The organism is Jiangella rhizosphaerae, assembly GCF_003579925.1.
Taxonomy (GTDB): Bacteria; Actinomycetota; Actinomycetes; order Jiangellales; family Jiangellaceae; genus Jiangella; species Jiangella rhizosphaerae.
This window is the reverse complement of sequence record NZ_QUAL01000054.1, coordinates 1-56572: the sequence shown is the minus strand read 5'-3', so window position 1 is coordinate 56572 and position 56572 is coordinate 1. Positions and strand designations below refer to the sequence as shown.

General features: G+C 72.3%; 51 protein-coding genes (1 of these 51 cut by a window edge). 16 read left to right on the top strand and 35 right to left on the bottom strand.

The genetic code is table 11. The features are described 5' to 3' along the window. Together DY240_RS06920 and DY240_RS06915 are read left to right on the top strand one after the other, a co-directional pair. Positions 1–1062: the 3' portion of a Gfo/Idh/MocA family protein gene (locus DY240_RS06920; RefSeq protein WP_199700980.1), read on the top strand. The gene continues 96 nt to the left of window position 1, outside the view; only the last 1062 of its 1158 coding nucleotides appear in the window; the start codon falls outside the window, past its left edge; the stop codon is at positions 1060–1062. 74 nt (positions 1063–1136) lie between these two features. Then, positions 1137–2162 (top strand): LacI family DNA-binding transcriptional regulator, encoded by a 1026-nt coding sequence (locus DY240_RS06915; RefSeq protein ID WP_119659216.1) that lies wholly within the window; start codon positions 1137–1139, stop codon positions 2160–2162. Positions 2163–2183: 21 nt separating this feature from the next. Here DY240_RS06915 and DY240_RS06910 read toward each other — a convergent pair whose 3' ends face one another. Beyond that, the gene (locus tag DY240_RS06910; RefSeq protein ID WP_119659215.1) at positions 2184–3500 is read right to left on the bottom strand and encodes an ABC transporter substrate-binding protein; all 1317 of its coding nucleotides are present in this window, start codon (positions 3498–3500) and stop codon (positions 2184–2186) included. 165 nt (positions 3501–3665) lie between these two features. Between DY240_RS06910 and DY240_RS06905 the strand changes: the two genes are divergently transcribed. After that, on the top strand, positions 3666–5048 hold the full coding sequence (locus tag DY240_RS06905) for a glycoside hydrolase family 5 protein (RefSeq protein WP_119659214.1): 1383 nt from the start codon (positions 3666–3668) through the stop codon (positions 5046–5048). A 309-nt stretch (positions 5049–5357) separates the two neighbouring features. Here the strand turns inward: DY240_RS06905 and DY240_RS06900 are convergent, their stop codons facing one another. Both DY240_RS06900 and DY240_RS06895 read right to left on the bottom strand, forming a co-directional pair. Then, positions 5358–6038 (bottom strand): response regulator transcription factor, encoded by a 681-nt coding sequence (locus tag DY240_RS06900; protein ID WP_119659213.1) that lies wholly within the window; start codon positions 6036–6038, stop codon positions 5358–5360. Continuing rightward, a complete protein-coding gene (locus DY240_RS06895; RefSeq protein WP_119659212.1) occupies positions 6035–7216 on the bottom strand; it encodes a sensor histidine kinase in 1182 nt (393 codons plus the stop codon). The genes DY240_RS06900 and DY240_RS06895 overlap by 4 nt, the downstream gene beginning before the upstream one ends. A gap of 173 nt (positions 7217–7389) precedes the next feature. Here DY240_RS06895 and phoU point away from each other — a divergent pair, with 173 nt between their 5' ends. Further along, the gene (phoU, locus tag DY240_RS06890) at positions 7390–8067 is read left to right on the top strand and encodes a phosphate signaling complex protein PhoU (RefSeq protein WP_233552632.1); all 678 of its coding nucleotides are present in this window, start codon (positions 7390–7392) and stop codon (positions 8065–8067) included. Positions 8068–8074: 7 nt separating this feature from the next. On the opposite strand, the gene DY240_RS06885 is transcribed toward phoU, so the two are convergent. The 5 genes from DY240_RS06885 to mshA all read right to left on the bottom strand — a co-directional run bounded on the left by DY240_RS06885 (position 8075) and on the right by mshA (position 12100). Next, positions 8075–8653, bottom strand: coding sequence for a sugar O-acetyltransferase (locus DY240_RS06885; RefSeq protein ID WP_119659210.1), 579 nt, complete (start codon positions 8651–8653; stop codon positions 8075–8077). Positions 8654–8676: 23 nt separating this feature from the next. Further along, positions 8677–9378: a FadR/GntR family transcriptional regulator gene (locus DY240_RS06880; protein WP_119659209.1), complete on the bottom strand. Its 702-nt coding sequence runs from the start codon at positions 9376–9378 to the stop codon at positions 8677–8679. Between the two features lie 104 nt (positions 9379–9482). Further along, complete coding sequence (locus DY240_RS06875; RefSeq protein ID WP_119659208.1) at positions 9483–10229, bottom strand: phosphoglyceromutase; 747 nt, start codon at positions 10227–10229, stop codon at positions 9483–9485. A gap of 10 nt (positions 10230–10239) precedes the next feature. After that, complete coding sequence (locus DY240_RS06870; protein ID WP_119659207.1) at positions 10240–10734, bottom strand: type III secretion system chaperone family protein; 495 nt, start codon at positions 10732–10734, stop codon at positions 10240–10242. A gap of 88 nt (positions 10735–10822) precedes the next feature. Then, on the bottom strand, positions 10823–12100 hold the full coding sequence (gene mshA / locus DY240_RS06865) for a D-inositol-3-phosphate glycosyltransferase (protein WP_233552638.1): 1278 nt from the start codon (positions 12098–12100) through the stop codon (positions 10823–10825). A gap of 264 nt (positions 12101–12364) precedes the next feature. On the opposite strand from mshA, the gene DY240_RS06860 reads away from it, so the two are divergent. Continuing rightward, positions 12365–13513 (top strand): L,D-transpeptidase family protein, encoded by a 1149-nt coding sequence (locus DY240_RS06860; RefSeq protein ID WP_199700975.1) that lies wholly within the window; start codon positions 12365–12367, stop codon positions 13511–13513. Positions 13514–13661: 148 nt separating this feature from the next. Here DY240_RS06860 and DY240_RS06855 read toward each other — a convergent pair whose 3' ends face one another. The 9 genes from DY240_RS06855 to DY240_RS06815 form a co-directional block, all read right to left on the bottom strand. Then, positions 13662–14300 carry a class F sortase gene (locus DY240_RS06855; RefSeq protein ID WP_119659205.1) on the bottom strand — a complete coding sequence of 213 codons (639 nt, stop codon included), beginning with the start codon at positions 14298–14300 and terminating at the stop codon, positions 13662–13664. After that, entirely contained in the window at positions 14297–15136 is an 840-nt protein-coding gene (locus tag DY240_RS06850; RefSeq protein WP_119659204.1) for a DUF4397 domain-containing protein, read from the bottom strand. The genes DY240_RS06855 and DY240_RS06850 overlap by 4 nt, the downstream gene beginning before the upstream one ends. A 22-nt stretch (positions 15137–15158) precedes the next feature. Then, positions 15159–16979 (bottom strand): hypothetical protein, encoded by a 1821-nt coding sequence (locus tag DY240_RS06845; RefSeq protein WP_147375217.1) that lies wholly within the window; start codon positions 16977–16979, stop codon positions 15159–15161. Between the two features lie 306 nt (positions 16980–17285). Next, positions 17286–18026 carry an anti-sigma factor gene (locus tag DY240_RS06840; RefSeq protein WP_119659202.1) on the bottom strand — a complete coding sequence of 247 codons (741 nt, stop codon included), beginning with the start codon at positions 18024–18026 and terminating at the stop codon, positions 17286–17288. Further along, complete coding sequence (gene sigK, locus DY240_RS06835) at positions 18023–18616, bottom strand: ECF RNA polymerase sigma factor SigK (RefSeq protein ID WP_119659201.1); 594 nt, start codon at positions 18614–18616, stop codon at positions 18023–18025. The genes DY240_RS06840 and sigK overlap by 4 nt, the downstream gene beginning before the upstream one ends. 16 nt (positions 18617–18632) lie before the next feature. After that, positions 18633–20762, bottom strand: a complete 2130-nt coding sequence (locus DY240_RS06830) for an MMPL family transporter (protein WP_119659200.1) — start codon at positions 20760–20762, stop codon at positions 18633–18635. Between the two features lie 45 nt (positions 20763–20807). After that, the gene (locus DY240_RS06825; RefSeq protein WP_199700973.1) at positions 20808–21308 is read right to left on the bottom strand and encodes a MarR family winged helix-turn-helix transcriptional regulator; all 501 of its coding nucleotides are present in this window, start codon (positions 21306–21308) and stop codon (positions 20808–20810) included. Between the two features lie 70 nt (positions 21309–21378). After that, entirely contained in the window at positions 21379–22062 is a 684-nt protein-coding gene (locus DY240_RS06820) for a fasciclin domain-containing protein (protein ID WP_119659255.1), read from the bottom strand. Between the two features lie 52 nt (positions 22063–22114). Next, complete coding sequence (locus DY240_RS06815) at positions 22115–23686, bottom strand: molybdopterin-dependent oxidoreductase (protein ID WP_119659199.1); 1572 nt, start codon at positions 23684–23686, stop codon at positions 22115–22117. Between the two features lie 200 nt (positions 23687–23886). Here DY240_RS06815 and DY240_RS06810 point away from each other — a divergent pair, with 200 nt between their 5' ends. Continuing rightward, positions 23887–24468 carry a Uma2 family endonuclease gene (locus DY240_RS06810; protein WP_119659198.1) on the top strand — a complete coding sequence of 194 codons (582 nt, stop codon included), beginning with the start codon at positions 23887–23889 and terminating at the stop codon, positions 24466–24468. Positions 24469–24553: 85 nt separating this feature from the next. Next, the gene (locus tag DY240_RS06805) at positions 24554–28288 is read left to right on the top strand and encodes an ABC transporter ATP-binding protein (RefSeq protein ID WP_119659197.1); all 3735 of its coding nucleotides are present in this window, start codon (positions 24554–24556) and stop codon (positions 28286–28288) included. A gap of 52 nt (positions 28289–28340) precedes the next feature. Here the strand turns inward: DY240_RS06805 and DY240_RS06800 are convergent, their stop codons facing one another. From DY240_RS06800 to DY240_RS06775, 6 genes are all read right to left on the bottom strand, one after another. Next, entirely contained in the window at positions 28341–29627 is a 1287-nt protein-coding gene (locus DY240_RS06800; RefSeq protein ID WP_158602766.1) for a sugar phosphate isomerase/epimerase family protein, read from the bottom strand. A gap of 174 nt (positions 29628–29801) precedes the next feature. Then, complete coding sequence (locus tag DY240_RS06795) at positions 29802–30554, bottom strand: SDR family NAD(P)-dependent oxidoreductase (protein WP_119659254.1); 753 nt, start codon at positions 30552–30554, stop codon at positions 29802–29804. Between the two features lie 23 nt (positions 30555–30577). Next, a complete protein-coding gene (locus DY240_RS06790; protein WP_119659195.1) occupies positions 30578–31636 on the bottom strand; it encodes a DUF5722 domain-containing protein in 1059 nt (352 codons plus the stop codon). Positions 31637–31756: 120 nt separating this feature from the next. Then, positions 31757–33208, bottom strand: coding sequence for an ABC transporter substrate-binding protein (locus DY240_RS06785; RefSeq protein WP_119659194.1), 1452 nt, complete (start codon positions 33206–33208; stop codon positions 31757–31759). Between the two features lie 114 nt (positions 33209–33322). Then, a complete protein-coding gene (locus tag DY240_RS06780) occupies positions 33323–34135 on the bottom strand; it encodes a carbohydrate ABC transporter permease (RefSeq protein ID WP_119659193.1) in 813 nt (270 codons plus the stop codon). Beyond that, the gene (locus tag DY240_RS06775; RefSeq protein ID WP_119659192.1) at positions 34132–35094 is read right to left on the bottom strand and encodes a carbohydrate ABC transporter permease; all 963 of its coding nucleotides are present in this window, start codon (positions 35092–35094) and stop codon (positions 34132–34134) included. The genes DY240_RS06780 and DY240_RS06775 overlap by 4 nt, the downstream gene beginning before the upstream one ends. Positions 35095–35285: 191 nt before the next feature. On the opposite strand from DY240_RS06775, the gene DY240_RS06770 reads away from it, so the two are divergent. From DY240_RS06770 to DY240_RS06755, 4 genes are all read left to right on the top strand, one after another. Beyond that, the gene (locus DY240_RS06770) at positions 35286–38285 is read left to right on the top strand and encodes a DUF5722 domain-containing protein (protein ID WP_119659191.1); all 3000 of its coding nucleotides are present in this window, start codon (positions 35286–35288) and stop codon (positions 38283–38285) included. Between the two features lie 85 nt (positions 38286–38370). Continuing rightward, entirely contained in the window at positions 38371–38604 is a 234-nt protein-coding gene (locus tag DY240_RS06765; protein ID WP_199700961.1) for a LuxR C-terminal-related transcriptional regulator, read from the top strand. A gap of 16 nt (positions 38605–38620) precedes the next feature. Then, positions 38621–39490: an amidohydrolase family protein gene (locus DY240_RS06760; protein WP_119659190.1), complete on the top strand. Its 870-nt coding sequence runs from the start codon at positions 38621–38623 to the stop codon at positions 39488–39490. Next, positions 39487–41505: a hypothetical protein gene (locus DY240_RS06755; protein WP_119659189.1), complete on the top strand. Its 2019-nt coding sequence runs from the start codon at positions 39487–39489 to the stop codon at positions 41503–41505. The genes DY240_RS06760 and DY240_RS06755 overlap by 4 nt, the downstream gene beginning before the upstream one ends. Here DY240_RS06755 and DY240_RS06750 read toward each other — a convergent pair whose 3' ends face one another. The 3 genes from DY240_RS06750 to rhmD are packed head-to-tail and all read right to left on the bottom strand — an operon-like array spanning position 41506 to position 44597. Then, positions 41506–42270: an IclR family transcriptional regulator gene (locus tag DY240_RS06750; RefSeq protein WP_119659188.1), complete on the bottom strand. Its 765-nt coding sequence runs from the start codon at positions 42268–42270 to the stop codon at positions 41506–41508. Positions 42271–42321: 51 nt separating this feature from the next. Continuing rightward, positions 42322–43380 (bottom strand): Gfo/Idh/MocA family protein, encoded by a 1059-nt coding sequence (locus DY240_RS06745; protein ID WP_119659187.1) that lies wholly within the window; start codon positions 43378–43380, stop codon positions 42322–42324. Next, on the bottom strand, positions 43380–44597 hold the full coding sequence (gene rhmD / locus DY240_RS06740; protein ID WP_158602765.1) for an L-rhamnonate dehydratase: 1218 nt from the start codon (positions 44595–44597) through the stop codon (positions 43380–43382). Before rhmD ends, DY240_RS06745 begins: the two co-directional genes overlap by 1 nt. 106 nt (positions 44598–44703) lie before the next feature. Between rhmD and DY240_RS06735 the strand changes: the two genes are divergently transcribed. Further along, on the top strand, positions 44704–45075 hold the full coding sequence (locus tag DY240_RS06735; protein WP_147375215.1) for a hypothetical protein: 372 nt from the start codon (positions 44704–44706) through the stop codon (positions 45073–45075). A 6-nt stretch (positions 45076–45081) separates the two neighbouring features. Here DY240_RS06735 and DY240_RS06730 read toward each other — a convergent pair whose 3' ends face one another. Further along, positions 45082–45771 carry a FadR/GntR family transcriptional regulator gene (locus tag DY240_RS06730; RefSeq protein WP_233552631.1) on the bottom strand — a complete coding sequence of 230 codons (690 nt, stop codon included), beginning with the start codon at positions 45769–45771 and terminating at the stop codon, positions 45082–45084. A 64-nt stretch (positions 45772–45835) separates the two neighbouring features. On the opposite strand from DY240_RS06730, the gene DY240_RS06725 reads away from it, so the two are divergent. Both DY240_RS06725 and DY240_RS06720 read left to right on the top strand, forming a co-directional pair. After that, positions 45836–47047, top strand: coding sequence for an alpha-hydroxy acid oxidase (locus DY240_RS06725; protein WP_119659184.1), 1212 nt, complete (start codon positions 45836–45838; stop codon positions 47045–47047). Between the two features lie 36 nt (positions 47048–47083). Further along, positions 47084–47932 (top strand): fumarylacetoacetate hydrolase family protein, encoded by an 849-nt coding sequence (locus DY240_RS06720; RefSeq protein WP_119659183.1) that lies wholly within the window; start codon positions 47084–47086, stop codon positions 47930–47932. A gap of 112 nt (positions 47933–48044) precedes the next feature. On the opposite strand, the gene DY240_RS06715 is transcribed toward DY240_RS06720, so the two are convergent. The 3 genes from DY240_RS06715 to lysS form a co-directional block, all read right to left on the bottom strand. Then, a complete protein-coding gene (locus tag DY240_RS06715) occupies positions 48045–48380 on the bottom strand; it encodes a histone-like nucleoid-structuring protein Lsr2 (RefSeq protein WP_119659182.1) in 336 nt (111 codons plus the stop codon). 77 nt (positions 48381–48457) lie between these two features. Continuing rightward, complete coding sequence (locus DY240_RS06710) at positions 48458–49045, bottom strand: amino-acid N-acetyltransferase (protein ID WP_119659181.1); 588 nt, start codon at positions 49043–49045, stop codon at positions 48458–48460. After that, positions 49042–50547, bottom strand: a complete 1506-nt coding sequence (lysS, locus tag DY240_RS06705) for a lysine--tRNA ligase (protein ID WP_407659284.1) — start codon at positions 50545–50547, stop codon at positions 49042–49044. Before lysS ends, DY240_RS06710 begins: the two co-directional genes overlap by 4 nt. Before the next feature lie 95 nt (positions 50548–50642). Between lysS and DY240_RS06700 the strand changes: the two genes are divergently transcribed. Beyond that, the gene (locus DY240_RS06700) at positions 50643–50975 is read left to right on the top strand and encodes an STAS domain-containing protein (protein WP_147375214.1); all 333 of its coding nucleotides are present in this window, start codon (positions 50643–50645) and stop codon (positions 50973–50975) included. Between the two features lie 7 nt (positions 50976–50982). Here DY240_RS06700 and DY240_RS06695 read toward each other — a convergent pair whose 3' ends face one another. Then, positions 50983–51918 (bottom strand): NAD-dependent epimerase/dehydratase family protein, encoded by a 936-nt coding sequence (locus tag DY240_RS06695; RefSeq protein WP_119659178.1) that lies wholly within the window; start codon positions 51916–51918, stop codon positions 50983–50985. A gap of 71 nt (positions 51919–51989) precedes the next feature. Between DY240_RS06695 and DY240_RS06690 the strand changes: the two genes are divergently transcribed. Continuing rightward, complete coding sequence (locus DY240_RS06690) at positions 51990–52907, top strand: RNA polymerase sigma-70 factor (protein WP_199700957.1); 918 nt, start codon at positions 51990–51992, stop codon at positions 52905–52907. On the opposite strand, the gene DY240_RS06685 is transcribed toward DY240_RS06690, so the two are convergent. From DY240_RS06685 to DY240_RS06670, 4 genes are all read right to left on the bottom strand, one after another. After that, complete coding sequence (locus DY240_RS06685) at positions 52904–53683, bottom strand: type III pantothenate kinase (RefSeq protein WP_119659177.1); 780 nt, start codon at positions 53681–53683, stop codon at positions 52904–52906. The genes DY240_RS06690 and DY240_RS06685 overlap by 4 nt on opposite strands. Positions 53684–53690: 7 nt before the next feature. Continuing rightward, the gene (gene nadC, locus DY240_RS06680; protein WP_119659176.1) at positions 53691–54581 is read right to left on the bottom strand and encodes a carboxylating nicotinate-nucleotide diphosphorylase; all 891 of its coding nucleotides are present in this window, start codon (positions 54579–54581) and stop codon (positions 53691–53693) included. 80 nt (positions 54582–54661) lie between these two features. Then, positions 54662–56356, bottom strand: coding sequence for an L-aspartate oxidase (locus DY240_RS06675; protein WP_119659175.1), 1695 nt, complete (start codon positions 56354–56356; stop codon positions 54662–54664). A gap of 27 nt (positions 56357–56383) precedes the next feature. Beyond that, the coding region (locus DY240_RS06670; protein WP_199700952.1) for a pantoate--beta-alanine ligase at positions 56384–56572 on the bottom strand (189 nt) is incomplete at its 5' end.

Genomic DNA, 56572 nt, shown 5'->3' with positions numbered 1-56572 from the left:
GGCGCCGCCGAACTGGCCGGCGTCTGCGACCCGCGGCCGCCGTCGCCCGACCTCGACGGCGTGCCGGCCGGGACGCCGTGGACCGACGGCCTGCCCGAGCTGCTCGACAAGGTGCGCCCCGACGTCGTCGTCGTGGCCGCCCCCATCCACCGGCACGTCGACCTCACCGAGGCCGCGCTCGAGGCCGGCGCCGACGTGCTGCTGGAGAAGCCGCCCGCGCCGACGCTCGCCGGCTTCGACGCGCTGGCCGAACGGCTGGCCCGCACCGGCCGGCGCGTCCAGGTCGGGTTCCAGAGCTTCGGCACCGAGGCGGTCGAGCACGTCCGGCGGCTGGTCGCCGACGGCGTCCTCGGCGAGGTCCGCGGGGTGGGCGCGGCCGGCGCCTGGGTCCGCACGCGGGCGTACTGGCAGCGGTCGGCCTGGGCCGGCCGGCGCGTGCTCGACGGCCGCCCGGTGGTCGACGGCGTGGTCACCAACCCGCTCGCCCACGCACTGGCGACGGCGCTGCGCGTCGACGGCGGCGACCGCCGCGGCGACCTCGCCGGCGTGCACACCGAGCTGTTCCGGGCCAACGACATCGAGGCCGACGACACCTCGTGCGTGCGCGTCACGACGCGGCGCGGCGGCACCGTCGTCGCGGCCCTGACGCTGTGCGCGAGCCAGTCGCGCGAGCCGTACGTCGTCGTCGTGGGCAGCCGGGGCCGTGCGGTGCTCTGGTACAAGACCGGCCGGGTCGACGTCACGACCGCAGGCGGCACCACCACACGGGAGTTCCCGTTCACCGACCTGCTCGAGAACCTGCTGGCGCACCGGCGCGACCCGTCGGTGCCGCTGATCTCCCCGCTGGAGCGGTCCGGCGCGTTCACCGAGGTGCTCGAGGCTGTCCGCACGTCGCCGCCGCCGGTGCGCATCGCCGAACCGCACCGCGTCCTCGTCGGCGACGGCCCCGGCGCGCACGCCGTGGTGAGCGGCGTCGACGACGCCGTCGACCACGCCGCCACGACGCTGCGCACCTTTCGGGAGCAGGGTCTGCCATGGGCCGGAACGGTGGGGTCCCAGTGAGCCGACCGACCAATGTCGTGAGCGATACGATCAGTGCCTCGTCCGTGTCGACGGGCACGCCGGGGAGGGGGACCATGACGGCGGAGACCGACGACGACACCCGGCCGGCCACCATCAGCCGGGTGGCCGAGCTGGCCGGGGTGTCCCGGGCGACGGTGTCGCGCGTCATGAACGGCAGCTCCACGGTGGCGCCCCATCTGGCCGAGCGGGTCAGGCGGGCCGCCGCCGCGCTCAACTACCAGCCGAGCGTGCTCGCCCGCAGCCTCGCGGTCGGCCGCACCACCACCATCGCGCTGGTCGTGCCCGACCTCGCCAACCCGATGTTCCAGGACGTCCTGCGCAGCCTCAGCCACGCCGCCGCCACCCAGGGGCATCGGCTGCTGGTCGCCGACTCCGAGGAGAACGTCGCCGAGGAGGGGCTGATCGCCCTCGAGGCGCGCCGGCGCTGCGACGGTCTGGTGCTGTGCGCACCGCGCATGCCCGACGACGAGCTGGCCGCGCTCGCGCCCAAGCTGGCACCGTTCGTCCTGGTCAACCGCGACGCCGTGGGCCTGTCGGTCCCGTCGGTCACCGTCGACTACGCGGCCGGCATCCGCGATCTCGTCTCCCACCTGCAGGGGCTGGGCCACCGCCGGCTGGCCTATCTGGCCGGCCCGCCCACCAGCGCCTCCAACCTGCAGCGGCTCAGTACGCTGCGCGGGTTCGCCGCGGCCGGACGCGTCGAGCTGGTCGAGCACGAGTGCGGCGCGACGTTCAGCGACGGCCACGCGGTCGCCGGCCGGCTGCTCGACGACGGCTGCACGGCCGTCATCGCCTACAACGACCTCGTGGCGTTCGGCGCGCTGTCGGGCCTGCACGAGCTGGGCGTCTCGGTGCCGGGCCAGATCTCGGTGGCCGGGTTCGACGACATCCCGTTCGCGCAGTACACGACGCCGCCGCTCACCACCGCCGCCGTCCCGCCCACCGAGCTCGGCGAGCGGGCCTGGCAGCGGCTGTGGGCGCTGCTGAACGGCGAGCCGCCGCCCGCCGACGCCCGGTTCCGGCCCCGCCTGGTCGTGCGCGGAAGCACCGGCCCGGCGGCGTCGGCGAACGGGGCCTAGGTCGCGCGCACCCGCGCCGCGTCACTGCGCGATGGCGGCGCTCACCTCGTCGACGAGCGAGGTCGCGGCCTCGTCGACCGACATCCGGTCGAAGAGCACCTCGTCGTTGAGCCGGACGACGATGTTGCGGGTCTCGGTCGAACCGGCCGGGCCGATGACGAGGTCGGGGTTGACGTCCTCGCTGATCTCGGCGATGAACTCCGCCTGGGCGGTCGTGTGCTCGTCCAGCTGCGGCGTGATGGCCTCCAAGACCTCGGCGTTCGCCGGCAGCCCGCGGTCGGCGAGGATGAACGACGCCGCCTCCTCGCTGTTGACGAGGAAGTCGATGAGCATCGCCGCCTCCTCGGGGTGCTCGCTGGTCGAGGAGATGGCGTACGACTGCGACGCCTGCAGCCACATGCCGGGCGCGACGCCGTCGGACTCCCCGGGCGCCCGCAACAGCTCCAGCGGCGCGCCCGACGCCGTGCGCAGTGCGGTCAGCTGGTTGCTCCAGTCCAGCTGCATGCCGGCCAGGCCGCGGCCCATCAGCGTCTGCTCGGGCGAGGGCTGGCCGCCCAGCTCGGCCGTGAGCGTGGCCGGCGGCGTGGCGCCGGACTCGCTCATCGCCTTCGTCATCGTCCACCACTCCGCGGCGGTGGCCGGCTCGATGGCGACGCCGCCGTCCTCGGTGTACAGGCCGTCGCCGGTGCGCTGGCGCGCGTAGAGGTCGAGGGTGTCCGCGCTGGTCGGGTCGGCCGCGCCGTACGTGCCCTCCGGCGAGGCGTCGGAGATCTGCTGGGCGATGGCGACGAAGTCGTCCCACGTCCAGGTGGTGTCGTCGGGCAGCGGGACGCCGGCAGCCGCGAAGACCTCCGGGTTGACGACGACGCAATAGGTGTTGACGCCGGTGGGGATGCTGTACTGCACGCCGCTGAAGAACCCGTTGCTCAGCGCCGCCTCGTCGATGTCGTCCGTGGGCAGCTGGTCGGCCACGGTCGACAGATCCAGCAGCGCGCCGCGGTCGCCGTACTCGCGCGGGTAGGCGCCGCCGAGGGTGATGACGTCCGGGGCGTCGCGCGCGGCGACGCTGGTGGCGAGGCGGTCGAAGTAGCCCTCGAAGTCCAGCGGCTCACCCTCGACGGTGATGTCCGGGTGCTCCTCCTCGAACGCGTCGATGGCCTGCTGGGTGATCCGCGCCCGCTCGTCGTTGCCCCACCAGGCGAAGCGCAGCGTCACCTCGCCGGAGTCGCCGGACTCCGTGCTGCCTCCGCCACATGCCGAGACGGCCAGCAAAGCGGCCGCCGTGACCCCGATCGCCGCGCGGCGCCGCATCGCGCCGCGTCCCATCAGGTGCCCCATCGTGCTCGTCCTCTCTCCGAAGCGCGCTGGTGAGTTACCGGTTTCCCAGCGGAAGTACCGAATTGAATCGGTTCTACTTGCGTGGTTCGCCATGGTTGCACGGCGTCGTACCGTCTGGCTAGCCTTCGCAGGAACCGGTTTCTAGATTGTTCCCGAGGGGGCCACATGTCTCTGCCGTGGATCCGGGTCGAGGGCGCCCGGCTCACCGACGACCAGGGGCGGCCGGTCCGGCTGCGCGGCGTCGGCCTGGGCGGCTGGATGAACATGGAGAACTTCATCACCGGGTACGCGGGGACGGAGTCACAGCACCGCGCCGCGCTGCGGGCGGCGTTGGGCCCGGAGGGCTACGAGCGGTTCTTCGACCGGTTCCTCGACGACTTCTTCGCCGACGCCGACGCCGCGTTCCTCGCCGGGCTGGGCGTCAACGCCGTCCGCGTGCCGTTCGGCTACCGGCACTTCGAGGACGACGACCGCCCGTTCGAGCTGAAGGAGTCGGGCTTCCGCCGCCTGGACCGGGCGGTGCGGGCCTGCGCGCGGCACGGCATCCACACGATCCTCGACCTGCACGCCGCGCCCGGCCACCAGAACCAGAACTGGCACAGCGACAACCCCACCCACCAGGCATTCTTCTGGCAGCACCGGCATTTCCAGGACCGCGTCGTGCACCTGTGGGAGGCGCTGGCCGACCGCTACCGCGACGAACCCGCCGTCGCCGGCTACAACCCGCTCAACGAACCGGCCGATCCCAGCGGGGAGGCCATCGGACCCTTCTACGAGCGGCTGTCGGCGGCCATCCGCGCCGTCGACCCGCGGCACGTGCTGTTCCTCGACGGCAACCGCTACTCCACCGACTTTTCGATGTTCGCCGAGCCGTTCCCGGACACCGTCTACACCGCGCACGACTACGCGCTGCCCGGCATCGCCCGCGACGGCACCTACCCGGGCATCACCCGCGGCGAATGGTTCGACCGCGAGGAGCTGGAGCGGACCTTCCTGCGCCGGACGGAGTTCATGCGGCGCACCGGCACCCCGATCTGGATCGGCGAGTTCGGCCCCATCTACACCGGGGACCGGTCGCGGGACGAGGCGTGCCTACGGCTGCTCGCGGACCAGCTGGCGATCTACGACGAGCACGGCGCCAGCTGGTCGCTGTGGACGTACAAGGACGTCGGACTGCAGGGGCTGGTGCACGCCCGCGCCGACTCGCCGTACCTGCGGCGCATCGCACCTGAGCTGGAGCGGAAGAACCGTCTCGGCACCGACTCGTGGGGTGGCACCGACCGCGACGTCCGCGCCGTCATGCGGCCGATCGAAGAGCTGTTCGACCAGGAGTTCCCCGACTTCGCGCCGTACCCGTGGGGCCGGCGCGCCTGGCTCGGCCTGCTGGTGCGCAACATCCTGCTGGCCGAGCCGATGGCCGAGCGCTTCGGCGCCTGCTTCGAGGGCGTCACCCCCGCCGAGGCGGCCGAGCTGGCCGCGTCGTTCGCCTTCGACGCCTGCGTCGTCCGTGACGAGCTGGCGAGCGTGCTGCGGGCGAACCTCACATGAGCGTGCCCGTTTCGCACCGTTTGTCGGGCTGTGGACAGCGATGATCATCGGCGATCGCCTACATCACGAGGATTACGTGAGCTTCACCATGGCTGTAGGGGTGTTGACGCTGGGGCAATCCTCGTGATGGCCCCAGAATCACGGTGAAATCTCACCATGTGGACAACTCACGACACCAACGCCACACCGTAACGGGGCAACGGCCCGGAAGCCGTCGCCAGACTCCCCCCGTCCCCCTGGTAGCTGCCCGTTCTGAGCCGCGGGCAGCAGGGGGACGACCAACGCGGCACAAGCCGGCGAACCCCCGGCTCAGGCCTCCAGCTTGTAGCCGAGGCCGCGGACGGTCAGCAGGTAGGTCGGCGCGGCGGGGTCGGGCTCGATCTTCGCCCGCAGCCGCTTCACGTGCACGTCCAGCGTCTTGGTGTCGCCCACGTAGTCGGCGCCCCAGATGCGGTCGATCAGCTGGGCGCGGGTGAGGACCCGGCCGGCGTTGCGCAGCAGCAGCTCGAGCAGCTCGAACTCCTTCAGCGGCAGGCGGACGGTCTCGCCGTTGACGGTGACGACGTGGCGGTCGACGTCCATGCGGACCGGGCCGGCGCCCAGCACGGCCTGGCTCGTCTCGGTGGGCTCGGTGCCGCGGCGCAGCACCGCGCGGATGCGGGCGACCAGCTCGCGCGAGGAGAACGGCTTGGTGACGTAGTCGTCGGCGCCCAGTTCGAGGCCCACGACCTTGTCGACCTCGGAGTCCTTGGCGGTCAGCATGATGACCGGGACGTTGGAGCGCTGCCGCAGCTGGCGGCAGACCTCGGTCCCGGACAGGCCCGGCAGCATGAGGTCGAGCAGTACGAGGTCCGCTCCGCCCCGGTCGAACTCGTCGAGGGCGTCGTCGCCGGTCACGGAGACGGCGACCTCGAAGCCCTCCTTCCGGAGCATGTACGACAGGGCGTCGCTGAACGAATCCTCATCCTCGACGACGAGCACGCGGGTCACGGCGTCTCCTTACCAACTGGCGTATCGAACGCGGACGGTTGCCCGGTTCGGTGCGGGTGCAGCGGCAGCCGCAGGGTGAAGGTGGACCCTGCTCCCTGCACGCTCCACACGCCTACTTCGCCGCCGTGGCTGGCGGCGATGTGCTTGACGATGGACAGTCCCAGGCCGGTGCCTCCGGTGGCCCGGGACCGGGCCGGGTCGACCCGGTAGAACCGCTCGAAGATGCGGTCCAGCTCGCTCTCGGCGATGCCGAAGCCCTGGTCGGTGACGCTGATCTCGACGAGGTCGTCGCGTCGGCGTACGCCGACGGCGACGCGGGTATTGGGAGGGCTGTAGTTCACCGCGTTCTCGACGAGGTTGCCCAGCGCGATGACCAGCTGCTCGACGTTGCCCAGCACCTGCAGCCCCGGCGTGCCGCCGGAGGTGAGCCGGATCTTGTGCTTCTCCGCCTCCACCCGGCTGCGGTCGAGGGCGGCCTCGACCACGCTGTCGACGTCGACGGACTCGGGCGAGGCGACGGGGTCGTCGTACTGCAGCCGGGACAGGTCGATGATCTCCTGGACCAGCCGCGTGAGCCGGGCGCCCTCGCGCTGCATGCGCTCGGCGAAGCGCTGCACCGCCTCGGGGTCGTCCTTGGCGTCCTCGACCGCCTCGGCGAGCAGCAGCAGCGCGCCCACCGGCGTCTTCAGCTCGTGCGACACGTTGGCGACGAAGTCGCGCCTGACCTCGTCGACACGGATCTCGTGGGTGCGGTCCTCGACCAGCGCCAGCAGCAGCTTGCTGTTGAGCGGGGCGACCCGGGCCGACACGTACAGCGTCTGCGTGGTGTCGCGCGAGCGCGGGATCTCGAGCTGGACCTCGCGGATCTGGCCGTCGCGGCGCACCCGCTCGGTCAGCTCGACCAGCTCGGGCACCGCCACGCGGTCGTGCCGGACCAAGCCGAACGCGTATGCCGACGGGCTGGCCTTGACGACGTCGAGGGCGCTGTCGAGCACGATGGCGCTGGAGCGCAGCACGGAGAGGACCTCGTCGACCCCCTCGGGGACGCGCGACGCCCGTGGCGGCTCGGGCGGGTGCTGGGCGCGCTCGCTGGCCTTGAACGCCAGGCCCGCCGCGAGGCCGACCGCTGCGCCGACACACGCGGCCAGCGCTCCGGCTGTCACGGCATCCACATCCACCGATGGTATGTGCCACAGCGGAGTTCATCTCCACTTCAAGACACTTCACGGCGGGATTTCGGCCGCATGTTCACCGAGACTTCGCGGCCCATTCACCTTGCGGCGCAGCCCGTCCATCAATTGCACCTACGCTGATCAGACGGGAGCACCCTGCCCACCCCGAGGACGACAGGATGACGAAGCCAATGCGTGAGGCGTACCACGAGCAGCTCGACGAGGTCAACGGCCGCCTGATCGGGATGATCCGCAAGACCGGCGAGCTGATGGCCCTGGCCACCAAGGCTCTGCTCGAGGCCGACCTCGACGCTGCCGAGCAGGCCATGGCGTCCGACTCCAGCATCAACCGCGACCAGCTCGAGATCGACGAGCAGGTGCTCGAGCTCATGGCCACCCAGGGCCCGGTCGCCTCGGAGCTGCGCACCGTCACGTCCGCCCTGCGCACGACGTCCGACGCCGAGCGCATGGGCGACCTCGCCGTCCACGTCGCCAAGGTCGCGCGGATGCGCTACCCCGACCACGCCGTCCCCGATGAGCTGCGCCAGACCTTCGCCGCCATGGGCCGCGCCGCCTGCGACATGTCGAGCAAGGCCGTCGAGGTGCTGCGCACCCGCGACCTCGACGCCGCCGCGGCGCTGGCGCGCGACGACAACGAGATGGACCGCCTGCACCGGTCGCTGTTCGCCGTGCTGCTCGACGACGAGTGGGACCGCGGCGTCGAGGTGGCCGTCGACATCGCGCTGCTGGGCCGCTACTACGAGCGGTTCGCCGACCACGCGGTCCACATCGCCATCAACGTGCGCTACCTGGTGACCGGCGAGATCGAGTGGGCCGACAGCACGGCCGGCCACTGAAACCGCGCTACCACCGACGGCGCACGGTCCCCTTGGGCCCGGCGACCAGGCTCGCCGCCGGCACGTCGTCGGCGACGATCGCTCCGGCCGCGACCACCGAGTCGCGGCCGATGCTGACGCCGGGCAGGATCGTCGCGCCGGCGCCGATCCACACGTTCTCCGCCACCTCGATCGGCGCTCCGTCGAGGTACTGACGCCGCTCGCCGGGATCCACCGGGTGGCTCATCGTGATGAACGTGGCCTTCGGGCCGACCATGACGCCCGCGCCCAGCCTGATGCCGGCGTAGTCCAGGAACGTGCAGTTCTGGTTGATGAAGACCCGCTCCGCCAGGTCGAGGCGCAGCCCGTGGTCGGTGTAGAAGGGCGGGTAGATCGTGACCCGCTCCGGGAGCGGCCGGCCCAGGATCTGCTCGAACAGCGCCGCCTTGCCCGCCTCGTCGTCGAACGGGAGGACGTTGAGCCGGGAGGTCAGTTCCGTGACCCGCACCACCCGCTCGCTCATCGCTCTGAACTCGGGACCCAGAACACGCTCGCCCCTGGTCAGAAGCTCCGGGTCATGGATCGGCATGATGCGGTCCTTGGGCATTCGACGATTGTCGCGCACCGCCGCTAGTGGTCGGCGGCGCCGTCCCGGGCCGGGGTGAGCGCGTCGCGCAGCCACTGCTCGACGCCCGCCACGTGCACCGTCGCCCACGAGCGGGCGACCTCGGGCTGCCGCGCCCGGATCGCGTCGACGATCGACCGGTGCTCGGCCAGCGTCCGGGCCGTCGCCGCCTCCTGCGTCATGCCCCGCCAGACCCGGGCCCGGTGCGTCGGCCCGGACAGGCTCTCGACCAGCGAGCAGAGGACCGGGTTGCCGGAGCCCTCGGCGATCAGCCGGTGGAACTCCAGGTCGCTGGCGACCAGCTCCTCGACGCCGGTGTCGGGGCCCAGCGGCGCCAGGATCTCATCGAGCTTCGCGATGTCGTCGTCGCTCATCCGGACCGCCGCCATGGCCGCGGCGGCCGGCTCGATGACGCGGCGCACCTCGAGGAAGTGCAGGACGGTGTCGTCGCGGTGGAAGTCGACGACGAACGCCATCGCGTCCAGCAGCAGGTGGGGCGACAGGCTGGTGACGTAGGTACCGTCGCCCTGCCGCACGTCGAGGACGTGGATCAGCGACAGCGCGCGGACCGCCTCACGCAGAGAGCTGCGCGACAGCCCCAGCCGCTCGGCGAGGTCGGCCTCACGCGGCAGCCGGTCGCCAGGGCCCAGCTCGCCACTGACGATCATCTGCTTGATCTTCTCGATGGCGACGTCGGTCACTGCCATGCGTTCGTTCCCCCTCGCTGCGCTGTTCGGACTATACGTCCGACGATGAAGGGCGCCACCAGGTCGAGCCTGGTGACGCCCTTGACGACATGGGGACGCGGGCCTCAGCGGCCCTGGTTCTTGACCGCCTCGATGGCCGCCGCGGCGGCGTCCGGGTCGAGGTACTCGCCGCCCGCGGTGACCGGCCGCATCGACTCGTCCAGCTCGTAGAGCAGCGGCACGCCGGTGGGGATGTTCAGCCCGGCGATGGCGTCGTCGGAGATGTCGTCGAGGTGTTTGACCAGCGCCCGCAGCGAGTTGCCGTGCGCGACGACGGCGACCGTCTGGCCGCGGCGAAGGTCGGGCACGATGGCGTCGTACCAGTACGGCAGGAACCGGCCGAGCACGTCCTCGAGGCACTCGGTGGCGGGCAGCAGCTCGGGCGGCAGGTCGGCGTAGCGGGGGTCGCCGGTCTGCGCGTACTCGTCGCCGGGGTCGATGGGCGGCGGCGGGGTGTCGTACGAGCGGCGCCAGAGCATGAACTGCTCTTCGCCGAACTCGGCCAGCGTCTGCTTCTTGTCCTTGCCCTGCAGAGCGCCGTAGTGGCGCTCGTTGAGCCGCCAGGACCGGCGCACCGGGATCCAGTGCCGGTCGGCGACGTCGAGGGTGATGGTGGCGGTGCGGATGGCCCTGCGCAGCACGCTGGTGTGCAGCACGTCGGGCAGCACACCGCGCGCCTTCAGCAGCTCGCCGCCGCGCCGGGCCTCGGCCTCGCCGGCCGCGGTGAGGTCGACGTCGACCCACCCGGTGAAGAGGTTCTTCGCGTTCCACTCGCTCTCGCCGTGACGGAGCAGCACCAGGCGATAGGTCATGACGGTCAGCTTACGGTGCCGGTTTCAGGTGCTCGAAGGCGGCCAGGTTGCGGGTGGACTCGCCGCGGGACAGCCGCCATTCCCATTCGCGCCGGATGGACGAGGCGAACCCGAGCTCGAGGATGGTGTTGAACGAGGAGTCGGCGGTGTCGAGCACGACACCGAGCAGGCGGTCGACCTCGTCGGGCGTGACGGCGTGCAGCGGGAGCCGTCCGACCAGATAGATGTCGCCGGCGGGGTCGACGGCGAACGCGATGCCGGACAGCCGGGCGTTGCGCTCGAGCAGCCAGCGGAAGACGGCCTCGTGGTTCTCGTCGGGCCGGCGGGCGACGAACGCGTTGACCACCAGGCTGTGGTCGCGGACGGCCAGGCCGCACGACGTCTTCAGCTTGCGGTCGCCGGGCAGCTCGACGGCGAATTCGCCGGGCGCGGGCTCGTCCCACGGCTGCCCGGAGTCGCGCAGATAGGCGCGGACGACCGCGGCGGGACCGTCGTCGGTCGTCATGCCGTCATCACCTCGAGCCCTAGTCAGAAGTCGGGTTATGCAATGAGCACGATCGCTCCCCAGTCGGCTTACGCCCTGGACCGAAGGACTAAGCGTTCAATGACCTTCGGTCACCTAGAGTCCTCGGTATTGCATACCCCTCCGGCCGGTGCCGCAACGCCGTCGTGTAGACGTCGAGCATACGGGCCGCGGTGGCGTCCCAGCCGAACTCGGCCGCGTGCGCCACGGCGCCGGTGGCGAGGCGGCGCAGCCGGTCGCGGTCGCCGATCAGCCCCGCGACGGCGTCGGCCCAGACGGCGGGGTCGTGGCTGTCGACCAGCAGGCCGGAGACGTCGTGGGCGACGGCGGTGCGCAGCCCGCCCACCGCGGCGGCGACGACCGGCGTGCCGCAGGCCTGCGACTCCAGCGCCACCAGTCCGAACGACTCGCTGTAGGACGGGACGGCGGTGAGGTCGGCGGCGCGGTACCAGTCGGCCAGCTCCCGCTGGTCCACCGGCGGCTCGAACCGGACGACGTCGGCGATGTCGAGCCGGTCCGCCAGCCGCGTCAACGCGTGCGGCTCAGCCATGCCCGACCCCGATGGTCCGCCGACGACGGCGACGACCAGCCGCTCGCGCAGCCCCGGGTCGCGCGCGACGAGCAGCGACGCGGCCCGCACCAGCACGTCCGGCGCCTTGAGCGGCTGGATGCGCCCCGCGAACAACAGGACGACGGCGTCGGCCGGCAGCCCCAGCCGGGAGCGGGCGGCGGCCGCCGGGCCGGGCGCGAAGACGTCGAGGTCGACGCCCGGCGGGACGGTCGCGACCCGGGCGGGGTCGGCGCCGTACAGCTCGACCAGCTGGGCGGCCTCGTCGTCGGTGCTGGCCACCAGCATGTCGGCGGCCGCGACGACCTGCTCCTCGCCGAGCTCCCGCTCGCGCGGCTCGGGCTGTTCGCCGTCGGCCAGTGACAGGTTCTTCACCTTGGACATGGTGTGCATGGAGTGCACGAGCGGGACGCCCCAGCGGCTGGTCGCCAGCCAGCCGACGTGGCCGGAGAGCCAATAGTGCGAGTGGACGAGGTCGTACGAGCCGGGCGGGCGCTTCGCCTCGGCGCGCAGCACACCGGACGTGAACGCGCACAGCTGCGCCGGCACCTCGGCGACCGGGAGCAGCTCGTACGGTCCGGCGGCGACGTGCCGGACCAGGACACCCGGCGCCGTCTCGACCACCGGCGGCTGCTCGGCCGCCGTCGCCCGGGTGAACACCTCGACCTGGACGCCCAGACCGGCCAGCCGGCGGGCCAGCTCGACGACGTAGACGTTCATGCCGCCGGCGTTGCCGCCACCGGGCTGGTCGAGCGGTGAGGTGTGGACGCTGAGCATCATCACCCGGCGTGGTGTGCGCGTGCCCGACATCACAGTTCGCACAACCGGCTGCGGCGACCGCCGATTCCCTGGCACAGTGAGCGCCCTCGCTCGATAACTCCCGATTCAGCTCGATAAACGCGAAAAGCCCGAGACATCTGTGCCACCGATACCGAGTCGTGATGGAGATTGCCGCCTCATTACGGCAACCTGGTCCCGGCTTGGTGAGTCTTCAAGGGTGGGAGCGGCGTCGAGGGGACGTCGTCAGGAGGGGAAGGAACCATCGTGACGCGTGGCAGGAAGGCCGGCGTGGGTGCGCTCATCGCCGTGCTCGCCGTCGCTGTGGTGTCGGCCGTGCTCATCGGCCTGAACCAGTTCGGCCGCGACGAGCCGGCGTCGGCCAGCCCACAGGACTCCGGCCGCTCCGCGACGCTGCCGTCCGAGCAGCCGCCATCGGACACCCCGACCCCGACGGCGACACCCACCCCCACACCGACGGCCACCCCGACGCCGACTCCCACCACGACACCCACGCCCGAGGCTCTGATGGCCGCCGGCGCCAGCGGCGACCAGGTCCGCGAGCTGCAGGCCCGGCTCAAGCAGCTGGCGTGGTACGCGCCCGACATCACCGGCGAGTTCGACGACGTCACCGTCACCGCCGTCTCCGGGTTCCAGGAGAAGCGCGAGCTGCCGGCCACCGGCGCCGTCGACCAGGTCACCTGGGACACCCTCGTCGGCATGACCCGCGAGCCCACCGACGACGAGCTGCACAACCGCCTGACCCCGGGCCCGACGATCCTCGGCCCCGGCGACACCGGCGACCAGGTCCGCGAGCTGCAGGCCAGGCTCAAGCAGATCGACTGGTTCAGCGGCGATGTCACCGACACGTACGGCGACACCACCACCGAGTCGGTCAAGGGCTTCCAGGACAAGCGTGGCTTCCCCGTCACCGGCGAGGTCGACCAGCGCACCTGGGACAAGCTGGTCGAGATGACCCGCACCCCCACCGACGACGAACTGCACAACCGCGAGCCCGAGAACAACGGCGGCAACACCGACGGCCTCGACCCGCGCTGCCTCACCGGCCGGGTGCTGTGCATCGACAAGTCGACGAACTCCCTGCGCTGGGTCATCGACGGCGAGGTCCGCATGACGTTGGACGTCCGCTTCGGCACCGAGCTGACGCCGACCCGCGAGGGCGAGTTCGAGGTGTACTGGAAGTCGCGCGACCACGTGTCGTCGCTCTACGACACCCCGATGCCGTTCGCGATGTTCTTCAGCCGCGGCCAGGCCGTGCACTACTCGCCCGACTTCGCCGCCAACGGCTACAACGGCGGCTCGCACGGCTGCGTCAACGTCCGCGACCGCGATGCTATCGAGTCCCTGTTCGACCAGGTCAACGTCGGCGACGACGTCATCGTCTACTGGTCCTGACGCGCGGGTGCGACGGCGGCCGGGCCCAGCCGGTCGCCGGAACCCCGCCGGCCGTTCGCGCCGCTGGAGCTCTGCCGTCTGAACGGACAGCAGAGCTCCAGCAAGACGATGCATCCCCGAGCAACGGCTTCGCGGGTCCGGGCCGCGCTCAGCCCGTCACCGTCGCGAAGACCACGAGGTTGTCGACGTAGTGGCCGGCCGCCTCGTCGAAGGTGTGGCAGGTGATCAGCCGGAGCTGCCGGTCGGGCACCGGGCCGTAGATCTCGTCGGTGGGGAAGTCCGCCTGGGGCACCCTGCGGCTGCCGTCGACCTCGAACGCCGCGACGGCACCGTCGCTGAGCTCGACCTCCACCCGGTCGCCGGGGCGGAGCCGGGCGAGGCCGGCGAAGACCGCGGGGCCGTCCGGCGAGTCGACGTGACCGGCGATCACGGCGGGGCCGGGCGCGCCGGGGATCGGACCGCCGGCGAACCAGCCGGCCGTCTGCCAGTCTTCCGGAGCGGCCAGCCGGCCGTCGTCGGCGCGGTGCAGCGTCTCCAGCGCGCTGTCGACCCCGATCGCCGGGATCCGCACCCGCACCGGCACGGTGTCGTCGACGGGGATCGGCCGCGGCCCGGTCGCCGGCTCTGACGGCGTGGACACCGTGACCGCACCGGACGGGACGGGCGCAGCCGATCCGCCGCCGGCCGCCCCACCGGCGGCCGGGACCGCGCCGTCATCGGAACCGCAGGCGCCGGCGGCCGCCACCAGCAGGGCAGCGACCACCAGCGCCGTCGCGGTCCGTCTCATGCCGCCCGGCGCACCCAGGCACCGGCCCCGGCGCCGGCACCGGCCAGCAGGAGCACCGCCAGCCCGAGCGTGGCCGCCGGAACCGCGGCGGACCGCTCGGCGTCGAGCCCGCGACCGCCGGTCCGCATCCCACCGGCCGGGGATTCCGGCGTGCCGGTGCTGTCGACGACGCCGATGACGTTCAGCTCGCCGTCGACGTCGAGGACGACGAGGGTGTTGACGCTGCCGGCGGCGAGGTCGACGTCGGTGCTGCCGGTGCCGGCGTCGCTGCTGATCGCCAGGGTCCAGCGGCCGCCGGGCACCTCGGTGTAGTCCGTCGCCGTCCCGAACGTGGTGTCGTCGGCCAGAACCGTCCCGGTGTCGGTCGTGACGGTCACCGACGGGGAGGAGACGGCGGCCGAGATCAGCCGGACCCTGGCCTGACCGGCCGCGGGCGCCGTCAGGTCGTCGACGAGGATCCGGCCGGAGAGGTCGGCGTTCATGCCGACCGCGGCCACGGTGATCGCGACGCCGTCCTGGATCTCGACCGCGGCGGTGATCACCGGCTCGGAGTCGGCCGGCGCGCCGGCCGGGCGCATCGCGGCGGTGTACGTCCCGGCGGGCAGCCGCGCGTAGTTGGACACATCGCCGTAGCCGACGTCCTGCAGCTCCAGCACGGACTCGCCGTCGAGGCCGGTCAGGCTGACGTCGACCTCCGGGGTGTCCGGCGACAGGTGCGCCAGCCGGGCCCAGCCCGCGGCCGCCGGCTCCTCGGTGCCCTGGGCGCCGGTGGCGGTGCCGGCGGCCAGGGCGACCACTCCCACGGCCGTGGCCAGTGACATGACGATGCGCTTCATACCGGTCTCCTCTGGGTGTCTCCTACGGTGGATCGGGGAGCAGACCGCGCGGCGCGGCCAGCGAATAGGTGGCGACGACGGTGGTCCCGTCGGTGTCGACCTGCGACGGCGTGAACGGCGGCGGCTGACCCAGCAGCCACAGCGCCAGCCGAGCCGCCTCGTCCTCCGTCGGCAGCCCGCCGAGGACCAGCCGCCGGCGCACCCCGTCCTGCTCGCCCGGCAGCGCCGGCAGCGACACGTCCAGCTGGTGCGTGCCGGACAGCTTGCCCAGGACGATCACCAGCCGCGGGTCGACGCGCCCGGCGGACGCGACGGCGCGAGCGGCGGCGTTGAAGGTCAGAGCGTCGTTGCGCAGCAACTGGCCGGTCGCATAGCGGACGGTGCGCCGGTCGCCGGCCGCCACGGCCTCCGCGACCGCCCGGCCGAGCGGGTGGATCGCCCGGATCTCCACCCGCCCGCCGCCGCTGCCGAACTCCGCCACGACGGTCGACTCGACCAACGCGGTCCGGACGTCGGGCCGGTCGGTGTCGTCGGCACGCAACGCGGGGGTCGACACGATGTAGTCGTAGTGGGTCCAGCCCGGCGGCCGCGGCTCGAACGTCCGGCGTGCGGGGACGGCGGCGCCGAGCGGCAACAGGTCACCCGGCGCCGTCGCCACGGGAAAGCTGGTGAACGGCAGCACGCCGCCGGCGGAGAACCCGGACCGCAGCAGGTCCTCGCGCATCGTGTGGTCGACCACCAGCCGGGCGTCGCGAGGGACGTTGGCCTCGATCCAGCGCTCGGCCTGCGCGACCGGGGCGACGGCGTCGCCGCGCAGCAGCGGCCGCAGTTCACCGGGCCAGGTCGCCGTCACCACCACGATCAGCGCGGCGGCCGCCGTCGCCGTCATGATGGCCAGCGGCATCGCCTCCGGCCGGCCGCGTACCGTCAGCAGCCGCACGATCAGCCGGTGCGCGGCGGCGGGCACCAGCAACGCCGCCAGTGGCACCGCCGCGATCGGCAGTGCGACGGCCGCGGACCCGCCGGGCACCACGATGAGCAGCGCCAGCGTCAGCAAGGCACCCGCCGCCGGGCGCAGCGGCCGGAACAGCAGCGCCGCGGCCGCCGCGGCCGGCCCGACCGCCACCAGCACCGGATCCAGCGACCAGAGGTGTTCCGGTGCCTCACCACCCCGGACCGGCCCGGCCAGCGAGAACAGCACGTACACGTAGCCCCCGGCGGCCGTCGCGGCGGCCAGCCCGCCCAGAGCCAGCCGCCACGCGCGCGCCGTCACCTGCTGCCACATCGTCCACACCACGAACGGCGCGACCACGACGAAGGTGGCCTGCGTGAGCACGGCCAGCAGGACGGCGACGCCGGCGGCCGGGAACGCGACCGGCTGACGGCGGCGCGCCGTCGCCAACGCGAACCCGAGCAGCATCCAGAGCACCGCGACGTTCTCGACCAGAACCATCCGGTGCAGGTACAGGGCCAGCGGCGAGACGGCGAAGACGGCGACGGCGACCGCGGCGGCCGGCCGGGCCACGTCCAGGCGACGCGCCAGCATCCACAGCAGGACCACGCCCAGCAGCTGCACGACCAGCAGCGCCTCACGCCCCGCGGCGACGGCGTGCGCGGCGCGGTCCAGTGCGCCGGCCGGGCCGATCCACGCCGCCAGCTGAGCCAGGCCGAAGTCGGCGGGCAGTGACCAGGCGCCGTCGGCGATCCTCGTGATCGTCTCGCCCTCGACCTCGGTGAACGCGGGCGCGCGAGTCATGCCCGACGAATGCACGAAGCCGGCCAGCACCAGCAGCGGGGCCAGCCAGGCGAAGTCGCGACCGTGCCGGCGGAACCAGGTACGCACCGGCCGTGGCCGCGGCGGCCGCGGCTGCACCGGGATGGGAAGTTGCAGGTCACCAAGGTCCCGCGGCAACGCAGGCAGGGTCGACACGGTGTCGCGCAACGCCGACGCCTCCCCCCGAGGTGTCGCACAGACCTGCGCGCCGGGCCATGGCAGGGCACGCCGAGCCATGATCGCCAGGCAGGTCAGGCTCGCGGTTTCCTGACCATCAGGCGAAAGCGGTGCCTGGTACGTCTTCGGCGGGAGTGTATACCGGAAACGGACTATATGAACCGAATTGTCATCGATTCAGCTGACCGACAGCGGTGATCAGGCCGGCAGGTCGATCACCATGACGGGGTCCGTGGTCGGCTGCGGCGACCCGCCGTCGGGTTCGACGGTGACGCCGAGCCGGTCGACGCCGGTCAGTCCGCGGGCCGTCACCGGGCCGACGTGACCGTCCGGCGGACTGCCCAGCACCCCGGCCGACACCATGCCGCCGTCCTCGTGCATGAGCCAGAGCTGGTACGTGTGCCCGTCCGGCGCGGGGGCCATGCCGTCGCCGATGAACACCGCCACGTCGAGCGAGCGTGCCACCAGCACGGTGCCCTGGCTGTCGCCCTGGCCGACCCTGACCATCTCCATGTCGTCGGCCTCGACCAGCTGCCGCATCTGGGCGCCGATCTGCTGCGACCGGTCCAGCTCGTCCTGCACGTCGTCGAGCCGGATGCCGAGCACGACGATGCCGGCCACGAGCGCCGCGACCAGGCCGGTGGCGACCCGCGGCCACCACCGGCGCAGCACCGGCGCCGGGCCGCCGGCGACCCGGGGCGGCAGCGGCCGCACCTCGGCGATCCGTGTCAGCACCTCCTCGCGCAGGCGCGGCGGCGGCGTGACGGCGGTGGCGGCGCCCAGCCGGGCGGCGGTCTCGCGCAACTCGTCGACCTCCACGCGGCAGTCCGCACACCGCTCGAGGTGCTGCTCGAACCGCCGCGCCTCGTCCGATGGGAGCGCGTGCAGCGCGTACGGCGCGGCCAGCGTGTGGATGCCGGCGTCCACGGGCTTGCTCATCGCGCCACCCCCATGCAGTCGCGCAGCCGCACCAATCCGTCGCGCAGCCGGGTCTTGACCGTGCCGAGGGGCGCATGCAGCAACTGAGCGACCTCGCGATAGGTGTAACCGTCGTAGTAGGCCAGCGCGATCGACTCACGCTGCAGGTCGGTCAGCGTATCGAGGCACCGGCGCACCTGCTCGCGTTCGACGTTCGCCTCGACCTCGTCGGCCACGTGGTCGTACGGCCGCTCGTCGTCGCGCCGGGCCACACGATCCTCGCGGTCGGTGCCGGCCTGCTCGCTGCGGACGCGGTCGACGGCGCGGCGGTGCGCGATGGTGAGGATCCAGCCGCGCGCACTGCCCCGTTCCGGCTGGTATCGCGACGCGGTCCGCCACACCTCGATTAGCACCTCCTGCGCGACCTCCTCGGCCACTGCCCGGTTGCGGACCACTGTCGTCGCGATGCCCAGGACCGGCCCGGCCATGGCGTCGTAGACCTGCTCGAACGCGGCGGTGTCGCCGCGGGCGCAGTGGTCGAGCAGCCGGCCCAGCCGGTCTCCCGGCTCCGGCTCCGGCCCACCGGCCGGTACCGATCGCAGCGTCACCATCGAACGTCCTCCACCGTCATCGTGCACCGGACTGAGGAGTGTTCGGAGCGGGACGGCGTACGGATTGGTCCGTCCCGCCGATTCGGCGCCCATCCGCGGACGGTGCGGTACGAATCCCGAGAGCGCGGTTGGGCCACCAGACGCGCGGGCCGATGTCGTAGGCGAGCGCCGGCACCAGCAGCGACCGCACGACGAACGTGTCGAGCAGAACCCCGAACGCGACCAGGAACGCGATCTGCGCGAGGAACAGGATGGGGATCACCGCCAGCGCCGAGAACGTCGCGGCCAGCACCAGCCCGGCCGAGGTGATGACACCGCCGGTCACCGCGAGGCCGCGCAGCACGCCCGGCCGGGTGCCGATGCGGCCGGACTCCTCGCGGACCCGGCTCATCAGGAAGATGTTGTAGTCGATGCCGAGCGCCACCAGGAACACGAACGCGAACAGCGGCACGCCGGGGTCGGCGCCCGGCCAGCCGAAGACGTGGTCGAAGACCACTCCGGCCACGCCGAGCGTCGCCGCGAAGCTCAGCACGACGGTGAGCACCAGCAGCACCGGCGCCAGCACGGAGCGCAACAAGAAGACGAGCACCAGCAGGATCACGGCCAGCACCACCGGAATGATCAGCGTCCGGTCGCGGGCCGAGATCTCGTTGGTGTCCAGCAGCTCCGCCGTCCGGCCGCCCACCAGCACGCCGGTCCCGACGTCGTCGAGTGCGGCACGCAGCTCGCGGACGGTGCTGACGGCGGCGTCGCTGTCGGCGGTGTCGGCGAGGGTGAGCTCGAGCAGCGCGCGGTCGCCGGCGATCTGCGGGTCCGGGGCGTTCGCCGCCGGGCTCACGCCGTCGATGCCCGCGGCCACCTCGGCGACCCGCTCGGTGTCGGCGGCGGGGCCGATCACGAGGACGGGCGAGCCGGAGCCGCCCGGGAAGTGCCGGCTCAGCGCCTCCTGCCCCTCGATGGCCTCGACGCGGTCGAGGAACAGCTCGCTCTCGCTGACGCCGTCGGCACGGAACGTCGGCACCAGTGCGGCGAGTGCGAACAGCACCGCACCGACGCCGGCCCACAGCCGCCGGGGCCGGCGTCCGACCAGCCGCGCGACCCGGTCCCACACGCCGGCGTGCTCCGGCGCCGCCGACCCGTACCGCGGCCGGAACGGCCAGAACGCCGCCCGGCCGAGCAGCACCAGCACGGCCGGCAGGAAGGTCAGCGCCACCAGCAGCGAGGCACCGATGCCGATGGCGGCCACGGGGCCCAGGCTGCGGTTGGAGTTGAGGTTCGACAGCAGCAGACACAGCACGCCGGCGATGACGGTGCCGCCGGACGCCACGATCGGGCCGGCCGCCCGGCGCAGCGCCGTCGCCATGGCCTCGAAGCGGCCTCGGTGCTCGCGCAGCTCCTCGCGGTAGCGGGCGACCAGCAGCAGCGCGTAGTCGGTGGCGGCGCCGACCACGAGGATGGACATGATGCCCTGGCTCTGCCCGTTCAGCGTGAGTGTGCCGGCGTCGGCCAGCAGGTAGACCACCCACGACGCGAGGCCCAGCCCCAGCACCGACGACACCAGCACGGCCAGCGGCAGGATCGGGCTGCGATAGACGGCCAGCAGGATCACCAGGACCACGGCCAGCGCCACCACGAGCAGCACGCCGTCGATGCCGGCGAACGCCGCGCCGAGGTCGGCGGCGAACCCGGCCGGGCCGGTCACGTGCACCGCGGCCCCGGCCGCGTCGCCGAGGACGGCGCGGACGTCCTCGACGACGGCGTCGACCTCGGCGCCGCCGGAGGTGTCGATCTGGACGACGGCGGTGAGCGCCTGCCCGTCCTCGGCCGGGATCGGCGGGCTCACCGGCGGGGTGACGCCCTCGAGCACGGCCACGTCCTCGAGCTGGGCCGCGGCCTCGTCGGCGGCCTCCGGCGCCAGCCCGTACGCGTCCTCCCAGACCACGACGGCGGGCAGCACGTCGGCGTCCTGGAACTGCTCGCGTGCGTCGGCGACCTCGGTCGACTCCGCGTCGGAGGGCAGGAACGCGGCGTTGTCGTTCTCCGCGACCTCGCCGAGCCGACCGGCGTACGGCCCGCCGACGGCGCCGACGGCCAGCCAGCCGAGCAGCAGGAGGGCAGGAAGCAACCAGCGCAGGCGGGAGGACATGGCCCACCTTTCTTTCGATGGTCGAGATTCTTGATGGTCGAGATATTACCCGCGAGCGGCCGCGCCACGCTCCCGGTGGGCGACGAGTGCCTCGAGCGCCGCGGTGAGGAACCGGCGCACCACGTCGAGGTCGTGCTCGTCGAACGCCTCGAGCCGGTCCGCCATGTCGGCGGCGAGCGGACCGAAGTAGGCCGGTCCCAGGGCGACGGCCGACGGCTCCAGCCGCAGGAGGACACGGCGGCGGTCGTGCGGGTCGGGTTCGCGACGCAGGTGGCCCGACGCGACCAGCCGGTCGACCAGCGCGGTCACCGACGCCGACGAGAGCCCGAGCTCGTGCCCGATGGCCCCCGCCGTGACGTCGCGGCCCTCGCGCTCGGCCGCCACCAGCACCAGCAGCGCGCGGGCGGCGGAGTGGTCGAGATCGTGGGCGGCGCCGAACCGTCGGGCGAGGTCGGCCATCTCGGCGCCGAGCGTCTGGAGCTGCCGGATGACGGCGTCGGTTCCCGCGTCCCTGGGTCCCGCCTCGCCGGGGGTCTCCGTCGCCATGGGCTCATGGTCGCAGACGCGAGCCACCGGCCTCCGCTGGTGCGGGGAGACCGGCGGCCGCGTCCGTCCGTCACGTCGGCGGCATCAGGACGCCGTCGATGAGGTAGACGGTGGCGTTGGCGGTGGTGACGCCGCCGCAGATGACGTTGGCGTCGTTGACCGTCATCGTCTCCGGCGTGCCGGCCACGGTCACCGGCGCGCCCTGGACGGTGGCCTGCTCGCCGATCACCTCGTCGGGCGAGAGCTGCCCGGGCACCACGTGGTACGTCAGCACCGTCGTCAGGAGGTCGGCGTCGGTCGCGAGCGTGTCCAGCGTCGCCGGGTCGACCGCGGCGAACGCGTCGTCGACCGGCGCGAACACGGTGAACTCGCCGCCGTTGAGCGTGTCGACGAGGTTCACCTGCGGGTTGAGCTCGCCGGACACCGCGGAGACGAGCGTGGTGAGGATCGGGTTGTTCGACGCCGCCACGGCGACCGGGTCGTCGGACATGCCTTCGACCGAGCCCTCGCCGTCCGGGACCTGGGAGGCGTAGTCGGCGCAGCCAGGGCCGACCGGGCCGGCCATCGCCTCCTCGGTCATGCCGTCGGACGGTGTGCTCTCCTCGTCCTCCGGCGTCGCCGGCGCCTCCTCGGCCGCCGCGCTGTCGTCCTGGGCGGCCGTGCCGCCGTCGTCGTCGCTGCATGCGGACAGGCCGAGCGTGAGCGCCGCCATCGCGGTCACGATCACCGGGGTCCGCTTCCTGGTCAGGAGCATCATGATGGGTTCCTCTCGGGATGGGTCGGTTCGGATTCGAGATCGGTTCGAGTCAGCTCACGCGCACCACCACCGAATGCCGGCCGCTCGACCCGTCCGGGAACGGCGGCGCCTGCTCGTCCGTCTGCAACTCGCCCGCGCCGTCGGTCGCGCGGACCCGCAGCGTGTGGTTGCCCGGCTCGGCGTCCCACTCCCAGGACCACTGACGCCAGGTGTCGGCGGAGGCCTCGCCGGCCAGCTCGGCCCTCCTCCAGTCGCCGTCGTCGACCTGCACCTCGACGGCGCTGATGCCGCGGTGCTGCGCCCACGCCACCCCGGCGACGACGACGCGTCCGGCGGCCAGGTCGGCGAACGAACCGGGGACGTCGATGCGCGAGGCGGTCTTGATCGGCGCCTTCGCCGCCCAGCCGTGGTCGGTCCAGTAGGCGGTGGCGCGGTCGAACCGGGTCAGCTCGAGATCGGTCACCCACTTGGTGGCCGAGACGTAGCCGTAGAGGCCGGGGACGACCAGCCGGGCCGGGAACCCATGCTCGACCGGCAGCGGCTCGCCGTTCATGCCGACGGCCAGCAGCGCGTCCCGCCCGTCCATGACGACGTCCAGCGGCGTGCCCGCCGTGAACCCGTCGACGCTGGTGGACAGCAGCATGTCCGCGCCGGGGCTCGGGCCGGCACGCGTCAGCAGGTCGGCCAGGGGGTACCCGAGCCAGACGGCGTTGCCGGCCAGTTCGCCGCCGACCTCGTTGGAGACGCAGGTGAGCGTGATCATCCGCTCCACCAGGTCCAGCGCGAGGACGTCGTCGAAGGTCAGCTCGATCTCCCGGCCGACCATGCCGTGGATGCGCAGCCGCCACTCCTCCGGCATCACCCGCGGCAGGTCGAGCGCGGTGTCGACGCGGAAGAAGTCGCGGTTCGGGGTGGTGAACGGCGTCATCCCGGACACGTCCAGCTCGACGCCGGCCGGGAGCGGCGGCGCGGGGTCGGGCGGCGCCGGCAGGCGCAGTGCGGCGCGTGCCTCGCGCACCTCCGCCAGCGTCCGCCCGAACCGGCGCCCGCCGGCCGCGGTCAGCACCGCCAGCCCCGCGACGGCCACCGTGAGGAGCAGGACCTGGCGACGGGGTAGCCGCGCGGCGGATGCGGACTCCCCCGACTCCGTCGGGTCAGCATCCGCCGCGCGGGGTCGAAGGCGGCCCACCAGCAGGGTGAGCGCGGCGGCCCCGGCGACGACGCCGGCGGCGGTGGGCAGCGCCCAGGTGAGGGTGCCCGTCGGACGGGTGGTGGCGGCGGCGACCGCCACCCCGCCCAGGACGACCAGCACCGCCACGCCGGCGCCGCGCCGCCACAGCTCCAGCAGCCCGCCCGCGGCCGAGAGGACCAGCAGGACGACGGCCATGCCGGCCAGCAGGACCAGTTTGTCGTTCTCGCCGAAGGTGCGGATGGCGAAGCTCTTCAGCCACTCCGGCGTAAGGTCGACGAAGGTGTTGCCGACGGCGAGGAACGGCGCGGCGGCCGGCTCGACGGCCAGCGACGCGACCAGCTCACCGACGCCCAGGGTGAGCCCGCCCGCCGCGATCCCGGCCAGGGCGGCCAGCCCCCGGGTGCGCCAGCGGTGCGTCGTCGCGGTCATGCCCGGTGTTCGGGGCGGTCCGCGCCCCGGATTGGTGCGGATCGAGGCATCAGCCCTTCGGCCTATGCCGTCCACAGGTGCGGCGGGTTCGCCGAGTTGTCCACATTTCGCGATCCGCCGGTGGAAGGCGGCGCCGCTGCCAGCAAGAGTGGCGGCATGCCGAACAGCAGTGCGAAACTCGCGAGAACAGGAGAACCCAGATGGTGGTGGTCGACATGCCGGCGGTCGAGCTCCCGGCCAGCTCTCGATGGTGGACGTTCGACGATCTCCTCGCGCTGCCCGAGTCGGACTGGCGGTTCGAGATCGTCGACGGCGGTCTGCTCATGACGCCGGGCCCGGGGCTCTGGCACGAGTCGGTCTCCGACATCCTGCGCCGGCGGCTCTGGGATGCGCTGCCGTCAGGCCTCCGCATCCTCGGTCCCGTCACCGTCGACATGGACCCGACCTACCTCATCCCGGATCTCATGGTGCTGCCCCACGACGTCGTGCGGCGCGGCGGGGCGAAGGCCATGGCGGCCGATGCGCTGATCGTCATCGAGATCGTGTCGCCCGCGTCCGCATCGGTCGACCGCATCCTCAAGCCGGCCAAGTACGCCGAGGCCGGCATCCCGCATTTCTGGCGGGTCGAGTTCCAGCCGGAGCTCAGCCTGACCGCCTACGCGCTGCCCGAGGGCACGTCCAGCTACACCGAGCTGGGCACCTGGACAGCCGGGCAGACGGCGCCCATCCGGGCACCGTTCGAGGTCGACATCGACGTCTCGGAACTCGCTCCGGACCGTTGATCGCCGTCACCACACGGGCGTAGGATCGTCGGCGGCCCCGTTCGGGGCGTCCGTCAATCCGACCCGCTGCTCCCGGGAGATCCCTGTGCCCCGCCGCACCGCGTCCGCGCGTCCCTCAAGTCAGCAGACCGCCACCACACCCTCAACGCCGCCGCTGACCGTCGCGTCAGCCGAACCCTCACAGCCGCCGCCCGGCACGTTCCGCCGACTCGCACCGTACCTCCTCCGCCACCGCGGCACCCTGATCATCTCCGTCGTCGTGGCCTTGGCCTGGGCGGTCGCGGTCGCCGCGGTCCCCGTCACCCAGGGCCGGGTGGTCGATGACGCCATCGACACCCGGTCCGCGCCGCTGCTGCCGATGATCGTGCTGCTCATCGGCCTGGCGGTGGCCCGCTTCATCCTGTCCAGCTGGTGGCGCTACGTCGGTGGCACCACCGCGTTCCGCATCCAGGACGACCTGCGCCGCGACGTGTACGACACGCTGCAGCGCCTCGACTTCACCGGCCACGCGCAACTGCAGAGCGGCCAGCTGGTGTCGCGCATCAGCGGCGACCTGCGCTACGTGCACATGCTGCTGAGCTGGATCCCGCAGGTGGCCGCGACGCTGCTGTCGTCGCTGCTCGCGGTGGTCGTCATGTTCACGCTGTCGCCGCTCATCGCCGCGTTGGTCGTCGCCGTCATCGTGGTGGTCTTCGCGGTCACCAACCGGCAGCGCCGCCTGGTGTACGCCGCCGGGTGGGACGCCCAGCACCGCGAGGCGGAGATGACCTCCCGAGTCGAGGAGGCCGTCACCGGCGTCCGTGTGGTCCGCGCGTTCGGCCAGCAGCCGGCCGAGACCGCGCGGCTGCACGGCGCGTTGCTCGACATGTTCCGCGCCCGCGTCCGGGCGGTCCGGCTGCGGGCGCCGTTCATGGCGTCGCTGCAGGGCGCGCCGCTGTTCGGACAGGTGCTGGTGCTCCTGGCCGGCGGACTGCTGGTCATCCAGGGCCGGCTCACCATCGGCGTGTTCCTGGCCTGCATCGGTTACCTCGCCGAGCTGATCGGCGCCGCCCGCGTCGCCGGCATGGTGCTGACCAACGCCCCGCTGTGCAAGGCGGCCACCGAGCGGGTCGGCGAACTGCTCGACCTGCAGGCCGAGATCACCGAGCCGCTGCGCCCGGCCGCCGCCGACGAGCGCGGCGGCGCGGTCTCGTTCCACCGGGTCCGGTTCGCCTACGCCGACGGCGACGGCCACCAGGTGCTGCGCCATTTCAGTCTCGACGTCCGGCCGGGCGAGACGGTCGCGCTGGTCGGGCCGTCCGGGTGCGGGAAGTCGACGGCGCTGTCGATGCTTCCGCGCTTCTTCGACGCCGACGCCGGCACCATCACCGTCGACGGCATCGACGTGCGCCGCTGGTCGCTGCCGGAGCTGCGCCGCCGCATCGGGGTGGTGTTCGAGAACAGCTTCCTGTTCTCCGACACCATCGCGGCGAACATCGCCTACGGCCGGCCCGATGCCGGCATGGACGAGATCCGCGCGGCCGCCCGTGCGGCGCTGGCCGACGAGTTCGTCGAGGCGCTGCCCGACGGCTACGACACCGTGGTGGGCGAGCAGGGCATCACGCTGTCGGGCGGGCAGCGGCAGCGGGTCGCGCTGGCCCGGGCGCTGCTGGCCGAGCCCGACATCCTGCTGCTCGACGACGCCACCTCGTCGGTGGACGTCAAGGTCGAGGAGCGCATCCACGCCAACCTCGAGCCGTTCCTCGCCGGGCGCACCGTCCTGCTGGTTGCCTACCGGGAGTCCACGCTGCGGCTGGCCGACCGCGTCGTGCTCGTCGACGACGGCCGGGTGGTCGACGAGGGCGGGCACGCCGAGCTGCTGGAGCGCAACGCGCTCTACCGCGACCTGTTCGGCGACGGTCCCGGCACCGATGTCGTCGCCGACCGGTCGAGTGATCTCCTGTCGCACGCGCGGTCCGGCCGGTTCGAGGCGACGGCGTCGGCGTGGGAGTCGCGCCAGGACGCCACCGGCTCGTTGCCCAGCCTGCAGCTCGCCGTGCCGCCCGCGGTGGCCGAGCGGATCGCCGCTCTGCCGCCGCCGAAGGATCCTCCGGGCGTCGACCTCGGGCGCGAGAACGTCACCCGCGGCCCGCTGCGGCTGGCGTCGTTCCTGCGCCCGTACGTCGGCGGCCTGCTGGTCGGCCTCGTGCTGGTCGTCCTGGAGGCGGCCATCACGCTGGTCAACCCGATGCTCGTGCAGCGGGCGGTCGACGACGGCATGCGCGCCGGCTCGACGTCCGTGCTGCTGTGGGTGTGCCTCGTCGCGGCGGTGCTGGTCGGACTGCTCTGGCTGGACCAGCGCACGGGGTATCTGTGGACGACGCGCAGCACCGAGCGGCTGCTGCTGGCGATGCGGGTGCGCATCTTCGGCCAGCTGCAGCGGCTGGGCATCGACTTCTACGACCGCACCCAGGCCGGCCGGGTGATGACCCGGATGACCTCCGACGTCGACGCGATCGCCCAGCTGTTCCAGGTCGGCCTGATCAACGCCGTCGTCAGCGTCGCCACGTTCGCTGGCATGACGATGGTGGTCGTCGCGCTGGATCCGATGCTGGCGCTGGTCGTGCTGGGGGTCGTGCCGTTCGCCGCGGCCGTCACCTGGTGGTACCGGCGGCGCGCGTCGGTCGCCTACGACGACGCCCGCGAGCTGCTGTCGACCATCAACGCCGACGTGCAGGAAAGCATGGCCGGCATCCGGGTCACCCACGCGTTCCGGCGCGAGGCGGTCAACCTCGGGCGGTTCGCCGGGCTCGGCCGCCAGTACGTCGCGGCCAGCCTGCGCGGGCTGTACGCGACGTCGGTGTACGTCGCGGCGATCGAGCTGCTCTCGGTGCTGGCCATCGCGGCGGTGCTCTGGGTCGGCGCGCAGCGCATCGAGGCCGGCACGCTGGCGCTCGGCACGCTGATCGCGTTCCTGCTGTACCTCGCCCAGGTGTTCGCGCCGGTGCAGCAGCTGTCCGCGGTGTTCGACGTGTACCAGCGGGCCCGGACGGGGCTGGTCAGGGTCCGCGCGCTGCTGGCGTTGGAGACGTCGACGCCGGTGCGGCCCGACGCCGTCCCCGTCGACGCGATCGCCGGCGACCTCCGGTTCGACGGGGTGCGGCTGCGCTACGCCGGCGCCGCCACCGACGCCGTCCGCGACGTCGACCTGCACGTGCCGGCCGGCCAGCGGGTCGCGTTCGTCGGACGCACCGGCGCCGGCAAGTCGACGCTGTCGAAGCTGGTCGCGCGGTTCTACGACCCCACCGACGGCCGGGTGCTGGTCGACGGCCGGCCGCTGGACGACCTCGATGTCACCAGCTACCGGCGCCACCTGGGGTACGTGCCGCAGGAGCCGTTCCTGTTCTCGCGCACCATCCGCGACAACATCGCCTACGCGCGGCCGGACGCCAGCGACGCCGAGGTCGAGGCGGCCGCCCGCGCCGTCGGGGCGCACGAGTTCATCACCCGGCTGCCGGGCGGCTATCACCACGTGGTGGCCGAACGGGGCCGGTCGCTGTCGGCCGGGCAGCGGCAGCTGGTGTGCCTGGCCCGGGCGCTGCTCGGCGACCCGTCGATCCTCATCCTCGACGAGGCGACGTCCAACCTCGACCTCGCCAGCGAGCGGAAGGTGAACCAGGCGATGCGGGTGGCGTCGGCCGGCCGGACCACCATCGTCGTCACGCACCGGCCGCAGTCGCTGCACTGGGTCGACCGCGTCGTCGAGGTGGCGGACGGCCGCATCGCCACCGATGAGCCCGCTCCCCGGTACGTCGAGCGCGTGCTGAGCCGGGCGAGCTGAGGCGGGCTGATTCACCCGGCCGGCCGGGGGCCACCCGGCCGGCCGGGGAGTCTCAGCGGGCCATGTTGGCCATGTTGGTGCCGCTGATCACCGCGTGCCGCAGCGATCGGCCGGGATCGGCCGCGCCGCCGGGAGCGGTGTCGTCCTCGTAGTTGGGGTTGTGGTAGCCGCGCGGACGGTGCCGCCGGAAGATCGCGTCGTAGTCGATGTCGCTGCGCGGGTCGCCGAACGGGATCATCCGGTAGCCCTCGCCGACGCCGACCGGCTGGTCGTCGCGGCGCTCGCCGTCCTTGGCGTGGTAGAGCGGGTAGCGCAGCGGCTGCGCGGCGATCTGGTCGATCGGGCTGAAGACGCTCTCGCGGCGCTGGCCCTCCCAGTCGTAGTACCAGCGGAACCGGTGCTGCGCCGAGTGCGCCCAGTAGATGTCGATCTCGCAGTAGCACTTCGTGCTGGGGGTGATGTCCAAGTAGTACTGCATCTTGCGGATGCCGGACTCGCCCCGCACCATCTGCGGCTGCGGCAGCGGCGCGCCCGTCACGCGGTCGACCGTCACCTGCACCATCGGGCCGTCCTGCAGGAAGCCGTAGGCGTCGGCGTGGTTGTGCGGGTAGATCGAGATGCGCCATGGCGCGGCGAGGTCGTTGATCGCCTCCCACTTCTGCGCCGCGAGGTCCCAGGCCTCCTTCGCCGAGCTGCCGGTCGGGTCGCCGCCGGTGCCCATGTACGGCATGCCGAGGATCGACGCGAACTCGAGCTCGATCTGGAAGCGGTCGTAGTCGTCGGTGGTCATGCCGCCGTTCGGGCCGCCCGGCCAGCTGTTGGGGATGAACCCGTGGTTGCCGATGGCCTCCAGCCCGGCCTCGTCGAGGAAGCCGCGCAGCGTCCGGGCGTAGTCGAGGTAGGCGGGGAAGTTCTCGCGCAGCAGCCGCCCGCTCTGCGTCAGTGGCGGCGCGGCCCCGCCCTGGTTCTCCGCGTGCTGGTTGTAGCCGGCGAACTCGACCTGCTTGAACCCGGCGCGGGCCAGGAACTGGAAGACCTCGCGGAAGCCGCCGGGCAGCGGGACCAGCGGTCCGAGATCGTCGGGGTCGGCGGGGAAGTTCGGGCCGCCCAAGTAGCCCATGGTGGGGGCGGGGTTGTTCCAGATGCCGCGCCGCGCGGTGGCGTCGCGCTGCGTGTACAGGATGGTGCCGCGCTTGCCCGGCGGGAGCAGCGGGTTGGGCACGTTCTGCACCAGCTGGTCGGCCAGCGCCGGCGTGGCGGGGGCGATGGCCGCCACCGCGAGCGTGCCGGCGCTGATCGTCAGCAGCCGGCGCCGGCTCAACCTGTGTTCCTGAGCCATGGTCGTCTCCTCGCTCCGTCGAAAGTGGGTGACCGTGCTCGAGATCGCATGCGGCATCGGAGCCAGGCTGCGGCCGACTTTCTACGGGAAGTGTTGAAAGCCACCCCGATGTTGGGGAAACACTAGCGGCATCTCGCCGTAACTGGCTAGATCCGATTCGTCCGGTTTTCGGACTCAGTACGTGGCCCGGCCGCCGGTCAGGTCGAACGTGAAACCGGTCGTGAAGCTGCAGGCCGAGGACGCGACGAAGGCGATCATCGCCGCAGCCTCGTCCAGCTCTCCGGTCCGCCCCATCGGGATCTTCGACACCATGTACGCCACGACGTCGTCGGGGAGCGCGGCCACCATGTCGGTGCGGATGACCGCCGGCGCGATCGCGTTGACGGTGATCCCCCGCTGCGCGTACTCCTTGCCCTGGACCTTCACCATGCCGATGAGCGCCGCCTTCGACGACGAGTAGGCGACCATGTTGGGGTTGCCGTCCTTGCCGCTGATCGACGCGACGTGGACGATCCGGCCGTAGCCGTTGGGCAGCATGTGCCCGAGGGCCACCTGGCTCACCACCATGGCACCGTGCACGTTGACGCGGTGCACGTGCGCGAAGTCGTCGAGGCTCACCTCGTGGCTCGGGATCCCGGTCTGCCCGGTGATGCCCGCGCAGTTCACGGCGGCGTGGATCGGGCCGAACTCGCCGGCGGCGGCGCCGAACGCGGCCCGCACGGCCGCCGGGTCGGTGACGTCCGCCGTGGCGGCCAGTGCCCGCCCACCGGCCGCTCTGATCTCGTCCGCCGCCTCGGCCGCCGCCGCGGCGTCGCGGTCGACGCACGTGACCGCGGCGCCCAGCCGGGCCAGGAGGCCGGCCGCGGACCGGCCGATGCCGGCACCGGCGCCCACGACGACGGCGGACTGGTCAGCGAACGAGATCATGGGCGAGCTCCCGGGGTCGAGGGTCACGAACGGGTCCGTGTGTAATAGGCCAGGTCGTCGATCTGGAACTGCATCGGCCAGGGACCCGTGGCGTCCGGTGCGGCGACCGAGACCTCGATCCGGGTGACGGCGCTACGGCCGGCCCACTCCGCCACCGGGACGACGATCTCGTTCCAGCTGCGCGGCAGGCCATGGGTGTTCTCGGCCTCCGCGCCGCTCCAGCGCTGCGTGATGAACTCCATCGCCGCGGTGAAGTACCGCACCCCGTCCGGCGTCACGGCGTTGAACCCGTACAGCAGCGCGCCCGGCCCGCCGAGAGCGGCGTCGGGGTGCACCAGCTCGGGCACGTCGTTGTCCGGGTTCGGCACCTGGTCGGGGTGGCGGGCCAGCAGGATGAGCGAGACCAGGACCCCGTTGTCCGACAGCGGCTTGATCTGCTGGTCGAGCTTCTCGACCTCGCTCCTGTCGAAGTAGTAGGTGCGGCCGCCCGACTCGAACCGGATGGTGTCGGCCGGGTCGGCCTCGGTGGCGAGCATGAGGTCGTTGACCACGAGGTTGATCGCCGCGTGCTGGACACCCAGCTCCTCGGCGTCGTCGGTCATCTTGACCTGCAGACCCTTCTTGTTCACCGCGTCCGGGTAGGGCCGGTCCGACGACGGCGTCAGGTCCAGCGTGTCGACGTGCCGGTAGGTGCCGGCCGGCACGCCGTCGACGACGGCGACGTAGCGGTGGTACAGCGGGTCCGGGCCGGCCGCGGGGTCGCGAGGTACCGCGACGGAGAAGGCGCCGCCGGCGTCCGCCCTCGCCCGGCCGACGATGGTGCCCGAGGCCCAGTCGACGACCTCCTGCTCGATGCCGAGGGCGTACACGTCGACGTCGGCTCCGGGCGCCACCGAGCCCGCGACCGTGACGGTGTCGTCCGTGGCGGTCACGGACGACACCCCCTCGGTCGCGGCGGCCGCGGCCGGCGGGTCACCGGCGGCTCCGGCCTGGACGAGCGCGCTCACCGTCAGCGCGAGCGCTCCGGCCGCGACGGCCACGGCGCTGCGCAGCCGGCGGGACGACGGGCGGACGTGGGTCATGCGAGCCTCCTCACGATCCGAAAGTCCAGGCGGCACCCGGCGCAAATCGATTCAGAACCTAGCGACGGCACCCGGCCGCGCTCCAGGATTCGGCCGGAAGCGGCCAGCGACGCCCGCCAGCTACTGCGTGGCCCAGTCCTCCGTCCAGCCGCCGTCGGCCGCCATCTCCGTCGCCCACTCGGTCCAGTCGTTGCGCATCTCCGCCAGCTGGTCCTCCAGCGACTTGTCACCCAGGAGGTAGCCGTCGTAGACGGTCTGGCCGTTCCTCGCCTTCGGCACGAACGTGACGGCCGGGATCGTCGGGGTCTCGAACCACGCGCCGGTCATCAGCCCCTCCAGACCGGGCGCCGGTTCGGCGTCGACCAGCGACGGGATGCCGCCGGAGCCGTCCAGCCACGGCTGGCCGCCCTCGGGGCTGGTGACGAACTGCAGGAACTTGACCGCGGCCTCCAGCTGTTCGCCCTCGGTGGTGGCCGGGATCATGTAGCTGGTGCCGCCGGGCGCGGCGCCGAACTGCGCCTCCTGTCCGGTGGACAGCTCGCTCTCGTCCTCGGTGATGGTCGGGAACGGCATGGTGCCCCACTCCCAGTCGACGTCGGCCAGGTTCTCCGCGGCGAAGTTGGTGCCGTACGTCATGGCCGCGCGGCCGCCGACGAAGTCGTCGTAGCCGATGAACGAGGCGCCGCCGGCGATGCCGGACCAGTTCGGCGTGGCGCACTCGTCGAAGAACTGCTTGAGCAGCTCCATGGTCTCGGCCACCTCGGGCGTCGCGGTCGGGTCGAGCTCGCCGGTGAGGATGGCCCGCGCCATGCTCTTCGGCGTCACCTGCGCCGCGGTGCCCGGCTGGCCGTCGGCGGCGAACTGGTTCCACTCCTCCGCGTGCGAGCTGAGCAGCATCGAACCGATGATCCCCATCGTCCAGCCCTGGCCGAGCCAGCCCTGGTCCATCGAGAACGGCACGTAGCCGGCGTCGGTGATGGCGGCGCACGCGTCCATCAGCTCGCCCCAGGTCTCGATCGGCGCCTCGACGCCGGCCTCGTCCATGATGTCGGCGTTGTAGTAGACGCCGACGATGACCAGGTTGAACGGGATGAACTCGTAGTTGCCGGCGGCGTTGCGCGCGGTCGGCGCGTCCGGGCCGAAGTAGTCCTGGTTGAACAGGTCGATCCAGGCCTCGTTGCCCTCGACGTACGGGTTCGGCTGGGCCAGGTAGTCGTCGAGCGCCACCACCTGGTCCGGCGTGTGCGGCGCCTGGTTGAAGATCAGCTCCGGCGCGGTACCGGCGGACAGCTGGGTCGACAGCGTCTGCGCGAACTCCGCGACCGGCAGCACCGTCGTCTCCACGTCGATGCCGGGCTCGGCCTCCTCGAACCGCTCGACCAGGTCCTCCCAGGCGGGGCCGAAGCTCTGCGGGTCGTTGTTCCACTGGTTCGGCCCCGACAGGGTGATGGTGACCCGGTCGCCGTCGCCGCCGGAATCATCCGATCCACAGGCGGCGGTCAGCGACGCGGTCATTCCGAGAACGGCAAGCAGCACCGTCGCCCGCGTACGACGTCGGACGAGTACGGACATGGCGGCTCCCTTCGACCTTTGAACGTTTCAGCATCGGTGGGTTCCCCCACATGGTGCCCGCCGATCGGCGACGACCCAGCGTCTTGACCGGAACCGGCCAGAACCTCGCCCCGGCTAGTGAGAGCCGGGCAGGCCACCTTGGACGCCGGCGAGGAAGTACTTCGACAGGAACGTGAACAACACCAGCAGCGGCACGCTGGCCAGCAGGTAGCCCGCGAACATCGGCCCGTACTCCGTCCCGGACTGGCCCTGGAAGAACAGCAACCCGACCGACACCGTGCGCAGCTCGTTCTCGGTGATGGTGAGCAACGGCCAGAAGAAGTCGTTCCACACGCCGTTGATGGTGATCAGCGCGACGGTGCCGATGACGGGCAGCGAGAGCGGGGTCATGATCGAGAGGAACAGCCTGGCCCCGCCCGCACCGTCGACCCGGGCGGCGTCGAAGAGCTCCTGCGGGATGCCCTCGATGAAGGTCTTCATCAGGATCGTGCCGATGACGACGCCGCCGGCGACGTGCGGGATGATCAGCACCGGATACGTGTTGAGCAGGTCGAAGTCGCGCATCATGACGAACAGCGGGATCAGGCTGGAGATGCTGGGCACCATCATCAGCGCCGCGATCACCACGAAGAAGAACGTCCGGCCGGGGAACGCGTATCGCGCCAGCACGAAGCCGGCCACCAGCGACAGCACGACGATCAGGACGATCGCCGCCGCGGCCACGATCACCGAGGCGAGCAGGTACGGCTGGATCTGCTCCCACGCCGTCGCGTAGTTCTCCCAGTGGAACGGCAGCACCGGCACCCAGTAGTTCTCGGAGAACTGCAGGTTGTCCTTGACCGACGTCGTGAGCATGAACAGGTAGGGGAACAGGCCGACCGCGACGAGGATCGTCAGCGCCGTCTTGACGCCCCACTGTCTGCTCATCGCAATCCTCGGACGTTGGTGGACGACGAGTCGGAGCGCCGGACGAACACCACGACGGCGCTGAGCACCAGCGTGAAGACGAATAGCGTCGTCGACAGCGTGGCGGCGTAGCCCCAGTCCTGCCCCTGGAAGGCGACGTTGATCATGCGCAGCACCGGCACCATGGTCGAGTTGTCGGGACCGCCGGAGGTGACGATGTAGGCCATGAAGCCGTACTGCAGCGTCCCGATCACGGCCAGGAAGAACAGCAGCCGCACCTGACGCGCCATCAGCGGCAGGTCCACGGTCCAGAAGCGGCGGATCCGCCCGACGCCGTCGAGCGCGGCCGCCTCGAAGATCTCCCGCGGGATGTTCTGCAAGGTGGAGTAGAAGATCAGGAACGGCAGCCCGGCGATGAACGGGAACCCGATGAACAGCAGTGACCACAGCGCGTACGACGGGTCACCCACCCAGTTCCGGGTCAGCCCCTCCAGGCCGACCGCCGTCAGCGCGCGATTGATGACGCCGTTGTTCGGGTGGTACATGAACGACCACACGAGCGCGGTGACGACGCCGGGGAAGGCCATCGGCAGGATCAGCAGCGTCCGGTAGACGAACTGCGCCCGCTGGCTGCGCAGCGTGATCAGCAGTTCGGCCGCCACCAGCGGGATAACCCACGAGACGATGCCGAAGACGAAGATGTAGCCGAGGTTGCGGAACGACCGCCACCAGATGTCGTCCTCGAGCATCTTGGCGTAGTTGTCCAGCCCGACGAACGTCGAGACCTGTCCCGGGTTCCAGTCCCAGAACGAGCGGACCATGCCGTTGAGCGCCGGGTAGTACTGGAACAGCGCGAGCACCACGAGCAGCGGAAGCAGCGCGAGGTAGGCGTACCACGCGATCGGGCGGCGGCCGCGCGCGGCACCGGACGGCTCTTCGACCGGCGCGGCGGCCGGTCGGGTTCCGGTGGTCGCGGCCATGAGCTGCCCTCCGTGCCGACGGTGGTGGGGGGAGTTAAACGATTCAGACCCTCACCCATGGCCGTCAGCGGTGTCAAGGAATCCGGGCGGCCCCGAGCGAGATGACCGCATCAGGCCATTTCGTTGATCGTCACTGCACGCCGGGCCACAGTCGGTCACTGAATCGTCTCAGCTCGGCAAAGGAGCCTGTCATGCGCCATCGCCGCCGCCTTCGATCCATCGTCCTGCCGCTGCTCGCGTCCGCCCTGGGGCTGGGTGCGCTGGCGGGCGTGCCCGCACGCGCGGCGCCCGACACCGCCGACGCCGACACCGCCGGCATCACCGGCGTCACCGTCACCGACGACGCCGTCACGGTGGCGGGAACGGCGCCGGGCGGTGCCCAGGTCGACGTGTACGCGCTGCCGACGGAGGTGCCCGAGACCGACTGGGCCGGCCGGGAGCCGGTCGCGACCGGCACGGCGACGCCGGACGGCGCCTTCACCGCCGACATCGGGCGCACGGCTGCCGACCGCGAGCTCTACTACAGCAAGTACCTCGCCGTGGTCGACGGGGCGCCACTGGGCACCTACCACTACGCCGACGACGTCCGCATCACGCCGGTCAACGACTTCCCGTACCCGCAGAGCCCGACCAAGAAGGGCCTGCAGGTGCAGATGACGGCCGACGCGGAGGAGCTGGGCGTCGGCCACGCCGGGATCAACGTCGCCTTCAACGACCTGATGCAGCTCACCGACGAGGGCCCGGACCGGTCCATCCCGTTCACCTGGAACGGGACGGAGTACTACTTCGACGCCGGCCACGTCGCGAGCCTCGACCGGCAGATCAAGCCGCTGTCCGACAACGGGGCGGTGGTGAACCTCATCCTCATCCTGTACCGCGACGACTCGCCGAACTCGGCCTGGCCGGTGCTCAAGCACCCCGACGCCGACCTCACCGGCGGCCCGGTCTTCGCGTTCAACACCGAGACGGCCGAGGGCGTGGCGCACTACACCGCGGCGATCGAGTTCCTCGCCGGCCGCTACACCCGCGAGGACCAGCGCTACGGCCGCGCCACCGGGTTCATCGTCGGCAACGAGGTCGACGCGCAGTTCGTGTGGCAGAACATGGGCGAGAAGCCGCTGGAGGAGTTCCTGCTCAGCTACGAGCGGGCGCTGCGCATCACCCACCTGGCGACGCGCACCGCCTACGAGCAGGCCAGGACGTACACCTCGCTCACCCACTCGTGGACGACGCCGAGCGGCCCCGCCGTCCCGGCCGGCCGTTTCTACCCCGGCAAGGACGTGGTCGACGGCCTCAACGCGCTGACCAAGGCGCACGGCGACTACGCCTGGCACATCGCCCACCACCCGTACCCCGAGAACCTGCTGGACCCGGCGTTCTGGGAGGACACCACCGCCACCCCCGACCCCGACACCACGCCGCGGATCACGTTCAAGAACATCGAGGTGCTCAACGCCTACCTGACCCGCCCGGAGCAGCTCTACGACGGGCAGCCGCGCCGGGTCATCCTCTCCGAGCAGGGCTGCAACACCCCCGGCGACAGCGCCGAGGCCGAACGGCTCCAGGCCGCGTGCTACGCGCTGGCCTACTACAAGATCCACTTCCTGCCGGCCATCGACTCGTTCATCCTGCACCGGCACGTCGACCACAAGCACGAGGGCGGACTGCGGCTGGGCCTGTGGTGGTGGGACGACAGCCGCCCCGACCCCGCGCCGCCGGCCGAGCGCAAGCTGATCCACGACGTCTTCACCTACATCGACACCGAACGGTCGCTGGAGGTCACGGAGTTCGCGCTCGACGTCATCGGCATCGACGACTGGTCGGAGCTGGTGGACGGCTGGGACCCGGACGCGCTCGCCGTCCGCGACCTCCCGGTGACCGCCGGCGCGAGCGTCACCGCCAGGCCGCTGCGGGCGACGACGCTGTTCGACTTCGCCGGCGGCACCCAGGGCTGGCGCACGTCCGACGCCGCGAACGCCGTCGCCGCCGACGACGGGTTCCTGCGGACCAGCTTCACCTACGAGTCGGGCATGTCGGCGAACCTGGCCCAGCTGTGGCGGGGCACCGACGTCGTGCTGGCCGAGCCGGCCGACGCGAGCGCCGCCGCCGCGCTGACGCTGCGGGTGCGGATCCCCGACGACGCCGACATCGGCTCGCGCTTCGCCAAGGTGCGGCTGTACGGCACCGACGGCAGCATCGCCGAGGGCGCGGCCCGGCTGCCCGCCGACGGCGGCTGGCAGAGCGTCGCCGTCGACCTCACCGGCTGGTCCGGCCGCGAGGGCATCGAACGGATCAAGGTGTGGGCCCGCGGCGACACCAACGCCGAGTGGTCCGGTCACTTCGACGTCGACGACGTCCGGCTGGCGAGCCGGCTGACCGGCGCCGAGCGGGTGGCCAACGTCGAGGTCGACGCGAGCGCGGCCGAGGGCATCGGCGTCGGCGATCCCGTCGAGATCACCGTGCGCAACGACGACCTGCGGCCGGTCGCGGAGCCGATCGAGGTCCGCGCCTGCGACGGTGTCGCCGTCGAGCCCGCCGCGCTCGACGCCGCCGGGCTGGCGCCGGGCGAGTCGCGGACGTTCATCGTCACGGTCGCGAGCTCGGCCCCGGCCGACGAGTACGACCCCGCCCTGTGCTTCGTGGCCGGCGGGCTGCAGTACACCGAGCGCGTGGACGTCCCGCCGCCGCCCGTCCCCGTCGCCACGCCGATCTACGACTTCGACGACGGCACCACGCAGGGCTGGCAGGCCGGTCCGGGCGTGGACACGGTGACGGCGGTGACGTCGATGGCGAACGGCCCGGGCATCCCCCAGGCCGGGACCCACCTGCTGGACGGCGCCGCGACGGTCGGCTCGTCGCTCGCACCCAAGACGATGTACGTCGACCCCGCCCAGCCGCTGGACCTCAGCGACGCCGGGAGGGTGGTCGCCTACGTCAACTCCTACGGCGGCGCGCCCGGCGCCACCGGCTACGAGGTGACCTTCACGCTGGCCTCCGGCGACGACGAGCTGACCGTCACCCAGCCGTACACGGCCGACCGGTGGAACGAGGTCGCACTCGACGTGTCGCAGTGGGCCGGCCGGTCGGCGATCGACCATGTGGAGGTGACGATGCACGCCGTCGGCGCCGACTACCCGACCTGGAACCCGCACCTCCAGGTCGACTCGGTCGGCTGGTTCCCAGCGGATTGACCGGTTTCGACTCCCACGGTAAGTTCACATCAGTGATACGAACTTCACATCCCCGACATCCGGAGAAGGTGGGAGTCCGTTGTCCGTGACGCTCGCAGAGGCCGACTCGGCCGGCACGACCTATCGGAACGTGTTCAGCCGCGACGAACTGGCCCTCATCGCGCTGTTCGCCGAAGGCCTGTGCATCGAGACGATCGCGCGGCGGTTGGAGCTGTCCGACCGCACCATCCGCCGCCGGTCGCGGGCCCTGTGCGACCGCATCGGCGCCACCAGCACCATCCAGGTCGTGGCCTGGGCCGCGCGGCGCCAGCTGATCTGACGGCCGGGCCGATCGCGTGATCATCGACAGCCACTGCCACGCGTGGCGGCGCTGGCCGTACGACGCCCGCGTCCCCGACCCCGGCCACCGGGGTTCGGTGGAGGCACTGCTCTACGAGATGGACGGCAACGGCGTCGACCGGGCCGCCGTCGTCTGCGCCCGCATCGGCGCCGACGCCGGCCCGGACTTCGCCAACGACGACAACAACGACTACGTGGCCGCGGCCGCCCACCGGTACCCCGACCGGCTGGTGGCCGTGGCCGACGTCGACGGCTCGTGGCGGCCGGAGCACCATCGCCCCGGCGCCGCGGGCCGGTTGTGCGACGCCGCCGAGCGGTACGGGCTGACGGCGTTCACGCACTACGTCCGCGACGAGAACGACGGGTGGTTCCGCACCGACGAGGGGCGTGAGTTCTTCGCCACCGCCGCGGAGCTGGGCCTGGTGGCGTCGCTCTCGTTGTCGCCGGCGTGGTTCGCCGACCTGCGCACGATCGCCGCGGCGCACCCCGCACTGCCGCTGCTGATCCACCACCAGGGCCTGGTCCGCCTGAACGCGCCGAGCTTCGACGACGACCTCGCCGCCCTGCTCGGCCTCGCCGAGCTGCCGAACGTGTATGTCAAGGTCTCCGGCTTCCACTACGTGAGCGCGCCGGCCTGGGACATGCCCTACACCGCGGCCCGCGAGCGGCTGCTCCGCCCGATCGCCGAGGCGTTCGGCGCCGCACGGCTGACCTGGGGCTCGGACTTCCCGGCCGCCCGGCCGCACCTCACCTACACCCAGTCGCTGGCCGTCGTCCGCGACCACACGCCCTGGTGGAGCGCCGCCGAGCGCGCACTCGTCCTGGGCGGAACCCTCGACCGACTCCTCGGAGGCCGCCGACCATGACGACATCCCCCGACCTGACGACGCAGCCGCGGTACCGCCACGCCGCCTACGGCGGTGAGAGCCGGGTCCTGCGCAACGACGCGCTGCGGGTCGACGTGCACCGGCGCACCACCGGCTGGGGCTGGGCCGAGCTCACGGCGCCGGACGGGACCCTGCTCGCCGTCCTGGACCATCTCGGCGAGGTCTGCCTGCGCGACTCCCCCGTCCCGATGCGCCTGGAGGCCGCCGGGATCGCCGCGGCCACGACGCACGAGCTGGCCTTCGACGTCCGCGCGACGGTCGTCGCCGAGGCGCTGCGGGGCACGTCGTTCGACACGTGGATCGGCTCGCCGTTCACCGGGCCGGCGCTGACCGGCCGCGTCACGCTGACCCTGGACCCGGCCGACGCGCGGCTGCGGCTGCACTACGTGCTGGAGTCGCAGCAGGACCTGTACGTGCGCTACCTGCGGGGTCCGTGGCTGCGCGTCGGCGAGGGCTCGTTCGGCGCCGACCGCGACGACGCCATCCTCCCCGGCGTCGAGTGGGCCGTCGGCCGCGAATGGACCAGCGGCACCGACTGGTTCCGCGACCCGTGGGCGATGCGGGTCACGCCGCATCGCACCACCGTCGCCGTCCCGGTCATGGCGGTGTCGAGGGCGGGCACCGCGGTCGCGCTGTCGTGGGAGCCCGACCAGGACTGCACCGGGTGGTTCAGCATGCGGCGCGAGCACCCGCAGCCGGTGTTCGCGGCGCCGAACCTGGTGGAGCGGCGCGACGGCTCGCTGCTCGGGCTGATGCTGCCGGAGGCGCGCGACGGCGCCGGCGACGGCTGGCACGCCGACCCGCCGATGGAGCTGCACCGCGGGCAGCGCATCGAGCTGACGGCGCACGTGTCGGTGGTGACCGGACGCAGCCTGGACGCCGTCACCGACTGGGTGGTCCGCAACGGCCTGCCGGAGCCGCCGGCACCGCGCTGGCCGATCGAGGAGACGCTGCACCGCATCGCCGAGGCGGTGACGACGCGTCTGTGGCACGAGGGCCGCGGCTACGGCACCGCGCAGTCCGAGACGGACACGTTCCGCCGCGAGCCGCGCTTCGCCCGGGCCTACCTCGACCGGTTCCCGGACAGCCCGCACGCCCGGACGATGGCCGAGCAGGTCGCCTCGCTCGCGCCCGAACCGGAGCCCGGCACCGACGCGCTGCTGGCCGAGGGTCGCGAGCTGCTGGCGCACCAGCGCCCGGACGGCTCGTTCGGGTTCGATCCCGAGGGCCGGCACTGGAGGAAGGACGACTTCCTGGTCGCCCGCGACCTCGTCGCGCCGATGGGCCAGCCGGGCGACACCGCGCTCGACCTCAGCATGACGCCGGCGATCCGCCTGTTCGAGCTGGCCGCGCTGACCGGCGAGCAGGAGTTCTCCGCGGCCGCGCGGCGCGCCCTCGACGCCTGCCTCGACCTGCACCGGCCCGAGGGCGGCGACTTCTGGGAGACGCCGCTGCACGCACCGAACCTGCTGGCGGCGGGGCACGCCGCCATCGCGTACGAGCTGGGCTTCGGGCTCTTCGGCGACCCGCGCTATCGGGAGCGGACGGCGCACTGGCTGCGGACGCTGCTGGCATTCACCCACCTGTGGGAGCCGCGGGGCATGCCGATGACGTACAACACCAAGCCCTGCCTGTGCTCGTCGGACTGGTACTTCGCCAATTGGGTCCGCGATCACGTGCAGTGGGAGGTGCTGACGACGTTCGCGCTGGCCGCCGAGCACGGCCTCGACCTCGCGGCCGCCGATCCGCTCGTCGACTGGCGGCGCTACCAGGAGGGCGTCACGTGGGCCGCGGTGCGCTGGCTGCTGGACCACCGCGACGACACCTGGCGCCCGCACAACCTGCCGGCCAGCCTTGACCTGTACCGCGAGGGCCGGTTCGACATGTGCCTGCCCGACACCCACAACGCCACCACCGGCCTCTACGGCGGCATGGCGATCATGCCGGACATCGTCGCGGTGAACCTGCTGGACCTGCTCGGCGACGCGGGGTGATCAGTCCCCGGCGCCGAGCTTGGCCTCGAGCTGCCGGATGGTGTCGGGCAGCGCGGCATGGATCTGCCGCGCCAGCTGCTGGTCGAACCGAGGCGTGGGGACCGACACCGACATCGCGGCGATGGTGGTGCCGCTGGGGTCGTGGATCGGCATCGCGATGCACCGGCAGCCGACCACGTACTCCTCGCGGTCCTCGCCGTACCCCTGCTCGCGGATGCGTTTGAGCTCCGCCCGCAGCTGCGCGGGGTCGGTGATGGTGTTCTCGGTGAAGCGTTGCAGCGTGGCGCCGTCGAGGCGCTCGTCGAGCACGGCGTCGGGCAGCTCGGCCAGCAGGACCTTGCCCAGCCCCGTCGTGTGGGCCGGCAGGCGGTGACCGACGGACGACACCAGCTTCATCGGGTGCGGCGACTCCGAGATCGCGAGATAGACGTTCTCGAGGCCGTCGAGCCGCGACAGCTGCACGGTCTCCTTGGTGACCGCGGTCAGCTCGTCCATGAACGGCTGGGCGATGTCGGCCAGGTGCTGGACGCTGGAGTACGACTGGGCGACCTCCCACAGCCGGAAGCCGAGCTTGAACTCGCGGGTGATCTCGTCGAACTCGACGAAGCCGCGCTGCCGGATGGTCCGCAGCAGCTGGTGGGTGGAGGAGTTGGGCAGTCCGAGGTCGCGGACGATGGCGGCGAAGGTGGCGCCGCGGTGGTCGGCGAGGTACTCGAGAATGGTGAGCACCCGGTCGGCCGACTTCACGGCGGGCGATGCACCCATTTCCTCATGGTTGTGCACGCGACTTCGCATTTGTAGATCGTACTCCTGACGTCACTCCGGAGCGGCCGGCGGCGGCACGGGCGCCACCGGGGTGACCCGCCCCGTCGACGCCGCCGCCAGCATCGCCTCGATGAAGGCGACCGTCGCCGCCGCGGGCCGCCCCGGTGCGTGGTTCGGGCCCCGGCCGGCGACGAGGTCGGCGAAGGACCGCGCGGGCGCACAGGTCGGATAGGGCGGGTGGTGGGCCGCGGGCGTCCGGACGACCGCCGTGCCGTCGGCCCGGCGCAGGACGACGCGGGCGGCGAGCAGGTCCTGCTCGACGCTGCCCTCGGTGCCGATGTAGCGGACGTGGTGCCGGATGCCGTGCTCGCCCCGCCCAGTGGAGGCGACCACCCCGGTACCCCCGCCGGCCAGCCGGAAGGCGGCGACGTCGTCGAGATCGACCTCGAGGCCGTCGTGGTCGGTGAACGCCGTGACGTCCGCGACCTCGCGGCCGGTGGCCCAGCACACCATGCCCATGACGTGGGTGACCTGCGTGTGGGCCTGACCTCCGCCGAGGCTCGCCGAGTACGTCACCGGGTGGACGTCGTCGACGTCGCCGCCCTCGTCACCGGCCTCGGCGGCGGCGAACATGCCGGCGGTGCCCGAGGTGAACTCCGCCACCACCTGGACCAGCTCGCCGATGGCCTCCCGCACCGCCTCGCGCGCGAAGGACGCGGTGTCGGAGTACTGGTAGGTGTAGCCGACGGACAGCTGCAGCCCCGCCTTCTCGGCGGCCGTCACCAGGTCGAAGGCGTCGGCGGCGGTCGTGGTCATGGTCTTCTCGACCAGCACGTGCACGCCCGCGTCGATCGCCGCCCGGGCGAGGGCATGATGCGTCGCGTGCGGCGTGGCGACCACCACGCCGTCCACGCGGCCGCCGCTCAGCACGTCGTCGATGCTCGTGAACACGTCCGGCACGCCGTGCCGCGCGGCCAGCGCCCGCGCCCGCGGCTCCACCGGGTCGCACAGCGCCACCAGCTCCGCACCGTCGTAGCCGGCCAGCGCCGGGATGTGGTGGTTGGCCGACCACCACCCGGTACCGACGACGGCGATCCTGGGCCGCTCCATCAGGCCGTGCCGGGCAGGGCCGGCAGCAGTTCGGCGTCGGGATCGAGCGTGAGCCCGAATCCCGGTGCGTCGTTCGGCGCGATGTGCCCGTCGACCGGCAGCACCTCGCCGCTGAACAGCGGCTCGTGCTGGCCCGTCACCGTCGCGCCGTCGGCGGACAGCACGGGGAACTCCGCGACGTCGCCGTCGGGCCGCGTCACCATGAAGTGGTAGGCCGGCATGCCGCCGACGTGCGGGATGACCCGGACGCCGAAGACCTGGGCCACGGCGGAGATCCGCAGCAGCTCGGTGAGCCCGCCGCACCACGCCGGGTCGGGCTGCACGACGTCGACGCCGGCCTCGCACAGCAGCCGGAAGCCGTTGGCGGTGTACTCGTGCTCGCCGGTCGCGAGCATCATGCCCGGCGGCATCCGGTCGCGCAGCCGGCGCAGGCCGGAGTAGTCGTCGGGCGGCAGCGGCTCCTCGATCCACGCCACCCCGAGGTCGGCGACGGCCGCGGCCAGCCGCGCCGCGTAGTCGACGTCGAGCGACATCCAGCAGTCGTACATGAGCGGGAAGTCGGCGGGCAGCGACTCGCGTGCCTTCGCCGCGATCTCGACGTTGGCCCGGAAGCCGGCCTCGCCCTCGCAGGGCGCGTAGGTCAGCGGCAGCTTGGCGCCGGCGAAGCCCAGCTCGCGTGCGGTCGACGGCTCCGGCCCGGTGGCGTAGACCCGCACGGCGTCGCGGATCTTGCCGCCGAGCAGCGCGTGGACGGGCAGCCCCGCGAGCTTGCCGTGCAGGTCCCAGACGGCGATGTCGACGCCGGAGATCGCGTGCAGCACGATGCCCTTGCGCCCGTAGAGCAGCGTGCTCGAGAACATCCGGTCCCACAGCCTGCTGTGGGCGTAGGCGCTCTCGCCCACCACGAGGTACTCCAGGTGCTGCTCCACGATGGCGGCGGTGGCCAGCCCGCCCGAGGTCGTGGCGTACCCGACCTCGCCGGAGGCGCTCTCGACCTCGACCACGACGGTGCGATTGGCGTTCGGCCCGATGGCGGCGTGCCGGTTGTCGCGGAACTCCGCGTACTTCGTCATCGGGTTGGCCACCTTGCCCTGCAGCCAGTGCGCCGGCCGGTCGTCGCCGGCGGTCTCACCCGCGGGCCGTGTGGTCGTGGCCGCCGGCCGCTGGTCGAAGTACGTCCGGACGGCGACGATGCGATCCCCTGGCACGGTGGTCATGCCGCCATCCTTCGATCGCCGCGCGACGACCGTCAAGGCGATCCGGAGCGGGTGTCCGGACCCGGCCACGGCGCCGCGACGGCCGCGCCCCGTGCCACAGTGGGGCATGCCGGTGCCCGCGCACATCCGCCGCCGCTGCCAGGACCTCCTCGAGCCCGGCGAGCGGATCGGCTACCTCATCCCGGTCACCGCCGTCTGGATCGGCCCGGTGATGTCCGGCATCGAGTGCTACGTTGCGGTCACCGACCGGCGGATCGCCGTGCTCACCGGCGGCCTGCTGCGCCGCAGTGGACCGGCCGAGGTGAACGCGCAGTACCCGCGCACCACGCGACTCGGGCCGGTCGAGTTCGCCCCGACGCCCGCGTTCCGGCTCGGCTCGCGGTCCTACGAGATCGACGACGAGTACGTGGCCGCCGTCCACGCCGCCGACGCCGAGCTGGACGGCCTGCTGCCGGAGGACCCGTTCCCCGACGCGTGAGCGCCGTCAGGCCAGCCGCGCCGTGCGGTAGAAGCCCTCGATGTGGTCGGCCACCAGCGCGGCGGCCCGCTCGCCCTCGCCCGACGCGACGGCGGCCAGCACCGCGCGGTGCTGCTGACGCAGCATGTCGACGGTGGCGTTCCAGTCGGGCAGATCGGCCGCCGCGGCGACGACGTAGCCGTGGATGGCGTCGCGCAGCGAGGCCATGATGGTCGCGACCAGCACGTTGCCCGCCAGCGCGGCCAGCGCCACGTGGAACTCCGCGTCGAGCAGGTGGAACCGCTCGCGCGGCAGCTCGGGGTCGTCCATCGCGTCGAGCAGGTGCCTCGGGGCGGCCAGCTCCTCCGGCTCCGCCCGGCCGGCCGCCTCGCGCACCGCCCACGACTCCAGCAGCACCCGGGTCTGGACGATGTCGCCCATCGGCAGGTGGCTCGTGGCCAGGTGCAGCCGCAGCGTCGCGGTCAGCGGCGACGCGGGTTCGGCGACGATGACGGCGCCCGCGTCGGGGCCGGAGCCGACCGCCGTCCGGACCACACCCATGGCCTCGAGAACCCGGATCGCCTCGCGGACCGATGGCCGGCTCACCCCGAGCTGCCCCGCCAGCGCCCGCTCGCCGGGCAGGCGGTCGCCCAGGCGCAGCCTCCCCGCCGCCAGGTCGGCCTCCACCTGGCGCAGCACGAGCTCATGGGTCCTCACGAGATGGAACCCTACTGATACCTTGTGGTCTGACCACACATGGCTGACGTCCACGGAGCGCTCCATGACCGACCGACAACTCCCCCGCTGGTCCGAGCTCAAGCCGCTGCTGCGCGCGAAACGGCCCACGCTGAACCCGACCGACCGCCGGCTGGCGAACGCGCTGACCATCGCGGACCTGCGCCGCATCGCGCGGATGCGCACGCCGCGGTCGGTCTTCGACTACACCGACGGCGCCGCGGAGGCCGAGATCAGCCTGCGCCGGGCGCGGTCGCTGTTCGCGAACCTGGAGTTCCGGCCGTCGGTGCTGCACGACGTCTCCGACGTCGACACCACGACCACCATGCTGGGGCAGCCGTCGGCGCAGCCGTTCGCGTTCGCGCCCACCGGCTTCACCCGGATGATGCACCACGAGGGCGAGAGCGCGGTCGCGCGGGTCGCCGAGCGGGTCGGCATTCCGTACGCGCTGTCGACGATGGGCACGACCTCCATCGAGGACGTCGCCGCCGCGGCGCCGCGCGCGCGCAAGTGGTTCCAGCTGTACGTGTGGAAGGACCGCTCGGCAGGCGAGGACCTGGTGAAGCGGGCCGCGAACGCCGGGTACGAGGCGCTGATGCTCACCGTCGACGTGCCGGTGGCCGGCGCCCGGCTGCGCGACGTGCGCAACGGCTTCACCATCCCGCCGACGCTCACGGCGAAGACGGTGCTCGACGCCGCCGTGCACCCGGCGTGGTGGATGAACCTGCTCACCACGAAGCCGCTGCAGTTCGCCTCGCTGACGTCCTGGAAGGGCACCATCGCGGAGCTGCTGAACCTGCTCTTCGACCCGACGATGACCATCGACGACCTCGCGTGGCTGCGCTCGATCTGGTCCGGCCCGCTCATCGTCAAGGGCATCCAGACCGTCGAGGACGCCCGGCGGGTGGTCGACGCCGGGGCCGACGCGATCGTGCTGTCCAACCACGGCGGCCGCCAGCTCGACCGCGCGCCGGTGCCGTTGCGCATCCTGCCCGAGGTCGCCGCCGCGGTCGGCGACCGCACGGAGATCTACCTCGACACCGGCATCACCAGCGGCGCGGACATCGTGGCGGCGAAGGCGCTGGGCGCCGACGCCTGCCTGGTCGGCCGCGCCTACCTATACGGCCTGATGGCCGGCGGCGAGCGCGGCGTGGCCCGGGCCGCCGAGATCCTGACCACCGAGGTCCGCCGCACCATGCAGCTGCTCGGTGCCCGTACCGTGGACGAGCTGAACCCCAGCCACGTCCGGCTCCCCTGACCAGCACACCGCACCACTTCACGACGAGGAGACGACATGCAACTGATGCGCATCGGTGACCGGGGCGCGGAGCGACCCGCCGTCCGCGGCGACGACGGCACCGTGTACGACCTGAGCTCGGTCACCGGCGACATCGACGGTGCGTTCCTGGCCGGCGACGGCATCTCGCGGGCCCGCGCGGCGCTGGCCGAGGGCGGCCTGCCGCAGCTGCCGGAGGGCGGCCGCATCGGCGCCCCGATCGCGCGCCCCGGCAAGGTCGTGTGCATCGGGCTGAACTACCGCGACCACGCCGCCGAGACCGGCGCGGCGATCCCGCCGGAGCCGATCATCTTCATGAAGGCGCCGAACACCGTCGTCGGGCCGAACGACACCGTGCTCGTGCCGCGCGGCAGCGTGAAGACCGACTGGGAGGTCGAGCTGGGCGTCGTCATCGGCAAGGAGGCGCGCTACCTGGACTCCCCCGAGTCCGCCCTCGACGTCGTCGCCGGCTACGTCATCTCCAACGACGTCTCCGAGCGGGAGTTCCAGCTCGAGCGCGGCGGGCAGTGGGACAAGGGCAAGTCGTGCGAGACGTTCAACCCGCTCGGCCCGTGGCTGGTGCCGGCCGACGAGGTCGACGACCCCGGCAAGCTGGGGCTGCGGCTGTGGGTGAACGGTGAGCAGCGGCAGGACGGCACCACGGCCGACCTGATCTTCGGCATCGGGCACGTCGTCTGGTACCTGAGCCAGTTCATGGTGCTCGAGCCGGGCGACCTGGTGAACACCGGCACCCCGGCCGGCGTGGCGATGGGCATGCCCGGCCAGCCGTACCTGCGGGCCGGCGACGTCGTGGAGCTGGAGATCGACGGGCTCGGCCGGCAGCGGCAGGTCTTCGCCGACGCCTGACCCGGCTCCTTCCCCGGACACGCGAGGGGCCGGCCGCCCGAACCGGGCGCCGGCCCCTTCCCGCGTCAAAACCCCCGTGCATCTCCGCGGTGATGCGTTGACGAGCCCGTCATCACCCGTGGGCGGACTCGTACTTCGCCAGGATGTCGGACGGGATGCGACCCCGGTCGGACACCTTCAGCCCCTGGTCGCGGGCCCACTCGCGAATGGCCGTCGTGTCGGTGCGGCTGGCCCGCCCGCCGGTGGCCGCGGCACGTCCGCGCCCCCGCCTGGCCGACGCCCGGCGAGCCGAGGCGACGTACGGCGCCAGCGCGTCGCGGAGCTTGCCGGCGTTCTTGGCCGACAGATCGATCTCGTACGAGGCTCCGTCCAAGGCGAAGCTCACGGTCTCGGTGGCTTCACCGCCATCGAGATCGTCGAGCAGAATCACCTGAACCTTTTGCGCCATCGTTGATCCTTCCTGCGGGGGGTGCACTCGAAGTTTTAGTGTGACAAGGCTATTGTTACGCCCCGGAACACTGATTTTCAATTCATGTGCCGCGAGTCGTCCCCGCCGATTTGCGACGCGCTACCCATTCGACGAAGCATCCGCACGTTACCCAGAGTATTCGGCTTGACGCGGTCGAGGTCGAGGAACTCCGCAACGCCTTCGTCAGCCGAGCGCAACAACTGTGCGTAGACGTCGGTGTCTACCGGTGTGCCTTCCACTCGCTCGAATCCGTGCCGAGCGAAGAAGTCGACCTCGAAGGTGAGGCAGAACACCCGCACGACGCCGAGTTCTTCGGCCACCCGGAGCAAACGGGAGAGCAGTGCGTGCCCGACACCGTGCCGGCGCCATTCCGGTGCGACGGCGAGGGTGCGGACCTCGGCCAGATCCTCCCACATGACGTGCAACGCGCCGCAACCGACGACGGTGCCCGGCGCGGCGTCCGAGACCGTTTCGGCCACCCAGAACTCCTGGATGTCCTCATATAGCGTGACGGTCTCTTTCGATAGCAGGATCCGCTGTGCCGCGTATCCGTCGAGCAGGCCGCGGATGTGCCGTACATCGGCGGTACGCGCCCGCCGCACCCGAAAGCGCTGATCCGGCTCGATATCGGCCGGTGGCGTCATTCCGGCTTCACCAGCGGGAACAGGATCGTCTCGCGAATGCCCGAGTCGGTGAGCAGGATCATCAGCCGGTCGATTCCGAGTCCCATGCCACCGGTGGGCGGCATGCCGTATTCGAGGGCGCGCAGGAAGTCCTCGTCCAGTTGCATGGCCTCGGGGTCGCCGGCGGCGGCCTTGAGCGACTGCGCCGTCAGCCGCTCCCGCTGCACCACGGGGTCGACCAGCTCGGAGTAGGCGACACCCATCTCGACACCGCGGATGACGAGGTCCCATGCCTCGGTGAGCCGCGGGTCGTCGCGGTGCGGCCGGGCCAGCGGCCGGACCTCCTCGGGATAGTCGCGGATGAACGTGGGCGTCAGGAAGGTGTGCTCGGCCAGCTTCTCGAACAGCTCGAGGACGATCTCGCCGTGGCCCCACGTCGGGTCCAGCCCGACCTCGTGCTTGTCGGCCAGCTCGCGCAGCCGCTCGACCGGGGTGTCGATGGTGACCTGCTCGCCGACGGCCTGCGAGACGGCCTCGTGCAGGGTGACGTGCTGCCAGGGCGCCTCGAGGTCGATCTCGCCGCCGCGACCGTCGGGCACGACGGTGGCGCCGACGGCCCGCGCCGCGTCGACGACGAGGTCGCGGGTGAGCTCGGCCATGGTGTCGTAGTCGCCGTACGCCGCGTAGGCCTCGAGCATCGTGAACTCGGGACTGTGCGTGGAATCGATACCCTCGTTTCGAAAAATGCGACCGATCTCGTAGACCTTGTCGACGCCGCCGACGATGGCCCGCTTGAGGTACAGCTCCAAGGCGATGCGCAACGTCATCGGAATGTCGAACGCATTCAGGTGCGTCTGGAATGGACGCGCCGCCGCGCCGCCGTGGATCAGCTGCAGAACCGGCGTCTCGACCTCGATGTAGCCGTGCCGATGCAACGTTTCTCGCACCGACCGGGTGACGGTGGCGCGAGTTCGCACCATGGTCCGGGCGGCCGGATTGACGATCAGGTCGACGTAACGCTGCCGGACCCGGGTTTCCTCATTCAAATCCTTGTGCGCCACCGGCAGCGGGCGCAGCGCCTTGGAAAGCATGGTCCAGCGGTCGGCCGTCACCGACAGCTCACCGCGCTTACTGACGATGACCTCGCCCTCGACGCCGACGTGATCGCCGATGTCGACCAGGTGCTTCCACGACGCCAGGCGCTCCTCGCCGACGCGGTCGAGCGAGAGCATGACCTGCAGTTCGGTGCCATCGCCCTCGCGCAGCCGGGCGAAGCAGAGTTTGCCGGTGTTGCGCAGGAAGATCACCCGGCCGGCGACAGAGGCGCGGTCGCCGGTTTCGGTACCGGGCGGCAAGTCCGGATAAGCCGCCCGGAGCGCCGCGAAGGTGTGGCTGCGCGGGAATCCGAGGCGATACGGCGGCTCACCCGAGGCCAGCAACTCCGCGCGCTTCTCGCGCCGGATGCGCATCTGCTCGGGCAAATCCTGATCGTCGCTCGGCGGCAGTTCACTCATGGGGGACAAGCCTAGGTGCGTCGTGCCGGCCGATCGTGGGCAGGTGGCGAAATGGTTGCCGCCGATACCGCGGAACTGCCACGCTGAGTGAGGAGGTGAGGTCGATGAACACAGTGGAAGTCGTCGACCGTGGCGCCCGCGAGATCGTCGTGTTCCTCTCCGGCGAGGTCGGCACCGATCCCGATGACGCCTTCGGCCCGGCCATCGACGAGGTCGACCGCCTGGAGCAGCTGAACGCCCTCGACCACGTGGTCGTCGACATGCACCGCGTCACCGGCATGACCGACGCGGCCATCGAGTTCCTGCGCCAGCTGTCGTCGCGCGGCCGGTCGGCGGGGTTCGAGGTGTCCTTCGCCGCCGTCAGCGGGCCGGCGCACCGGGCCATCGAGGCGAACGGCTGGTCGTTCGTCGAGCACAGCCCGCCCGAGGCCGGCTGACGCACCGTCAGCGGTCGTAGAAGCCCTGCCGCCAGCTCGGGTGGTCCGGCTTCCAGCCGAGCTCCCGCTTGGCCTTGGCGTTGGACGAGCCGCGCAGCGTCGTCATGAACGTGACGCCGAAGTCGCCGATGAGCGGCTTGGCCAGCCACGCCGGGATCCGCCGCGGCGGCTTCGCGCCGAGCGCCGCCGCCAGCGCCGTGATGACCTCCGCGGCCGGCGCGGGGTCGTCGTCGACGATGTTGTAGACGCCCGGCGCGCCGCCCTCGATGGCCGCCAGCGTGGCCCGCGCGGCGTCGTCGATGTGGATGACCGACCACACCGCCGTGCCGCCGCCGACGATCGGGAAGCGCCGCTTGCGCAGCAGGCCGGGGACCTCGTCGCCGGTCAGGCCGGTGCCGCGGCCGTAGAAGCCGCCGTAGCGCAGCGCCAGCCCGTCGATGCCGGGCGTCGTCGTCGTGACGCGCTCCACGTACTGGATGGCCCTGAGCGACTCCCGGCATGCGGCCGGCGGGTTCGCCTCGAGCGGGTCGTCCTCGGTCTTCACTGGCCCGCCGCTGCGGGCGTTGGGCCAGCCGGTGAAGCTCTGCGCGACGAACCGCGTCGCCCCGGCGGCCAGGGCCGCGGCCATCAGGTGGTCGGTGCCCTCGGTGCGCAGCCGGTTGGTGACGGCGAACCCCCGGTCGAACTTCCGCATGTCGCCCATCCCGGCACTGAGCGCGGTCTGCTGGTGGACGACGACGTCCGGCCGGGCGGCACGGACCGCGGCCATGACGCTCCCGGCGTCCAGACCGTCCATGACCACGCCCTCGACGCCGGCGGCGCGCAGCTCGGCGACCTTGGACTCGGAGCGGGTGGTACCGGTCACCTCGTGCCCGGCCCGGACCAGCAGCGGAACCAGTGACCGACCCAGGGCGCCGGTGGCGCCGGCCAGGAAGACTCGCATGTCCTTCTCCTCTTCTCGTGTGCTGCCCCCTCCGACGAAGACACTCGCCGTCCTGTGACAGGATCGGTGCCGTGACCGATCTGGCGGTCGCCCACGACGACCTGCGGCCGCTGATGTTCTCGGTGGCCTACCGCATGCTGGGCAGCGTCAGTGAGGCCGAGGACGTCGTGCAGGAGGCGTTCCTGCGCATGCACCGCGCGTCCGAGGCGGGCACCCGGGCGGACAATCCCGAGGCGTACGCCACCACCATCACCACCCGGCTGGCCATCGACGCGCTGCGCTCGGCCCGGCACCGGCGCGAGCAGTACGTCGGGCCGTGGCTGCCGGAGCCGCTGCTGGCCACCGACGACGACCCCGCCCACCGGGTGGAGGAGACCGAGACGCTGTCGACGGCGTTCCTCGTGGTGCTCGAGACGCTCTCGCCGGTGGAGCGGGCGGTGTTCCTGCTGCGCGAGGTGTTCGGCTACGGCTACGACGAGATCGCCACGATCGTCGAGCGCAGCGAGGCCAACTGCCGGCAGCTGCTGGCCCGCGCCCGCAAGCACATCGAGCAGCGGCGGCCCCGGTTCGAGACGTCCCGCGAGCGCCGCGACGCGCTGGCCCGCACGTTCCTCGCCGCCGTGCAGGACGGCGACGTCGCCGCGCTGGAGCACCTGCTCGCCGAGGACGTCGTCTTCCACGGCGACGGCGGCGGTAAGACCGCCGCGGTGCGCAAGCCGCTGATCGGCGCGCTGCAGGTGGCCCGGTTCCTGGCCAACCTGGGCCGCACCGGCGCGCAGCTGGGTGTCGTCATGGAGCCGGTGACGGTGAACGGCCAGCCCGGCGCCCGCGTCAGCGGGCCCGACGGCGCCGTGCTGGGCGTCCTGTCGGTGACCATCGCCGACGGCCGGGTCGTCGGCGTGCACAACCAGATCAACCCGGACAAGCTGCACCACCTGGGCGAGGTCGGCGACCTCAACGCGCTGGTGAGCGGGCGCGGCGCCTCTTAGGCCGGATGGTTGCGGTCGAACACCAGCCGCAGTCCCATCAGCGTCAGCCACGGCTCGTGGTGCTGGATCGTGACCGACTCGTCCAGCACCAGCGGCGCCAGCCCGCCCGTCCCGATGACCGTGACGCCGTCGAGCCCCACCCCGAGCTCCGCCGCCATGCGGGTGACGACGCCGTCGACCTGGGCGCTGAAGCCGTACAGTGCGCCGGACTGCAGCGCCTCGACCGTGTTCTTCGCGATGACCGACCGCGGCCGCACCAGCTCGACCCGGCGCAGCTGGGCCGCGGCGTTGCGCAGCGCCTCCAGCGACACGTCGATGCCGGGGGCGATCGCGCCGCCGATGTACTCGCCGCGCGCCGACACCACGTCGAACGTCGTGGCGGTGCCGAAGTCGACGATGATGCACGGCCGCCCGGTGCCGAACTTGTGCATGGCGGCCAGCGCGTTGACGATGCGGTCGGTGCCGACCTCGCGCGGGTTGTCCATGAGGATCGGCACGCCGGTCTTGACGCCGGGCTCCACCAGCAGCGACGGCACGTCGGCGTAGTAGCGCTGCGTGAGCCAGCGCATCTCGCGCTGCACCACGGGGACCGTCGAGCAGATGGCGACGCCGTCGACCGGCTCGTCGGTCCCCGCGAACAGCCCGCGCAAGAGCGCCATGAGCTCGTCGGTGGTGCGCGTGGCGACCGTGGCCACGCGCCAGTGGTGCCGCACCTCCAGACCGTCGAGCAGGCCGATGACGGTCTCGGTGTTACCGACGTCGATCGCCAGCAGCATCGCGCGCCTACTCCGTCTCGACGGCGACCACGTCGAGGCCGAGGTCCAGCGCCTGGACGGAGTGCGTCAGGGCGCCGGTGGACAGGTAGTCGACCCCGGTGGCGGCGTACGCGCCGGCCTGCGCCAGCGTCAGCCCGCCGCTGACCTCGAGCCGGGCCCGTCCGTCGACCACCTTCACCGCCTCGAGCACGTCGTCGACGCTGAAGTTGTCGAGCAGCACGAGGTCGGCGCCGGCCTCGACCGCCTCGCGGGCGCCGTTGACGTCGTCGACCTCGATCTCGACCGGGATGCCGGGGTAGGCCCGCCGCACGGCCTGGAACGCCGCGGTGATGCCGCCGGCCGCGGCGATGTGGTTGTCCTTGATCAGCGCCGACTCGGACAGCGTCGAGCGGTGGTTGACCCCGCCGCCGACCCGCACCGCGTACTTCTCCAGCGGGCGCAGCAGCGGCGTGGTCTTGCGGGTGTCGCGGACGGCGGCCGACGTGCCGGCCAGCGCGCCGACCCACGCCCGGGTGGCGGTGGCGATGCCGGACAGCCGGCTGGCGAGGTTCAGCGCGGTGCGCTCGGCCAGCAGCAGCTCGCGCGTACGGCCGTGCACTGTCAGCACCTTCGCGCCGGCCTCGATCTCGGCGCCGTCGGCGGCGTGCCGCTCGATCTCGACGCCGGCGTCGGTGGCTGCGAAGACCGCCTCGGCCACCGGGAGCCCGGCCAGCACGCCCGCCTCACGGGCGCCGAGCACGGCGGCGGCCCGCTGGTCCGCGGGCACCGTCGCGGCGGTGGTGACGTCCTCGCCGCCGCCGAGGTCCTCCTCGAGGGTGGCCCGGACGAGGTCCTCGACGTACCGGGGGTCGAGACCCGCCTCGCTCAGCGCGAGTGTCACGGGCTCGGGCAGACTCATCGTTACTCCCTATGTCTCATCAGTCGGGTCATGCAAAGAGCACGAACCTCTCCAGTCGGCATCCGCCCTGGACCGAGGACTCAGGGGGACCTTCGGCCCCCCATCGCCCGTCGGTTTTGCATAACCCTCCGGGGCTCATATGTCGTCGTGAGCACGCCGTCCGGGTCCACGACGCTGACCAGGTGGCCGCGCCAGCGGGTGTCGTCCCGGTCCGGGAAGTCCTCACGCCAATGACCGCCACGCGTCTCTTCCCGCATGGCGGCATGCCGACCGAGCGTAACGGCCACAGTGTGCAGATTGGTCGTCTCCCACGAATCCGGCGTCATTCCGTCGCCGAGCGGCTCCGCCGCCATGCTCGCCAGCCGGGCCGCGAGCGTCGTCAGCGACGACTCCGAGCGCAGCACGCCGGCGCCGGCCGTCATCGCGGACTGGACGAACGGGCGCGTGTCGGCGTCGAGCAGGCCCACCGGCCCGCTGCGCTCGACCGGGTCGCCGGGGTGCGCGTCGCCCAGCGACGACGCGAGGTCCTCGGCGATGCGGTGGCCCCAGACCAGCCCTTCGAGCAGCGAGTTCGACGCGAGCCGGTTGGCGCCGTGCACGCCGGTGCAGGACACCTCGCCGCACGCGTACAGGCCGGGGACGCTGGTGCGGCCGCGGCGATCGGTGCGCACGCCGCCGCTGGCGTAGTGCTGGGCCGGCGCGACGGGGACGAGGTCGGTGGCGGGGTCGATGCCGTACGAACGGCAGCGCGCGACGATGGTCGGGAACCGCTCCTCCAGGAACGCCGCGCCGAGGTGCCGGGCGTCGAGCCACACGTGTTCCGCGCCGGTCTCGGCCATGGCCGTCATGACGCCCTTGGCGACGACGTCGCGCGGGGCCAGCTCGGCCAGCTCGTGCCGGCCCTTCATGAACCGGCGGCCCTCGACGTCGCGCAGGACGGCGCCCTCGCCGCGGACGGCCTCGGAGATGAGCGGCTGCTGACCCTTCGCCGACCGGCCGAGCCAGAGCACCGTCGGGTGGAACTGGACGAACTCGAGGTCGGCGACCTGCGCGCCGGCCCGCAAGGCCGCCGCGACACCGTCGCCGGTGGCGACCGGCGGGTTGGTGGTGGACGCGTAGACCTGGCCGAGCCCGCCCGTCGCCAGCACGACGGCCCGGCCGAGCGCGGCGCCGACGCCGCTGGTGCTGCCGGCGCCGATGACGTGCAGCACGACGCCGCAGGCGTGGCCGGCGGCGTCGGTGAGGACATCGGTGACCAGCGCATGCTCGACGACCTCGATCTGCGGGTCCTCGCGCACCGCGGCCAGCGCCTCCAGCAGCGCGCGGGAGATCTCCTTGCCGGTCTGGTCGCCGCCGGAGTGGGCGATGCGGTCGCGGTGGTGGCCGCCCTCGCGCGTGAGCGCGATGTCGCCGTTGGGCGTCAGCTCGAACTCCGCACCCAGCTCGACCAGCTCGCGGACCCGCCGGGGCCCCTCGGTGACCAGCGTGCGGACGGCGTCCTCGTCGCACAGGCCGACGCCGGCGACGAGGGTGTCGCGCAGGTGCTGCTCGGGGCTGTCCTCGGGGCCGAGCGCCGCGGCGATGCCGCCCTGCGCCCATGCGGTGGCGCTGTCGGACAGCAGGGTCTTGGTCACCAGCAGGACCCGGCCGGCCTTGCGGGCCTCGAGCGCCGTGGTCAGCCCGGCGATGCCGCTGCCGACCACGACGACGTCGGCGGACACCGTCCAGCCGGGGTCCTCGGTGCGCAGGCGGCGAGGTATGCGTAGTCCCGTCACGCCGCAAGAGCCTACGCCCCGGGCGCGTCAGGGCAGGTCGACGGCGATGTTGTCGATCAGCCGGGTGGAGCCGGCGCGGGCGGCGACGAGCAGCCGGGCCGGGCCGTGCCGCGGGTCGGGTGCGAGGTCGGCAGTGCGCAGCTCCAGATAGTCGACGGCGACGGCGCCGGGCCCGCTCGCCGCGGCCAGCTCGGCCCGCGCCGCGGCGAGGACGGC

What these genes read in the sequence shown, in the direction of transcription:
- DY240_RS06915 (WP_119659216.1), top strand. Translation starts at nt 1,137, where the DNA reads ATGACGGCGGAGACCGACGACGACACCCGGCCGGCCACCATCAGCCGG.
- DY240_RS06910 (WP_119659215.1), bottom strand. Translation starts at nt 3,500, where the DNA reads ATGGGGCACCTGATGGGACGCGGCGCGATGCGGCGCCGCGCGGCGATC.
- DY240_RS06905 (WP_119659214.1), top strand. Translation starts at nt 3,666, where the DNA reads ATGTCTCTGCCGTGGATCCGGGTCGAGGGCGCCCGGCTCACCGACGAC.
- phoU (WP_233552632.1), top strand. Translation starts at nt 7,390, where the DNA reads ATGACGAAGCCAATGCGTGAGGCGTACCACGAGCAGCTCGACGAGGTC.
- DY240_RS06885 (WP_119659210.1), bottom strand. Translation starts at nt 8,653, where the DNA reads ATGCCCAAGGACCGCATCATGCCGATCCATGACCCGGAGCTTCTGACC.
- DY240_RS06880 (WP_119659209.1), bottom strand. Translation starts at nt 9,378, where the DNA reads ATGGCAGTGACCGACGTCGCCATCGAGAAGATCAAGCAGATGATCGTC.
- DY240_RS06875 (WP_119659208.1), bottom strand. Translation starts at nt 10,229, where the DNA reads ATGACCTATCGCCTGGTGCTGCTCCGTCACGGCGAGAGCGAGTGGAAC.
- DY240_RS06870 (WP_119659207.1), bottom strand. Translation starts at nt 10,734, where the DNA reads ATGACGACCGACGACGGTCCCGCCGCGGTCGTCCGCGCCTATCTGCGC.
- mshA (WP_233552638.1), bottom strand. Translation starts at nt 12,100, where the DNA reads ATGATGCTCAGCGTCCACACCTCACCGCTCGACCAGCCCGGTGGCGGC.
- DY240_RS06855 (WP_119659205.1), bottom strand. Translation starts at nt 14,300, where the DNA reads ATGAGACGGACCGCGACGGCGCTGGTGGTCGCTGCCCTGCTGGTGGCG.
- DY240_RS06850 (WP_119659204.1), bottom strand. Translation starts at nt 15,136, where the DNA reads ATGAAGCGCATCGTCATGTCACTGGCCACGGCCGTGGGAGTGGTCGCC.
- DY240_RS06840 (WP_119659202.1), bottom strand. Translation starts at nt 18,026, where the DNA reads ATGAGCAAGCCCGTGGACGCCGGCATCCACACGCTGGCCGCGCCGTAC.
- sigK (WP_119659201.1), bottom strand. Translation starts at nt 18,616, where the DNA reads ATGGTGACGCTGCGATCGGTACCGGCCGGTGGGCCGGAGCCGGAGCCG.
- DY240_RS06830 (WP_119659200.1), bottom strand. Translation starts at nt 20,762, where the DNA reads ATGTCCTCCCGCCTGCGCTGGTTGCTTCCTGCCCTCCTGCTGCTCGGC.
- DY240_RS06825 (WP_199700973.1), bottom strand. Translation starts at nt 21,308, where the DNA reads ATGGCGACGGAGACCCCCGGCGAGGCGGGACCCAGGGACGCGGGAACC.
- DY240_RS06820 (WP_119659255.1), bottom strand. Translation starts at nt 22,062, where the DNA reads ATGCTCCTGACCAGGAAGCGGACCCCGGTGATCGTGACCGCGATGGCG.
- DY240_RS06815 (WP_119659199.1), bottom strand. Translation starts at nt 23,686, where the DNA reads ATGACCGCGACGACGCACCGCTGGCGCACCCGGGGGCTGGCCGCCCTG.
- DY240_RS06810 (WP_119659198.1), top strand. Translation starts at nt 23,887, where the DNA reads ATGGTGGTGGTCGACATGCCGGCGGTCGAGCTCCCGGCCAGCTCTCGA.
- DY240_RS06800 (WP_158602766.1), bottom strand. Translation starts at nt 29,627, where the DNA reads ATGGCTCAGGAACACAGGTTGAGCCGGCGCCGGCTGCTGACGATCAGC.
- DY240_RS06795 (WP_119659254.1), bottom strand. Translation starts at nt 30,554, where the DNA reads ATGATCTCGTTCGCTGACCAGTCCGCCGTCGTCGTGGGCGCCGGTGCC.
- DY240_RS06790 (WP_119659195.1), bottom strand. Translation starts at nt 31,636, where the DNA reads ATGACCCACGTCCGCCCGTCGTCCCGCCGGCTGCGCAGCGCCGTGGCC.
- DY240_RS06785 (WP_119659194.1), bottom strand. Translation starts at nt 33,208, where the DNA reads ATGTCCGTACTCGTCCGACGTCGTACGCGGGCGACGGTGCTGCTTGCC.
- DY240_RS06780 (WP_119659193.1), bottom strand. Translation starts at nt 34,135, where the DNA reads ATGAGCAGACAGTGGGGCGTCAAGACGGCGCTGACGATCCTCGTCGCG.
- DY240_RS06775 (WP_119659192.1), bottom strand. Translation starts at nt 35,094, where the DNA reads ATGGCCGCGACCACCGGAACCCGACCGGCCGCCGCGCCGGTCGAAGAG.
- DY240_RS06770 (WP_119659191.1), top strand. Translation starts at nt 35,286, where the DNA reads ATGCGCCATCGCCGCCGCCTTCGATCCATCGTCCTGCCGCTGCTCGCG.
- DY240_RS06755 (WP_119659189.1), top strand. Translation starts at nt 39,487, where the DNA reads ATGACGACATCCCCCGACCTGACGACGCAGCCGCGGTACCGCCACGCC.
- DY240_RS06750 (WP_119659188.1), bottom strand. Translation starts at nt 42,270, where the DNA reads ATGGGTGCATCGCCCGCCGTGAAGTCGGCCGACCGGGTGCTCACCATT.
- DY240_RS06745 (WP_119659187.1), bottom strand. Translation starts at nt 43,380, where the DNA reads ATGGAGCGGCCCAGGATCGCCGTCGTCGGTACCGGGTGGTGGTCGGCC.
- rhmD (WP_158602765.1), bottom strand. Translation starts at nt 44,597, where the DNA reads ATGACCACCGTGCCAGGGGATCGCATCGTCGCCGTCCGGACGTACTTC.
- DY240_RS06735 (WP_147375215.1), top strand. Translation starts at nt 44,704, where the DNA reads ATGCCGGTGCCCGCGCACATCCGCCGCCGCTGCCAGGACCTCCTCGAG.
- DY240_RS06725 (WP_119659184.1), top strand. Translation starts at nt 45,836, where the DNA reads ATGACCGACCGACAACTCCCCCGCTGGTCCGAGCTCAAGCCGCTGCTG.
- DY240_RS06720 (WP_119659183.1), top strand. Translation starts at nt 47,084, where the DNA reads ATGCAACTGATGCGCATCGGTGACCGGGGCGCGGAGCGACCCGCCGTC.
- DY240_RS06715 (WP_119659182.1), bottom strand. Translation starts at nt 48,380, where the DNA reads ATGGCGCAAAAGGTTCAGGTGATTCTGCTCGACGATCTCGATGGCGGT.
- DY240_RS06710 (WP_119659181.1), bottom strand. Translation starts at nt 49,045, where the DNA reads ATGACGCCACCGGCCGATATCGAGCCGGATCAGCGCTTTCGGGTGCGG.
- DY240_RS06700 (WP_147375214.1), top strand. Translation starts at nt 50,643, where the DNA reads ATGAACACAGTGGAAGTCGTCGACCGTGGCGCCCGCGAGATCGTCGTG.
- DY240_RS06695 (WP_119659178.1), bottom strand. Translation starts at nt 51,918, where the DNA reads ATGCGAGTCTTCCTGGCCGGCGCCACCGGCGCCCTGGGTCGGTCACTG.
- DY240_RS06685 (WP_119659177.1), bottom strand. Translation starts at nt 53,683, where the DNA reads ATGCTGCTGGCGATCGACGTCGGTAACACCGAGACCGTCATCGGCCTG.
- nadC (WP_119659176.1), bottom strand. Translation starts at nt 54,581, where the DNA reads ATGAGTCTGCCCGAGCCCGTGACACTCGCGCTGAGCGAGGCGGGTCTC.